The organism is Rhodoluna lacicola, assembly GCF_000699505.1.
In the GTDB taxonomy this organism is placed as follows: domain Bacteria; phylum Actinomycetota; class Actinomycetes; order Actinomycetales; family Microbacteriaceae; genus Rhodoluna; species Rhodoluna lacicola.
In genome coordinates, this window is sequence record NZ_CP007490.1 from 401,180 (window position 1) to 458,850 (window position 57,671).

Genomic DNA, 57,671 nt, shown 5'->3' on the forward strand with positions numbered 1-57,671 from the left:
CGCATGAGCGCAGACAAGACCGGTGCGCTGCTAATGCGCAAGCGCAGTCAAATGCCATTATTTGTGTCCGCTTTAGAAGACCAGGGTATTGAAGTAGAAGTTATTGGTTTGGGTGGTCTGCTTGAGGTGCCAGAGGTTGTAGACCTAGTAAGTGCACTTCGAGTAATACACAATCCGGCCGCTGGAACTCAGCTAATTCGTCTGCTGGCGGGACCGCGTTGGCGGATTGGTGCAAAGGATCTTGAGCGGCTACACCGCTACGCAAGTCGCAAGGCGCGGTTAGAAGAAGAACTCAGAGCAAAAATACAAGAGGGGCTGGCCCCCGAGGATTCGCTCTCAATTGTTGACGCACTGGATCTAATCCTTGATGAAAAGGAACCAGAAAAAATTGGCTTTAGTGATGTTGGTTTGCCTCGACTAAAAGATGCTGCACGTTTGCTGCGCGCAATGCGGCAACAAACTGGAATGTCACTGGTTGAATTTGTCCGTTCCGTGGAGCAGGAGCTTTGGCTAGATATTGAAGTTCAGGCAAATCCAAGACGCAAAAATCCAATGGCACATTTGAACGCTTTTGCCGCAATCGTCGCAGGTTATTCGGCAAGCAACAATCAACCTCACTTAGGCGGTTTCCTTAACTGGCTTGAATTTGCTGACGAACGAGAGAGATTTGAGGTCCCCAGCACCAACCCTGAGCGCGGTGTGGTGCAGATACTGACCATTCACGCGGCTAAAGGATTGGAATGGGACCACGTTGCGGTTGCCAATCTAATCGATGGCGATTTTCCAAGTTCCGGCAAAGGTTCATCGGGTTGGCTTGGCGTGGGTAAATTGCCTTTTCCATTGCGCGGTGACAGCGCTTCACTTCCGGTTTGGAATTACAAGAATCACTCAGCGCAGCCTGATGTAAAAAAGAGCATCGACGAATTCAAAGAGCAGATGCGATTGCACCTATTGAACGAAGAGCTTCGACTGATGTATGTGGCAGTCACTAGACCCAAAGCTGAACTTTTATTGACCGGCTCCTACTGGAAACCCGGGAACAAGAGCCCGCGTAAGCCCTCTCAGTTTCTTCTCTCGGCCTGCGAAAAATTGCAGCTTGAAATTCCAGAGCAAATGTCCCAAGTGAATCCGCTTGAAGAGATTGAAGTTATTGAGAGCTGGCCGCTTGATCCGCTGGGAGAGCGGCATCGCAAAGACGTTGCACGCGCAGCTTCAGAGACCCTTGCAAATATTGAGACTCTGGCCAGCAAGGTTCAAGCTATTCAGCTCGGAGATCAAATCCAGAACGACATCACTCTCTTGCTAGCTGAACGGGAAGCTGCAATTGCAGAACTAGACAACGTCCAGTTGCCGGTCAGAATTCCTGCGTCAAGTTTCAAAGATTACCTAGCCGATTACGATGAGGTGGCCGCGAGGTTGCGCAGGCCCATGCCGCAGCCGCCTTATAAGCAGACTCGTACCGGTACGCTTTTCCACAGCTGGGTAGAGGCGCAATTTGGTGCAGGAGCGCTGGCTGGGCAATTAAAGGATCAGCCACAATCGGCTGACGGCGGTCCTGAATCGCTAGCGATAGAAGATATTGAGCAGCTCAAGAAAAATTTTGCAGCATCAAGATTTGCCAAGCTCAAGCCAGTTGACATCGAACGCGAAATTCAACTGACCATTGGTGAAAACACTTTTATATGTAAGTTGGACGCAGTATTCAAGACTGAATCAGGCTATGAGATCGTTGACTGGAAGACTGGCAAGTCGCCAAAGAATGAGGAAGATCAAAAGCTGAAGACTTTGCAGCTTGCTCTATATCGAATGGCGTACTCACGCTTCACGGGGATTCCGCTGGAGCAAATATCGGTGAGTTTCTACTTCGTTGGCGAAGATAAAGAGATCAAGCCGACTGTTGTGCCAGACGAAGAGGAACTGCTTGAGCTTTGGGGCAAGGTAAACGCTTAAAAAAGTTCGCTGTCTGGTTTTCCGGGCAAGTCAATCGGACGCGTCGCAACGTCTTGAATCGGTGCAACAAAAGATTCAGCAGCCGCAATCGGCGCCGCCTGTTTAGCGACTAGCCTGCCCACTGCTCCCGTTGAGACATCTTCGGCGAGTCCTTCAAGCATTAGTACAGCCTCGTCGATGATGTCTTGATTCTTTTTTCCAATGCCGAACATTAACCATCGTGCAAATTCAAACTCGCTATAAAGGGTGGCTCGCAGAAGTAATGCGTCATCTACTTGATTGTGGGCCTGTCGGTACACGTCAATGATGCTTTCGGATAGTTCATGAATTCCGGCACCAATAATCCACGCTAAGTCTTCTGCCGGATCTGAAACTCGCAGGGTGCTCCAACCTAGAACACCGGACACTTCGTCGTCGAGAGTTAGGAAGGTCTCGCCGTTTAGGCCACCGTGCACAACAGTTGGCTTGAATCGGAACAGACTTGTATCCTCTAGCGCCTGTTCCCATCGCGACAGAAGCACCGATGGGACTTTGCCGGTAGCGGCAAAGCGATCAAGCTCGGCAACGCGTCCGCGAACAATCTCTGCCGGCCCGAAGGATGCCAAATGGGCGTTCTCAATGAGCGCAACGTCAAGATTGTGGATGGCTGCAATTGCGCGCGCGATATTTGCCGATAGCACCGTGTCAGCGCCAACCATTGAGATGTCGGTTTGGTTTCCGTATACGAATTCAAAAACCAGTGCCCGGGCGCCTTTTTCGTCTTTAGTTTCTCCAACCAGATTTGTCACCTTGAACGGTAGGCGCATGCGATCGACCTTGGTTAGGGCTTTGAGGGCACGCAGCTCCACCTCTTGCTCGGCCCCTGCAGACTGCGAGGTAGCCACCCGAATCACATAGTGTTCGCCGGTAGTGCTGGTGAGCAGTGCGGTCTCAAATGCCCCGCTGCTGCCAGTCGAGAGTCCCTTTACCTCGGTGAAGTTAAGTTGTGGAGCGGCCGCTTTCGCAAGCGCCGCTAAAATCAAGGGAGATCTGGCCATGAAAATTAGGTTAGACAAAAATTACGCCTTAGCCATGTACCGCCACGCGAACAGAGAAGCCATGCACGAAGCATTAGATCTACCGCTAGCTCGCTCCGCCGTTGATCGCGACTACCTATCACGCAGCCTGCCAGACCTGTTTGAGAGTTTGGCATCGCTTGCAAGCACCCGGATTTTGCCTGTCTACGACGGCAAGGTTTTACTAACCGGCGCAGCAAACGATCCAAAGCCTGAGCTGCGACTATTCAACACCGATGAGATCACCAGCTTTGAGTATCTTGCCTATTTAGGTAAAACGGTGGGCGCTGCCGAATTGCCAGATGATTCTGCAATTGTGCTTGCAGTTCTTGAAGAAGAATCAGCTTTGGCGATTGAGCCGAACTTAGAAAATTGGCACGTGCTGCGTCGCACCGGGGCCGGTTTGAGTGATTTAGGCGCTGGAATATACGCGCAGGCACTTGCGCTCTATAACTGGAATCGCACTCACGGTTTCTGTCCTAAGTGCGGTGCCGCCACCGAACTTATTCAGGCCGGCTGGGTAAGGCTATGTCCTACTGATGCCCACGAAATTTACCCACGTACCGACCCTGCCATCATCGTGAACGTGATTGATGAGCATGATCGAATCTTGCTTGGTTCGCAGGGGGTCTGGGAAGAAAATCGATGGTCGATTTTGGCTGGTTTTGTTGAGGCAGGTGAGTCACTCACCGCCGCTGTGATTCGCGAGATTTACGAAGAAGCCGGAGTTCGAGTTGTTGAGCCAAAATATCTAGCCAGCCAGGCTTGGCCTTTTCCTTATTCGCTGATGCTTGGCTTTACCGCAAAGGTTGATCCAAAATTTTCTGGCACTGCTTTGATTCCCGATGGCGAAGAGATTGAAAAACTGCGTTGGTTTAGTCGCGAGGACATCCTTCGCGAGGCCCACGAACTTTTGCTTCCAGGTCGCATGACAATATCGCGAGCGATGATTGAGCACTGGTTCGGCGGCGAAATAGTGTCTGCTACAGAAAAAGGCATTCAGTAAGTTGCCAACCGAAACACTTTTAGAAAACCTAGATCCCGAGCAGCGCGAGGCAGCTGAATCACTAGTGGGGCCAACCTGCATTCTGGCAGGTGCAGGAACCGGTAAGACAAGAACGGTTACCCATCGAATTGCATATGGAATAGCCAAGGGCTACTACGCTGCCAATCGCGTGCTGGCACTTACCTACACAAACCGTGCCGCCGGAGAACTCCGTGCCAGACTTCGACAGCTTGGAATTGGTGCGGTTTCGGTTAAGACTTTCCACGCGGCGGCGCTTTCTCAATTGGAATTTTTCTGGCCGCAGTTTGCTGGTGTGCCTGCTCCATCGGTGTTGGAATCTAAAGCGCGACTAATTTCAAAAGTCGCCGATGAGGCAAAGATTCGATTGGACGCGGGCGCCCTGAGGGATTTTGCGGGCGAAATCGAGTGGCGCAAGTATTCAATGCTCAGCATGGACGAATACGCGGGCTTAGTAAAGACTCGGCCCAAGGTTGCCGGCCTCAGCCCTGCCAAAAACTTAGAACTGCAGCGCAGTTATGAAGACGCAAAAATCAAGGCTCAAAAAATTGACTGGGAAGATGTTCTGGTCCTTACCCTAGGTATGTTGCGGGCTGAGCCAAGGGCGCTCGCTCACGTTCAGCAGCAGTACCGATTTTTCACCGTAGATGAATACCAAGATATCTCTCCGCTGCAACATGCGCTGCTGGACACTTGGTTGGGCAACCACTCAGATCTCTGCGTGGTTGGTGACCCAAACCAAACGATTTACTCCTTTACCGGCGCAACCAGCGAGTACCTGCAAAACTTCCGCTCCCGATACCCAGACGCCAATTTGATCCAACTGACTCGCAACTACCGATCAACCCAGCAGATTGTTTCATTCGCCAACCGACTTACCACCGAATCCAACTTGGTGGAGCCACTGCGGTCGGAAGGAGAGGTTGGCCTGGCACCTCGTTCGCTTTCGTTTGCAACCGTGGCCGATGAATGCGCGGCTTTGGCTAGCAGCATTCGAACCAAACTAGACCAGGGCGTCAAGCCAAGTGACATCGCGGTTTTGTATCGGGTCAATGGACAATCTGAGTCAATCGAGCACGCGCTTACCCAAGCCGGCATTGACTACCAGGTGCGCGGCGGCGAGAGATTCTTTAATCGCCCTGAAATTCAAAACGCAATTCGCGCGGTGCGTGCCGAGGCGGTTTCGCCCACCAACAAATCCCTTTTTCAAACCGTCACCGATATTGTGCGTTCCCTTGGTTGGCAAACTCAGCAACCATCCGAAAAGGGTTCACCTCGTGAAAAATGGGAGTCGCTCAACTCGTTTTTGGCGATTACAGAAGAGCTTCCTGAAGATGCAACTATTTCGGATTTTGCTAAAGAGTTAGATGAGCGTCAGCGATCTCAGCACGAGCCAATCAAGGCAGCGGTGACGCTGTCAACTATGCACGCGGCTAAGGGGCTTGAGTGGGACCTGGTCTTCATAGTTGGGCTGACAGAGGGGTATGTTCCAATTACCTACGCCCAAACCGATGCAGAGATTCGTGAAGAGCAACGCTTGCTTTATGTGGGGCTTACTCGGGCGCGAAAGGAATTAACTATTTCTTGGGCACGTCGCGATGCTAACTCAACGCGTGATCGCGAACCATCCCGCTTTTTGAACCTGCTCGCGCCACGCGTGTAATTCAACTTTTATTTTTGCAGTTGCAAGCTGGGTGCTGGGCCCAGACAAACTCGGTGACGGCACCGGATTTCAAATTCAACTGGTAGCCAGTTAGGTTCTCTTCGTGGAGTTTGAAGCCAGAGACTTTGTCTAGGCGGGCAAGAATCTTTTGAATCACCACTCCGGCGGTGAACAGTTGACTTGCCGCGTCGTCAAATCTTTTTTGGCTACTGACTAGTTGACTGGCAAGCACCGGCCAGTTTGAATCGTGATCGGTTCGCAAATTCTCTAGACAAAATAAACATGCGGTCAACCCAGGCAAGATCATTGGGCTGACCGTTGCGAACTCTGCATCAAAAGTGACGGCTATGTGCGGAACGTCTCTACTTAGCCAGGGTGCGTAGCGGCGCGGTTCCATAGCTTGATGTGCAATTAGAACGGCACAATCAAGTTTTTGCAGTTGCCTTTCGAGCAATTTCTTTCCGGTGGAAACCATTGCTTTGTTTGGCGAGGCGGCGAGCAGAGTCCGAAGCGCATCAATACGAGGACGACCAAGCAATTGGCTTGGATAACCGGTTGGCCCAAGGTCACTCTGTTGAACTTGATTTTCATCGTGACTAATTAGGTGCCCCAGTCCTGCGGCAGCAAGCCCCTGAGCAATCATCAGGCCCGTTCTTGAAATATCTTCAATGTGTACCGAGCGCCCCGCCCGCCCAATCAGCACGGCCTCACCGTCGACCGCATGCAACAAACTGGCTCGAATAATTTCCGCAAAAGCCCCCGCCACGAACTCCGAACTCAACTGAATTTTTGTCTTTGGGGCTGGGCTTTCTGCAAGCAACTTTGGCCCCACCTGATTTAGAACTTCATCCGTTTCTGACTGGCTTAAACCCAATTGGCTGGTCACGAGTGGAAGTTGCTGGTCGGCTACTCCTTTGTATAGAGCTGCGATAAGTCTTTCCTGAGCAGGGGTTAGTTGTCTTAGGATCACCGGGTTTGCACCGGTGCCGAGTTGCATTTCGTAGGGTGTGCGCCAGAGTGGTTGTTGGTTTGGGTTTATTCGAAAGACCATTCGCAAATGTTTGCAAGGGATGGCAATGAGCGCACAAGTTATTCACATGGCGCAAGAAGTTATTTGTCGAGTAGGTCTCTGAGTGCTTGATCGAAGGCGTCGGGGTGCTTGCCATCCTCGCGCAATTTAGAAATCAATGCTGTTGGATTTTCGATGTCGGTTGCGCTTGGCAGCACATCTGGATGATTCCAAAGGTCATCGCGTTTCTCAATCCCAACGGCCGTTCCAATTTCACGCCACATGGAAGCTGCCTCGCGCAACTTTCGCGGACGCAATTCTAAGCCAACCAAGGCGCCAAAGGTTAACTCGGCGGGACCTCCGGTGGCTCGTCGTCTGCGTACTGCTTCTGCCACTGCGGCGGCTCTTGGCATACGACGGGTTGCCTCCTCGGTTACAACATCCACCCATCCCTCGATAAGCGCTAGCAGAGTTTCGATTGAGTTCAGTGCCGCTGCTTGGTCTTCGGTGCGATCCGCAATAAATGCACCTGATTGCAAAGCTGCGCGAAGTTCATCGGGGTGCTCGGGATCAAAATCTTCGGCAATTTCTGTGATTCGTGAATTATCAATAGAAATTTCAGACGCGTATTTTGAGATTTGCGAAACCACCGCATCGCGAAGCCACTTGCTGTGCTTGAACAAGCGAACGTGCGCCATCTCACGAATTACCAAGTAGATGTAAGCCTGGTCTCGTTCAATCTCAAGACCATTCACAAATGCCTCTAGGTTCTGCGCAACGAATGCAGCGCGCTGATCCTTGAATAGCGGAAGCCCAATATCGCCACCGGTTAGTACCTCGTGAGAAAGTTTTCCCAGCGCCTGGCCAAGCTGCATGGCAAACAGGGCGCCTCCCGCTGATTTCATGACGCCACTTGCGTTCCCTAGAATTTCTTGGATTTCCTCAGGAGCGTTTTGGGTCAAGTTTTCACTGAGCGCTTCACTCATTCGATTTGCCACTGGCTCACTCAGTGCTTGAAACAGCGGCATGGCATCGGCAACCCAGAGTTCGCGCGAGAGTAACTTTGGTTCACCAATTAATTCGGGAATTGTGGTGGCCTCATTAAGCCATAGGGTGCCAATGGCAACGGCATCGGAAATTTGCTTCCTGGCTTCACCAGAAATTGTCAGACTGCCCGAGCGAGCCAGCGCCTTTGCTTGGCTGCTGGCCAACTCCCAGTTGACCCCCCTTTCGCCAGAAGTGAAGGTTCCGCCCTGCGCTTGTAGCGAACTTATTACCTGCTTGATTTGGTCCAGCATGGCAGCCATAGCGGCAGGGTCCTTTGGAAGTCCGGCCGCCTCGGCCAGTTGTTCTGGGTCAATCGGGTTGTCGCCACTCAAAAATTGACGCATGAACGCTTCAAAGTCATCGGGGTTCAAGCCACCGGTGCCGCCTGGATTTTGATTATCGTTCATTCGCGTCCTTACCTACTAAGACTAATCACGCTTAGGCTTAAGGCATTCCTGTGAATGTAGTGAGGGCCCATTTGAGTTACAACACCGATTTTGATTCGCGCCAGTTTTCAAGGCCGCGAAAATCAGTGGGCTTAGTTTTTCTTGCTCTTGGTGCAGCGGCGCTAATGGGCGTTTGGTATTTTCCGACTCCTTACGTGATCGAGCAACCTGGTCCCGCCTACAACGTGCTCGGCACCGATAGCGGTAAGCCGATTATCTCTATCGATGGCGCACCAACTTTTAAGACATCAGGAAATCTTGATTTATTGACCGTGCAGATAGCCGGAAATAGAGAGCGGACGCCAAGTTGGCTCGAGATTTTTGGTGCCTGGATGGATCCCTCTAAGAGCGTTTTGCCAATTGACCAAGTCTTCCCGGCAAATCAGACGGCAGAAGAATCTACCGCAGAGAGCACCGCCATGATGGAGCAATCACAGCAAGAGGCAATTGCCGTTGCGCTAAAGAATCTTGGTTACGACGTACCTGTGCAGCTTTATGTGAGTGAGGTCACCAAGAACTCGCCATCCAGCGGGCAAATTGTGGCAGCAGACTTTATTCAAAAAGTTAATGGCATTAAAGTCTCAACCATTGAAGAACTGCGAGAAAACGTTAATGAATTTGATGGCAAAACACCACTGACGATTGAACTTATTCGCCAGGGTGAAACCAAGGTGTTTTCAATCACGCCGAAGAAAGATGAGACCGGTGCCTATCGAATCGGTATCTTGGTTGGCTATAAATATGACTTCCCGGTCAAGGTAAATCTTCAGCTTGGCGATGTGGGCGGTCCTTCTGGCGGAATGATGTTTGCCCTAGGCATTTATGACAAGCTAACCCCGGGAGAACTAACCGGCGGAAAGTACATCGCGGGCACGGGAACAATTGACGGTTCTGGAATTGTTGGACCTATCGGAGGGATTCAGCAAAAAATGTATGGAGCACAGAAAGCTGGTGCCAAGTACTTCCTGGCACCAAAAGATAACTGCCCTGAATTAGCGGGACTTGAACCCTCTGACATGAAGATTTTCAAAATTACAAACTTCAAGGATGCTCTTACCGCCGTTGAGAAAATCGGCGCCGGGGAAGATCTTTCGGCTCTACCAACCTGCACTACTAAATAAGCAACAGGAGAATCATGACTAACAATCTTGCGCCCAAGATAAACAGTTCGCCGGCCGCTATCGCCACCATAATTTTGGTGGTGCTGGGTGTTGCCGCACTTGGTGCACTTGGTGTCTACACCGACATCCTCTGGTTTGGCCAGTTGGGCTTTGGATCCGTCTTCACTACTCAGATAGTGGCTCAGGCCGGTGTCTTTGTGACCGGCGCAATCGTATTGGGCGCGCTGGCCTGGGTGGGCTTTTATGTTGCTTATCGCACCCGACCCATCTATCTAAAGTTTGCCGACGAACGCGACCCATTTGCCGCTTATCGAATGCTGCTGGATCAGCTTCGCAAGGTGATCATGATTGGCTTGCCAATAGTGCTTGGTGTCTTGGGTGGTGTGGCCGCGGCTTCGCAGTGGAAGCTAGTGCTCACCTGGCTGAATCGCACCTATACGGGTGAAGTAGATCCACAGTTCGGCTTGGATATCTCTTTCTACTTATTTGATCTTCCTTTCCTCACCGCGGTGGTTGGTTTCCTATCGGCGGCGGTCTTGATTTCCGGTTTGGTTGGTGCTGCCGTACACATGATTTACGGCAACATTCGTTTCAACGGTCGCGAGACAAAGGTGGCAAAGTCAGCGCGAATTCAAATTGCAATTTCTGCTGCTGTATATTTGGTGCTGCAGGGCGCAAGTCTTTGGCTTGACCAGTACGCCACCATGACAAGTTCAAGCGGCCTTTACACCGGCGCAACCTACTCGGACGTGAACGCAAGAATTCCTGGCTTCCAGATTTTGGCGCTGATTTCACTTGTGGTCGCGGCACTGTTCTTGATCACGGCTGTTATCGGTCGTTGGCGAATTTCAGTAATGGGTACCGCGTTGATGGTGATCAGCTCAATTGTGCTAGGTGGGGCATACCCATGGTTGGTCCAGACCTTTCAGGTAGTGCCAAACGAGCGAACACTTGAGGCTGAGTACATCAAGCGAAACATTGAAGCCACTCGCGCCGCCTACGGTCTAGATGCGGTGGAGTCTTCTGAATACAAGGCCACCACCGATGCAACCGCCGGTGCTCTTCGTCAGGATGCGGAAACAACTGCAAACATTCGAATCATTGACCCGGCTTTGGTGAGTGCCTCTTTCAAGCAGCTTGAGCAGTACAAGCAGTACTACAGTTTTGCCGGACACCTAGATGTTGATCGCTACACAATTGACGGCAAAACCCAAGACACCGTTATCGCCGTTCGCGAGTTGCAGCAATCAGGTCTTGGCGATTCACAGTCTTGGTACAACAACGTAATTGTTTACACCCACGGTTACGGTGTAGTTGCCGCCTACGGAAACCAGCGCTCTTCTGAGGGTCAGCCGGTTTTCTTGCAAAAGGGTATTCCATCTATCGGTGCACTGGGCGAGTATGAGCCACGAGTTTACTTTGGTGAAAACTCACCGCTGTACTCAATCGTGGGTGCGCCAGCTGGTGCCGAGCCTCGCGAACTGGACTATCCGGCGGGTGACGGTGAAGCTGACCAAACCTACACAACCTTCAAGGGTGACGGTGGTCCAAAGTTAGATAACATCGCGGCTCGCTTGGCCTATGCAATTAAATTCCAGAGCGAACAGATCCTGCTGTCTGATGCAATCACCAACGAATCACAAATTCTCTATAACCGCGATCCGCGTTCGCGCGTTGCCGCAGTTGCTCCATACCTAACCCTCGATAGCGACAGCTATCCAGCGGTGGTCGATGGACGAGTGGTTTGGATTGTTGACGGTTACACCACATCTAACAACTACCCGTACTCACGATCAGAAAACCTTAGCCAAGCAATTGCTGACAGCGGAACCAACGACACCTTTGCGCGTGGTTCAGTGAACTACATTCGCAACTCGGTGAAGGCAACGGTAGATGCTTACGATGGCAGCGTCAACTTGTACGCGTGGGACGAAAAAGATCCAATCTTGAAGACTTGGTCAAAGATTTTCCCAAATACCATCAAGTCAATCAAGGAGATGTCAGGTGACTTATTGAGTCACGTGCGTTACCCAGCTGACCTGTTTAAGGTGCAACGTTCAATTCTTGGTTCATACCACGTGAGCGATGCCGGTTCTTTCTACTCTCAGGAAGACGCTTGGATGACTCCAAACGATCCTGTCTCTGGAACAAGTGTCACCAGCGGTTCACTGCAGCCGCCTTATTACTTGACCATGCAGGTGCCGGGCACTTCGGCACCGGCGTTCTCGCTGTACACAACCTTTATTCCAAAGTCCACCGGCGAAGCCAGCCGAAATGTCTTAAAGGGCTACCTAGTTGCCGACTCTGACGCTGGAAACGAAGCGGGTAAAGTTTCGCCGAACTATGGAAAGTTGCGGCTGTTGAATCTTCCTGCTAGCACGATTGTGCCCGGACCCGGTCAGGTGCAAAACGCATTCAGCACCGATGCCGAGGTTAGTCGACTGCTGAATATCTTGAGACAGGGTTCAACTCAGGTACTCAACGGTAACTTGCTAACTCTGCCAGTCGGTGGTGGATTGCTTTACGTGCAGCCGGTTTACATTAAGTCAACCGGTGAGACAAGCTTCCCGTTGCTCAAGAAAGTTCTAGTTGCCTTTGGTGACAAGATCGCGTTTGAGGACACTCTGGATGGTGCGCTAGACGCATTGTTTGGCGGTAACTCTGGAGCAAATGCAGGCGACGGATCTTCAATCGTCGTGCCGACAGACCCAACCACACCAACCGATCCAAAAGCACCAACCTCTAGCAAGGCAGCCGCGCTCAAGCAAGCATTGACCGCCGCCAGAAACGCAATGATCGCTAAAGACAGTGCAATGGCAAAGGGTGACTGGACCGCTTATGGAAAGGCAGAGGCTGACCTTAAGGCTGCTCTCGATGCTGCGTTAGCGGCATCGCAGTAAACCGATAGGGGCTTTCGACTCTTAGCCTCGCGTGCTACACTGGTTCTACCGACGCGGGGTGGAGCAGTTCGGTAGCTCGCCGGGCTCATAACCCGGAGGTCGTAGGTTCAAATCCTGCCTCCGCAACCAGTACAAAAACCCAGTCTCACTTTTCATTCGAAAAGCGGGGCTGGGTTTTTCTTTTGAAGTTTTCAAGGCTGTGCATAACTTTTTTGCCACCTGCTGCGGGCGATTATCTTTGGCGCATGTTGCATCCCATAAAAACCAATTCAATCTTGGGTTTGGCGGTAATGCTAAGTCTGTTGATTTTTGCGCCGCAGCCAAGTTTTGCCAACTGCAAAAACTCTGGCGGTTCATCGGGGTCAAACAAGGTCGGCTCCCAGGTCAATGGCAACAGCGTGACAATTTGCGCATCGGCGGTGTCCGTTGTTCCCGCCCGCTCGACTAAAGTCACCGCTCAAATTACAAAACCCACCAAGACGCTAGCTAATCCGATCGCCAAGCAGATTGGCAAACCGATTGCTAAGGCCGTTTCAAGACTGGTTTCAAAGTCGGCGCCAAAATCGGTGACCAAGCCGGCTGTAAAAATCGTGGCTAAACCAAAGCCATCCACCTTCAAAACCAAGTCGATGGCCAAGACAGTCTCAAAACCCAGCAGCGCCAATAAGACATCGGCTGCAGCCAACTTCACCCCGGCGGCTGCGGAGGGAAGCGTCTACCCGTCAAATCAATTGGCAGTGGGCCAGGAGGCTTCGTTTGTTTCTAACGCCGTTCAGCACTACCGAACCGGAACCCTGCTGAATCTGCCGACCGAAGTTCGCTTTACCCCGTTGACAGTGCAGTGGGATTTTGGTGATGGCAGGACCGCGGCTGGCGCATCTCTGGGGTACGCGTTTTCAACACCAGGAATTCATGACGTAAGGGTCAGGGTGGTGTACGCGATTAGTTATCGAATTAAGGGCAGTTCCATTTGGATTGCCGAACCAGAAAGCATCACTCTAGCCGACGAGGTCCAGGTGCTAGTGTCGGCCAATTCGAGTTTCGATTACAACCCAAGTCAAACTCAGGAACCTAATCAACGGGTGCTGCTGGTGGGATCAGATTGCCTGAGCAGCCCGGGCTCTTTTGGGTGCAACTAGTTTGAGTTCGCTCTCTCAGAAATTGTTCAGAAAGTTTTCATAAACTAATCAGACTCACTTGTAATTCTCTTATTAGCAGCAACTTGGCTGCCCATTAGATTTCAAGTCCTGAAAGGTTCAAGATGTCTGATTACAATCGCCAGTTCTTGTTTGACCAATCGACTAACCCTGTGGTCCCTCCAAAATTGTCGTTTCGACAGAAGCTTGCAAAGCGCACAACTTTTCTAACTGGAACTGCAGCCGTGGTGCTTGGCGCGGTGGTGGGCGCTGGCGTTGGAGCCGGCGTTGGCGTTGCCGTTTACAACTCCTGGACTAGGCCAGCCGCTGTGGTGGTCAACGATGCAAAATCCGTAACTTGGATCACCGGAGCAGCAGCGGTAGCGGCACCATCGGTGGTTACTCTCAGTGTCTCCGGGGTGGGAGGCAGCGGAAGTGGCTCAGGTGTCTTCTTGACAGAGGACGGATACATCCTTACCAACTCGCACGTAGTGACTCTTGACGGCTCAACTGCCTCGGTGAAGATTGAGGTCAAAACCTACGATGGTCATGTTTACGATGGGAAAGTAATTGGCACCGATCCAATCAATGACCTTGCCGTAGTTAAGGTTTCGGCACCAATCAGCTTCAAGGCAATTACTTTTGCCGATTCCAACAAGATCAACGTGGGCGATCGCGTGCTTGCGATTGGTGCCCCACTTGGTTTAGCCAACACAGTTACAGAGGGTATTGTTTCGGCGTTGAATCGAACTATTGCGGTGGCGTCTTCGGCTGTGCCAGATAATTCTGGCCTGGGCTTTGGAGGCCTCCAGTTTTTCAACGGCACTGGTAGTTCGATTAACCTTCGTGTGATTCAGACTGACGCTGCAATTAATCCCGGAAATTCGGGTGGTGCGTTGGTTGACGAAACCGGAAAACTAATCGGCATTAACGTAGCGATTGCCTCTGCAGGTTCAAGCAGTCAGGCAGGAAACATCGGAGTTGGCTTTGCAATTCCATCAGATGTAGCCAAGCGCATTGCAAAAGAAATCATGACAACTGGTAAGGCCAGCCACGCTCTGCTTGGAGCAGGGGTTGTTGATTCAACGTCATCTGCAGACAATTCTGGCTTTAGCGTTGGCGCTTTGGTAAAGAGCCTGACACCCGGTGGTGCTGCCGAAAAGGGCGGGATTCAGGTTGGTGACATCGTTGTGAAGTTCAACGGACAGGCGATCACCACCGCCGGTGAGCTAACCGCCGCCGTTCGTCAGGAGCCTGCGGGCGCAAAGGCCCAGGTGGAAGTGCTAAGAGATGCAAAGCCTCTGACCTTGAATGTAGTCTTGGGTGACGCTGCCGATCTTCAGTAGGCAAGAAAATGAGTGGATATTTCGTGGGTGAAGAATTTTTGAATGAATTGAGCAGAGAAGAAATCGGTGGGCAAACTGCTGGTTCCACTTTGCTCGAAGAACAGATTCAAAACGTTGAACCCGGGGACCACGAGAGAAACTCGCACTACGTTCGAAAAGAAAAAATCGTCGAATCCGCTGTACTTGGAACTCCGGTGATTGCACTCTGTGGCAAGATTTGGGTTCCGGGTAGGGATCCGGAAAAGTTTCCAATTTGCCCAACTTGCAAAGACATTTACGAGGGCCTGCGGCCCGAAGACCCAAAGAGCGCAAACCCAGACAAGTAGCGCGAAGCGTTCTCCCATCGGCGGCATTGAAAGCGGCCGCGGGTAGACTTTTCGTGTGAATGATGCGCCAATTGGAATCTTTGACTCTGGAGTCGGTGGGCTTACCGTAGCTCGAGCAGTAATCGACCAGTTGCCAAATGAATCCATCATTTACGTTGGCGATACGGCTAACACCCCCTACGGACCTAAGAGCATTCAAGAGGTTCGCGACTTGGCTCTTGCCGTGATGGATCGCTTGGTTGACGAAGGGGTAAAGCTTTTAGTTATCGCCTGCAACTCGGCCTCCGCTGCGGTACTTAGAGATGCGCGCGAGCGCTATACCGTCGGCCGAGGAATTCCAGTCGTTGAGGTAATTCAACCTGCGGTGCGCCGAGCTGTTGCTTCAACACGCAACCGCAAAATTGGGGTAATTGGAACCGCGGCGACTGTGACTTCAAAGGCTTATGACGATGCTTTTGCCGCTGCCGTAGATTTGCAGATCACTAGCGCAGCTTGCCCTAGGTTTGTTGAATTTGTTGAGCAGGGCATCACCTCTGGCCCAGAGCTATTGGCGGTTGCCGAGGACTACCTAGGCCCCATCCGCGACGCCGGCGTGGACACCTTGGTGCTTGGCTGCACACACTACCCATTGCTTACCGGAGCCATCTCATACGTAATGGGCGAAGACGTTACCTTGGTGTCGAGTGCTGAAGAAACCGCAAAGGATGTTTATCGAACTTTGGTTGCTCATAATTTGCAGCGCACCGCGTTGAGCGCGCCAACTCTAATTTTCAAAGCCACCGGCAACGCTGAGTCATTTGAAAAACTTGCCCGCAGATTCCTGGGGCCCGAGGTTACGAAAGTAGAAGAAATCCGATGACCGTTCGTGTTGATGGCAGAACCCCTGATCAGCTCCGCAAAATAACAGTTGAGCGTGGCTGGAGTGATCATGCCGAGGGATCGGCGCTAATTTCTTTTGGCGGCACCAAGGTTCTTTGCACCGCTTCTTTTACCGCCGGTGTTCCTCGTTGGAAAGTTGGCAAAGGTGAGGGCTGGGTAACTGCAGAGTATGCGATGCTGCCTCGAGCAACTCATGATCGCAACGACCGTGAAGCCGTCAAGGGAAAAATCGGTGGGCGCACTCATGAGATCTCTCGCCTAATTGGCAGAAGCCTGCGTGCGATTGTTGATGTGCGAGAACTCGGCGAAAACACCATTGTGATTGACTGCGACGTTCTGCAAGCAGACGGCGGAACTCGCACCGCTGCCATAACCGGCGCATACATAGCGCTGGCAGATTCGATTGCCTGGGCCCGTGAAAAGAAATTAATACCAGCAAAGGCACAACCGCTTACTGGCAGTGTGGCGGCGGTTTCGGTTGGGATTATCGATGGTGAGCCGTTTCTTGACCTGGCCTACACAGAGGATGTGCGTGCACACACCGATATGAATGTGGTTGTTACCGGTGATGGAAAATTTGTAGAGGTTCAGGGAACCGCCGAGGGAGTGCCGTTTGACCGCGATGAGCTGAATCTGCTGCTTGATTTGGCGCTCAAGGGAACCACCCAACTAACTCAGATTCAGAAAGCCGCCTTGGCTGGGGCGGCCAGCTAATGAAACTAGTTTTGGCCACTCACAACCAACACAAGGTTGAAGAGGTTGGCGCGATTCTTGCTCAGACCATTCCAACTATCGAGTTGCTTGGCTATGACGGCCCCGAGCCTAAAGAAGACGGAACTAGCTTCCTGGAGAATGCCCTGATCAAGGCACGCGCCGCGTTCTTACACACCGGACTGCCGTCAATCGCGGACGACTCTGGAATCGCCGTTGAAATTCTTGGGGGAGCACCGGGAATATTCAGTGCCCGATGGGCCGGCGGCCGAGATAATGTGGCCAATCGCCAGTTGCTGCTAAGTCAACTAGCAGATGTTCGTGACCAAGACAGGGCGGCTTCATTCGTTTGCACTATCGCCATGGTTTCGGACGATGGTGAAGTTTCCTTCACCGGAATCTGGCCCGGCCGAGTTGCACTACAGGAGCAGGGGCTGAATGGGTTTGGCTATGACCCCGTTTTTATTCCAGAGGGATTTGAAGTAACCGCGGCCGAACTAGAGCCAGAAGTTAAGAACGCACTGAGCCACAGATCGCTAGCTCTCTCGCAACTGTCGAGTTATCTACTCCAGCTTGAGCGCTAAGCAGTAGTTATCGAATTAGGGCTTCGGTCTTGTGCTGACGACGGGTCTTCACAATTTCCATAACGATTGGAATGGTTGAAAGAACTACAAATCCAATAGTGAAATACTCCACGTGCTCTGCTACAAACGGAATCTTGCCAAGGTAATAGCCCAGCAGGGTAACTCCGGTGCCCCAGCCAACAACCCCGTAGAAGTTGTACTTCAAGAATTTGCGGTAATTCATCTGGCCGATGCCGGCTGCTACCGGAACAAAGGTGCGCATCACTGGTACGAAGTGCGCAAGGATGATTGCCTTTGCTCCATATCGTTCAAAAAACGAGTTAGTGGAATCTACATTTTTTTGGCTGAAGAATTTTGAATCGGTCTTATTGAAAATGGCCGGACCGGATTTGCGACCAATCCAATATCCGGTTTGATCACCCAGCCAAGCAGAAATCGAAATTGCCGCACAGGCAAACCAAATTGGCACCGGAGCCATCTCGTTTCCAAGTGGGAAGACCACGTCGCCGGTTGAAATCATCAGGCCGGTCACGAACAGCAGTGAGTCGCCCGGTAGGAAAAAGCCAACTAAAAGACCGGTCTCAATAAAGACGATGGCGCAAACACCAATTAGTGCGTAGATGCCGAACGATGAGATCAAGGTCTCTGGTTGTAGCCATTCGATTCCGAACATCTTCTCCTGTTTTCGTTGATATGCGCGCCCCTAGCAGGAATCGAACCCGACAAGCCGGTCAGGGCTTGGAGCCTGACTTGCTTGTGCAACTGGTTGATCCTGTGCGGTACGCGCCCCTAGCAGGAATCGAACCTGCGCACCCGCCTCCGGAGAGCGGTGCTCTATCCCCTGAGCTATAGGGGCAAAGGGCTGAGTTAAGACTAACAGCGCCACTGGCCTAGGCTAGGCGCAGAATTGTTAGAGCGGAGTTGATTTTGGCACTTAGGTTACCTGGCCAGTGGGTTTGGGATTCTTGGTTCGTCTTTGATGGCCAAAAACATCACGCGTTCTACCTGCAGGCATCGCGCGGACTTTTAGATCCAAATCGGCGTCACCGAAACGTGACAGTGGGTCACGCAATTTCAAACGACCTCAAGAGCTGGACAGTGGTGGCCGATGCCTTAGCACCATCGGAATCACCCGCCCCAGATAGCTGGACCACATGGACTGGCTCGGTCGTTCGCGATGAAGCCGGGCTCTGGTGGATGTTTTACACGGGAACCAGTCGCGAGGATGCCGGAGAGCGCCAAACAGTTTGCGCAGCAACCTCACCAGACCTAATTACTTGGACAAAAGTCACCAACCTTCCGGTGGCCGCCGCGGATACGCGTTGGTACAAGACCCTTGCCGCTGGTTTTGACAACGAACCATTCAGAGACCCGTGGGTTTTTAAGCTCCCGGGTCAATCCGAATGGACCATGCTCATCACCGCAGGTTCGCCGAAGGCCAATAGTCGCCGTGAAGAGGCCGTCATGGGGGTTGCCAAATCAAAAGACCTAATCAACTGGCAAATCCAGGCGCCGCTCGGTGCCCCCGGCCAGGGTTTTGGGGAAACTGAGGTTTTTCAGTTTGAAATTATCGATGGTGTGCCAATTTTGCTGTTTTGCTGCTCATCGCAGTGGATTTCAGATGAACGCAAAGCCGCGGGGGAGATTGGTGGCGTTTACAGTTTGCCGGTGTCAGCTGACCTGAGCGATGTGGATTTCAAGCGCGCTGTGCTGTTCCCAGATACCTCTCTATACGCCTCTCGATTGGTGCAAGACACCAATGGCGGCTGGAACTTGATCGCTTTTTTGAACAACGTAAATGGTGAATTCGTGGGTGAGCTTTGTGACCCAATCCCTGTGACGGCGGATCCGGTGAAGGGGCTGGTTCCCAAAGTCTAGATAACCGCTATCTCGTATGATTAGAGGTAAATCTTGACCAGTGGAGGCCTCTTGGGCCTCCTTTTCAATAAGGACCAACCTTGACTCCAGCAGATCTTTCTGCGGCCATAGTTCGCGTCATCGCTGCTTTGCAGGCCGATGGTCGATTGGCATTTAAGGATGGCGCGGGCGAGTTGCCGACAGAGGTAGTGATTGAGCGCCCAAAGAACCGCGAGCACGGCGACTGGGCAACCAATGTTGCCATGCAGTTGGCTGGAAAATTTGGACTCAACCCCCGTGCATTCGCCGAATTGCTTTCTAGTGAATTGGTTTCGGTCAAGGGAATTGAAAAGGTCGATATTGCCGGACCGGGATTTATCAACATCACCCTCAGTGCAGCGGCCGCCGGCGAACTTGCCAAGGCAATCGTCGATGCCGGGCCAAGTTACGGCCGGGGTAAAGACCTTGCCGGGGTAAAACTCAATCTTGAATTTGTTTCAGCAAACCCAACTGGCCCAATTCATATGGGCGGAACCCGATGGGCGGCCGTCGGTGATTCGCTTGCTCGAGTCTTTCAGGCACAGGGAGCCGATGTAACTCGCGAGTACTACTTCAATGATCACGGAGCGCAAATAGACAGATTCGCTCGTTCTTTGCTCGCGCGCGCTCGTGGAGAGGCTGCTCCCGAAGATGGTTACGGCGGCGCTTATATTCAGGAAATCGCAGATCGCGTCCTTGCCGAGACTGCAATCGATATCCTGTCGCTTCCTGAAGCCGAAGCCCAAGAGGCCTTCCGCGCTGCCGGGGTTGATTTGATGTTTGGCGAAATTCGCCAATCACTGCATGACTTTGGGGTGGACTTTGATGTCTACTTTCACGAAAACTCGCTCTACGAATCAGGTGCAGTAGATAAGGCAATCGCTCGTCTTCGAGAGTTGGGTCACATTTTTGAGGAAGACGGCGCAATCTGGTTACGCTCAACAACTTTTGGTGACGACCGCGATCGCGTGGTGATTAAGAGCGATGGAGAGGCCGCATACATCGCAGGAGACTTGGCCTACTACCTTGACAAGCGCTCTCGTGGTTTTGATCAGTGTATTTACATGCTTGGCGCCGACCACCACGGTTATGTGCAACGCATGATGGCCCTGTGCGCCGCATTCGGTGATGTGCCTGGCAAGAATCTTGAAATTTTGATCGGGCAAATGGTTAACCTGATGCGCGACGGCGAACCAGTGCGCATGTCTAAGCGCGCAGGAACCGTAGTGACCATGGAAGATCTGGTTGAGGTGGTTGGCGTAGACGCAGCGCGCTACGCACTGGCACGTTCTTCAATCAACTCGCAACTAGATATTGATCTTGAGCAGCTTCAAAAGAAGACCAACGACAACCCGGTTTTCTATGTGCAGTACGCGCACGCCCGCACGGCACAGGTTGCAAAGAATGCTGCCAGCCTTGGAGTCGAGCGAACTGAATTTGACCCAGCACTGCTTTCACACACCACTGAGTCTGAGTTGCTTGCCAGGTTGAGTGAACTTCCGCGCGTCGTTGCCCAAGCAGCCGAATTCCGCGAACCGCACCGAGTCGCTCGCTACCTAGAGGAAGTCGCCGGTTCATATCACCGCTGGTATGACGCCTGCCGCGTTACTCCGCTATCTGGAGCAGCCGTTGAAAGTGTGCACCGCACGCGCCTTTGGTTGAACGATGCTGCCGGTGTTGTTCTTCGCAACGGCCTTGACCTGCTTGGTGTTTCTGCACCGGAGAGAATGTAAATAATGTCTAACCCGCTTGCGCCCGAATGGCTTGATTACCCGGCTGACTTGAATGCAATTGCAGAGTCGGTCTGGCCTCGTCACGCGCAGCGTCGCGCAACCGGAGAACTTGAAGTTGCCGGCGTAGCTGTGACTGACATCGCGAATCAATTCGGAACCCCGATATACGTAATCGATGAGGACGATTTTCGCGCACGCGCAACCGCAACCAAGACTGCGCTCACCGACGCTGCCAAAAGAATCGGTACTGACGCAAAAATTTATTACGCGAGTAAGGCTTTTCTAAGCACAGAGATTGTTGGCTGGATCAATGAACTTGGTCTCAACATTGACGTTGCATCTGGCGGCGAACTTGCTGCGGCGCTTGCCGGAGGAATTGACGCATCACGAATTGGATTGCATGGAAACAATAAGTCGCTGCGCGAAATTGGCCGCGCGGTAACCGCTGGCGTTGGTGCAATCGTGATTGACTCAGAGATCGAAATCGAGCGCATCGCATCGGCTGCCGGGGCTCAAGACAAGGTTCAACCGGTACGTCTTCGCATCAACACCGGCGTGCACGCCAACACTCACGATTTCTTGGCCACCGCTCGTGAAGATCAGAAATTTGGAATCTCAATCGCGGATGCACCGGCACTGGTTGAAAAAATTCGATCTCATTCGCACCTTGAGTTTCTTGGTTTTCACCAGCACGTTGGTTCACAGATTTTTAATGCGGAGGGATTCGTTGAGTCAACCAAGCGACTCATTGCCCTGCATGCGGAGTCGCTAAAGGGTGGGCCCATTCCTGAGCTAAACCTGGGCGGGGGCTTTGGTGTGAATTACAAAGTCGCTGATAAGGCGCCGGCCATCGGTTATTTCGCCGAAGCAATCACCGCCGTTGTAGCCGAGCAATGTGCCGAGCATGGAATTGCGGTGCCTAAGTTGGCTTTTGAGCCGGGACGCTACATCGCTGGACCTGCTGGAATTACTCTCTACAACGTTGGCACTGTCAAAGATGTAAAAGTCACCGATGGAGCAACGCCTGCCACCCGAAAGTATGTTTCGGTCGATGGTGGCATGAGCGATAACTTGCGCACCGCCCTTTACGAAGCCGAGTACCACACAGTGCTTGCGTCGCGCTCGAGCACGGCAGAACCCGCTCTTGCCCGTGTGGTTGGCAAGCACTGTGAGAGTGGCGATATCGTTGTACGTAACGATTACCTGCCGGCCGATGTCCACCCCAACGACCTGCTAGCTGTTGCGACCACCGGCGCTTATTGCCACTCAATGTCGAACAACTACAACTTCTTGACTAAGCCAGCAGTGGTCGCCGTTAGAAGCGGCGAGGCGCGTTTGATTATTCGTGCCGAAACCGAAGCAGACCTATTCACCAGAGATTTGAAGTACCAAGCAACCGCAACCCAGAACGAGAAGAGTTAATCGTGCAGGAATACCGCCCACTACGCGTTGCCTTACTAGGCGCCGGCTCAGTCGGATCTCAAGTAGCGCGACTTCTAATTGAAAATAAGGCTGAACTCGCAGCACGTGTTGGTGCAGAGCTGGAGCTCATCGGTGTTGTTGTTCGCGACATTGATAAAGCTGTGAAGGCTGGTGTGCCAAGGCAGTTGCTTACCACTGAGGCTGAAGATGTGATTGTTAGCGCGGACATCGTGATTGAAGTCATGGGTGGCATTGAGCCGGCTAGAACATATATTTTGCAAGCGCTGAATTCAGGTTCAGATGTAATTACCGCAAACAAGGCTTTGTTGGCCACACACGGAACAGAGTTGTTTGACGCGGCCGAGCAAGTTGGCGCACAGCTCTACTTTGAGGCTGCTGTTGCTGGAGCCATTCCTATTATTCGCCCGCTGCGCGAATCGCTAGCCGGAGACAAAGTCAATCGCATCATGGGTATTGTCAACGGTTCAACAAACTACATTCTTGATCGCATGGATACTGAGGGTCTTAGCCTTGAGGCAGCCATGGCAGAGGCCACTGAACTTGGATATCTTGAGGCAGATCCAAGCCTTGACGTTGAAGGTTATGACGCGGCGCAAAAAGCGGCCATCCTTGCCTCGCTGGCGTTTCACACCGAGGTTCCGTTGGACAAGGTATACCGCGAGGGAATTACAAAAATTACCGCGGCGCAAATGGAAGCTGCTAAGCGCGACGGCTACGTCATTAAGATCTTGGCGATTGCCGAACGCATCCCGGCAAATGGTGGCGAGGCAGGTGTTGCCGTTCGCGTTCACCCGGTTTTGATTGATCGCAAACACCCGCTTGGTGCAGTTCGCGGAGCTTTCAACGCTGTATTCGTTGAAGCCGAAGCTGCGGGCGAATTAATGTTCTACGGCGCTGGTGCCGGTGGCGTGCAAACTGCTTCGGCGGTCTTGGGTGACCTCGTCTCCGCCGCTAAGCGTCACGTTGCCGGTGGGCCGGGTCTTGCCGACTCAGTGCACGCAAACTTGCCTGTCTTGCCAATTGATCGCGTGCACACTCGCTACCAAGTCACTCTAGAAGTCACAGACCAACCTGGTGTGCTGGCCAAGATTGCTAATACATTCTCTGCTGGCAATGTTTCAATTGAAACTGTCGAGCAGTCAGTGCGTCAAGACGGCGGCAAGCGCAGCAAGACCGCTACCCTCGAGGTAGGAACCCATTCAGCCACCGATGCAGAACTCAGCGCAGTTGTTAAAGCACTCGCCGCCAGTGAGTCGGTTGAATCAATTACTTCAGTAATCCGAGTAGAAGGAATCTAATGGCACACCAGTGGCGCGGAGTTATTCGCGAATACATCGATCGACTGGATATTTCTAGCGACAACCCAGTGATCACATTGGGTGAGGGTGGTACCCCATTAGTAGAAGCCCCTGCTCTGGCAAAGTTGGTGGGCGCAGAGCGTGTGCTGCTAAAGGTTGAGGGCATGAACCCAACCGGTTCGTTCAAGGACCGCGGCATGACCATGGCCGTTTCAAAAGCGGTGGGTCACGGTGCTCAGGCTGTTATTGCGGCGTCAACCGGAAACACTTCAGCTTCGGCGGCGGCATACGCTGCGGCTGCTGGAATTCAGTCGGTTGTGCTGGTGCCAAAAGGAAAAATTTCTCTGGGCAAGTTGTCCCAGGCCGTCGCTCACAAGTCTCAAATTCTGCAGGTGAAGGGTAACTTTGACGATTGCCTGGATCTTGCTCGTGCTCTAAGTGAGAACTACCCAGTGCACCTGGTGAACTCTGTGAACCCAGATCGCATCGAAGGTCAAAAGACCGGAGCCTTTGAGGTAGTTGACTCACTTGGCTTTGCACCTGACTTCCACGTGCTGCCAGTTGGAAACGCCGGAAACTACACCGCTTATTCAAAGGGTTATCAAGAAGACGTGCAGGCCGGTCGCATCAAGTCAATGCCAAAGATGTGGGGATTCCAGGCTGAGGGTTCAGCGCCGTTCAGTTTTGGCAATCCAGTGAAGAAGCCTGACACAATCGCAACTGCAATTCGTATCGGCAACCCGGCTTCTTACGATCTAGCTCTTGCAGCGCGCGAGGCATCGGGTGGTCAATTTGGATTTGTGTCTGACAAAGAAATTCTTTGGATGCACCGATTCTTGTCAAACGAGGCTGGCGTTTTTGTTGAGCCATCTTCTGCAACTGGTGCAGCCGGTTTGTTCAAGCACTCTAAGAAGGGTGAGGTTCCTGCTGGCTCAACCATCGTTGTTACTGTTACCGGTCACGGTTTGAAGGATCCAATGTGGGCGCTGAAGGACGAGCGCGGCAAGGGTATCAAGCCGCAGGCGGTTCCTAATCGAGTTGAAGCAGTTGCCGAACGCCTAGGACTATCAAAGAAGTAAATATGAACTCTCTAATCGGCAGAAAAGTTACGGTCAAGGTTCCGGCCACATCGGCGAACCTTGGTCCGGGCTTTGACACGCTTGGCATGGCCTTGTCTTACTACGACGAGTTAATTGTTGAAGCTGTTGCCGGCAGCGGGGCGGTGGTGGAAGTTATTGGTGAGGGTGCGGGTGAAGTCGCAACCGATAGCAGCAACCTCGTGGTTAAGTCATTGGCTTTCACCTTTGAAAAATTTGGTCAGAAAGTTCCGGGCCTAAAGCTGACCGCGCACAACATCATTCCGCACGGTCGAGGCATGGGCTCATCTGGTGCTGCAGTTGTTTCTGGCATTGTTGCAGCCAAAGGTCTACTTGAGGGAATAGTAAAAATCAGCGATCAAGAATTGCTGACAATCGCGACTGAGCTAGAAGGCCACCCAGATAACGTGGCACCTGCGCTTTTTGGTGGACTTACCATCGCGTGGGAAGACGAGACTGGTCCGCATCACAAAAAACTTTTCGTTCACCGCGGAGTATCACCGCTTGAATTAGTGCCGAATCACAAGATGTCAACCGCATTGGCGCGCTCGCTTCAGCCAGATTCTGTTCCACACGATGATGCTGTTTTCAACGTCTCTCGCTCGGCACTGCTAATTGCCGCTCTGACTCAGAGTCCAGAGCTTCTGTTGGCGGCAACCGAGGACCGTCTGCACCAGGATTACCGTGCCGCAGCCATGCCTGAGACCGACTCAATTGTGAAACTTATGCGCGAACACGGCCATGCGGCGGTGGTTTCCGGAGCTGGCCCATCGGTGTTGGTATTGGCTAGCGACCCGGCTCAGCGCCTAGAAGCAGCTAAATTGGCCGCCAAGCACTATCCACAGTGGAAGGCATTGCTTTTGGCTGTGGACTTCAAAGGTGCTACAGTTGCGTTGCACCAATAATTGGTGAAAATCCCGCAGATCTAAAGCGGTAGCAGCATGTTCAAAACATGCATGCAGTGACTCTCTAAGTAAAACAGTCACGAATATCTCCTAAGAAAGAGAAATCAATAAACATGGATGAAATCCAGGAAACCGCTCCGGTCAAAAAGTCTCGTCGCGTAGTCGCAGACGGTTCAGCTTCCGCAGAGAAGACCGAAGCCCCTAAGAAGACCAACCGCGCCAAGGCTGTAAAGGCTGATGCGGCAGAACCTAAAGCCGAGAAGGTAGTAGCCGAGAAGTCAGCCGATGCTGGCGAGTCTCGTTCAGCCGACTCTGGCGAATCAAGCGAGCGTACCGGTGGCAACAACCGCAACCGTAACCGCAACCGGAATCGTAATTCGGGCGAAGGCCGCGAGCAGCGCGAGGGCGGCGAAGAGAATTCAAACCGCGAGAACTCCACTCGTGACAATTCAACTAGAGACAATGACTCACGCAACGAGCGCGACTTCAATGACGAGCGTCGTGGCAACAACCGCAACCGCAACCGCAACCGCGATCGCTACCGTGATCGTGACAATCGCGGACGTCGCGGCGGCAACAACCAGCACGATGAGATCGAGCCGGAAATTTCTCCAGATGACGTACTAGTTCCAGTTGCCGGAATCTTGGACGTACTAGACAATTACGCATTCGTTCGCACCAGCGGTTACCTGCCTGGCCCTAACGATGTTTACGTTTCACTTGGTCAGGTTAAGAAGTACAACCTGCGCAAGGGTGACGCAGTTGTTGGTTCAATTCGTCAGCCTCGCGAGGGCGAAGGCCAAGGCCGTTCAAAGTTCAACGCAATTGTTCGCATTGAGTCAATCAACGGACTTACCGTTGAGCAGGCTGCTACTCGTGTTGAGTTCGGCAAGCTAACTCCGCTTTACCCACAGACCCGCTTGCGTCTAGAGACAGAACCAAACAAACTAAGCACTCGAATCATCGACTTGGTTTCTCCAATCGGTAAGGGCCAGCGTGGTCTGATTGTGTCTCCGCCAAAGGCCGGTAAGACTCTGGTTCTGCAGGCCATTGCCAACTCGATCGCCGTCAACAACCCAGAGGTTCACCTAATGGTTGTGCTTGTTGATGAGCGCCCTGAGGAAGTTACCGATATGCAGCGCACCGTTAAGGGTGAAGTTATCGCTTCTACTTTTGACCGTCCAGCAGAGGATCACACCACCGTTGCTGAGCTAGCCATTGAGCGCGCAAAGCGCTTGGTTGAACTTGGTCACGACGTAGTAGTTCTACTTGACTCAATTACCCGTCTTGGACGCGCTTACAACTTGAGCGCACCAGCATCTGGCCGAATTCTTTCAGGTGGTGTTGATTCATCAGCACTGTATCCACCAAAGCGTTTCTTTGGTGCCGCTAGAAACATCGAGGATGGTGGCTCGCTTACCATTCTTGCCACTGCTCTAGTTGAGACCGGTTCAAAGATGGATGAGGTTATCTTCGAAGAGTTCAAGGGAACCGGAAACATGGAACTTCGTTTGTCTCGCTCTCTTGCTGACAAGCGAATCTTCCCTGCGGTTGATGTAAACGCGTCAGGTACTCGCCGCGAAGAAATGCTAATGAACCCAGACGAAACCAAGATTGTTTGGAAGCTTCGTCGCGCACTTGCGGGTCTTGAGCAGCAGCAGGCCCTTGAACTCGTGCTTAGCCGCCTAAAGGAAACCTCTTCAAACGTTGAGTTCCTTATGCAGGTTCAAAAGTCAATGCCAGTTCCAACCGGCTCTGACTCGGAGTAATTAATTGCTCGATTCGGTTCAACCTCTCTTAGCTGAGCACACGGAACTTCAGACCAAGCTGTCTGACCCGGCGCTGCACGGCAATCCTGCCCTTGCCAAAAAACTCAACCGCCGATACGCGGAGCTAAGTGCGATCGTTGCTGCTTACAACAACGTGCTGTCGCTGACTGAGGATGTAAAAGCGGCTAAAGAGCTGGCAAAAGAAGACGAGATGTTCGCCGAAGAAGCAACTCTTAACGAGGAGCGATTGACTGCGGCGCAAGAAAAACTTCGCCGACTTTTGATTCCTCGTGACCCCGATGACGGCCGCGATGTAATTATGGAAATCAAAGCCGGTGAAGGTGGCGCTGAATCTGCACTTTTCGCTGCAGACTTGCTGCGCATGTACATTCAGTACGCCAACTCAAAGGGTTGGAAGACTGAAATTCTTGACAAAAATGAATCTGATTTGGGTGGAATCAAAGACATTCAATTGGCGATCAAGGGAAACTCAACTGACCCAGCACAGGGTGTGCACGCACATCTGAAATATGAGGGTGGAGTGCACCGCGTTCAGCGAGTACCGGCAACTGAAACTCAAGGTCGAATTCACACTTCAGCAGCAGGCGTTCTGGTTTTCCCTGAAGTGGACGAACCAGAAGAAGTTGAGATCAGCCAGAACGACTTGCGCATCGACGTTTATCGATCATCTGGTCCAGGCGGTCAGTCGGTCAACACTACTGACTCAGCGGTTCGCATTACGCACTTGCCAACGGGAATTACCGTGGCCATGCAAAACGAAAAATCCCAGCTGCAAAATCGTGAAGCTGCTATGCGAGTTTTGCGCGCACGTATCCTTGCTGCGCAGCAAGAGGCAATTGAGGCTGAGCAATCTGCAGCGCGCAAATCTCAGGTCAAATCTGTTGACCGCTCAGAGCGCATTCGCACTTACAACTACCCAGAGAATCGCATTGCCGATCACCGCACTGGCTATAAGGCATACAACCTTGATGCCGTTATGGACGGTGCACTTGAGCCGGTGATTCAGTCTGCGATTCAGATGGATGAAGAGTCGCGACTAGCAGCACTCGGCGACGAAAAGAAGTAAAACTATGTTGCTGCGCGATTTAGTAGAGCATGCGGCAAAACGCTTTGAAGAGGCTGGAATAAGTTCTGCCACGGTTGATGCCGAACTTCTAGCCGGGTATGTGCTTGGACTAAGTCGCGGTGGCGTGCAAAGTGAGATTTTTCGCGGAGCGGAGCTCACGGAATCTCAATCCGAAAAACTTACTGAGCTTTATGGGCGACGCCACCGTCGAGAACCGCTGCAGCACATCACCGGTGCGGCCTACTTCAGAAATCTAGAACTTCAGGTTGGCAAAGGTGTTTTTGTTCCGCGGCCGGAAACAGAGTTCGTCGCACAATTGGCAATTGACGCTCTGCAAACATTTGAACCCGGTGCGCGGATTGCCGTTGATCTTGGAACCGGCTCTGGTGCCATCGCTTTAGCCATGGCAACGGAAGTGCCTGACTCAATTATTTACGCTGTAGAAAAATCTTCTGATGCCATGCCTTTCACAAGCAAGAATTTTGAAACCTACGGTGCTGCAAATGCAACCCTCAGGCATGGCGACCTAGCTGATGCATTCCCAGAGCTTGATGGCACTGTTTCGGTAGTTGCATCCAACCCGCCTTACATTCCAAGTGCCGCAGTTCCTCGCGACATTGAGGTAAATCTTCACGATCCTGATTTAGCGCTTTACGGAGGCGAAGACGGTATGCAGGTCATGCATCTGGTTTCGGCTGCGGCCAGGAGGCTGTTGCAAATCGGCGGAACCTTGGTCGTTGAGCACGCAGACTCACAAGCCGCTCAGGTGTGTCAACTACTATTGGCTGATGGATGGCGACAAGTCCAGAGTCACCAGGATTTGACCGCAAGAGACCGAGCGGTCACCGCCATCAAGTAATTTGTTTCAGCGCAACGGATAAAGAGGAGCTAGATGTCGAACCGCATTTACGACTGTTCAATAGACACTGACCTCCTAACCGGCATGCGCCTGGCCAAGGTATCGCTGGGAAGAAACGAACTGGTTGTCGTACCAACAGACACCGTTTACGGATTGGCTGCCGATGCGTTCTCGCCAGAGGGTGTGAGAGCACTGCTAGATGCCAAGGGTCGCGGACCTCAGTCTCCGCCACCGGTACTTATTGGAACAATTCAAACTCTGCAGGCACTTGCCGAGGATGTTCCCGATGTCGCCAACCGCCTGGCTGCAACTTTTTGGCCCGGCGCGCTGACCATGATTTTGAAATCTCAAAGTTCGCTCACCTGGGACCTTGGTGAAACCAAGGGCACGGTTGCTCTTCGCATGCCTGATCACAAGATTGCCTTAGCCCTGCTTCAAGAGACTGGGCCGCTAGCTGTTTCAAGTGCTAACTTGACTGGTGAACCGGCGGCTACGACTTGCCAACAGGCCGAGTCCTATTTGGGCGATAAAGTGGCGGTTTATCTTGACGGCGGAAATAGCCCAAAGGGCGAGGCATCCACAATCATCGACCTAACCGATCTTGTAGATAGCTACGACTCAGCCGGAAAGCTAACCACCACCGGAAAAATTAAGATTGTTCGACGCGGTGCCCTGAGCGCTGCAAAGATTCGTTCAATCGCTGGCGATCTTCTAGAAGAAAACTTTTAAAAGTGCGCGCCTATTTATTGATGATGGTGATAGCGGCAGCAGTCACCTTCTTCGGTACTTTTGCGGTTCTGCGTTTGGCACACCGATACAAGATCTACCCTCAGATCCGATCACGCGATGTGCACACCAAACCAACACCAAGACTTGGTGGCATCGCCATGTTTGCCGGATTCCTGATCACAATTGTCATCGCTGGTTTTATTGGTTGGTTCAAGAGCGTCTACGCCGAGCCTCTGCAAATCATGGCAATTTTGGCGGCCGCATTCTTGATCACGCTGATTGGCTTTTTGGATGATTTGTATGACCTGGACTGGAGCCTAAAGCTCGCCGGTCAATTCGTAGTTGCCGGAATCTTGGCCTGGCAGGGCGTTCAAATAGTATCGCTGCCGATTGCCGGCTTAACCATCGGCAGCTTTGGTATTTCGTTCATAGCCACCGTGTTTCTAACGGTGCTCGTGATGAACGCGGTGAATTTCATCGATGGGCTTGATGGCCTTGTTGCCGGAGTGGTGTTTATCGGGACATCGGTGTTTTTTGCCTACAGCTACGTATTGGCACAGCAAACCTCGCCAACCAACTACTTCAACCTTGCCTCGTTGCTTTCCGCAATCGTGATAGGTATGTGCCTTGGTTTCTTGCCCTACAACTGGCACCGAGCCAAGATCTTCATGGGAGATTCAGGAGCCATGTTGCTTGGACTGCTCATGGCAACCACTGCGCTGACCGTGACCGGGCAAATTGATCCTCAGACAGTCAGTCGGGGAGAGCTAGTGCCGGCCTTCATTCCTTTGATCTTGCCGCTAGCCATTTTGATCCTGCCGCTGTTGGACTTTTCACTCGCGGTAGTTCGCCGGCTTCGTGCCGGAAAGTCTCCTTTTGCGGCCGATCGGGAACATTTGCACCACCGCCTTCAGGATTTTGGTCACACCCACTTAGGTTCGGTTTTGGTCTTTTACGTCTGGACAGCGTTGATTTCAATCAGTTGCCTGCTTTATTTCTTCTGGCCTGCCTGGGCCGTGATGATTTTCACCGTGATTGGCTTGGCCGGCTGTCTGGTCTTTACCCTTTGGCCACTTATCCAGCGTCGCAAGACCCTCAACTCAGGAGCATTCGTAAATGTCTAAAGCCTCAAACAATCTATTTACCCGAGTGCTAACCCTGGGCTCGGCTTTGATTGGCGCGATCGCGATTATCGGTGGATTAGTTGGATATCTGGTAGCGGGTGCCCCGGGCCTAACCAGTGCCCTGATTGGCGCTGGACTGACTCTGGTGTTTGTCACAATGACGGCCCTTAGCGTTTGGCTTGGCGGAAAGCTTCCACTGGCAGGTTTTTTTGGGCTGGTACTGGGTGGCTGGTTGGTAAAAATGATTGGCTTTGCCCTGGTGATTGCAAACCTGAAGGGTGCCGATTTCATCAATGGTCCGGTGCTTTTTTTCACCCTGGTCGCGGCCATAATTGGCACGCTTGCAGTGGACTCGGTGCTGGTGCTTAAGGCCCGCATTCCCGTAATTGGCGACTAAAAGTTCCTGTTAGGATTGTCGCAAGAACCAAGAAAATTCAAGTTCTTATCCCGTTGTAAATCGCCGCAAGGCTGTCCTCAGTCTTGCCCCGAAACAGGAGTCCACGCTGTTCAATAACGCACAGAGCTTGCTTCTCGCAGCAGCCAGTACCGATGAGTCGGGAAGTGGATTTCACGCTCCATCAATCATGGAGTTTTATCCAGAAATCGTTGCCTTTGAGGGAACCCCTTTTGCACTAAACCGAATCATGTTGATTCGCCTGATTGTGCTAACTCTTTTGATTGTTCTATTCAGTCTCTGGACACGTAAATTCCAGCAGGCAAACAAGACTCAGAACCACGTGCCTGGCAAGTTCCAGTTGATGGGTGAAATTTCATTGAACTTCGTGCGAAAGAGTATTGCGCACGACCAGCTCGGTGAAAAAGACGGCGATCGTTTCTTGCCGCTGCTAACCACCATTTTCTTTGTAACTCTCGGCATGAACATCACTGGAATCATTCCTGGTTTCAACATCGCAGGAACATCGGTGATTGGTCTGCCAATCGTCATGGCTGCAGCTGCCTATGTGACTTTTATCTACGCGGGAGTCAAGAAGCACGGTGGGCACTTCTTCACCTCAGCCCTGTTCCCAGCGGGCGTGCCAAAGGCCTTCTATGTTCTAGTGACACCGATTGAATTCTTGTCAACATTCATCCTTCGACCGGTGACACTGGCTCTTCGTTTGACCATGAACATGATTGCCGGTCACTTGCTATTGGTGCTGTGTTTCTCAGCAACCCAGTTCTTCCTGTTCAACACCGAGGGTGCATTCAAGCTGTTCGGCGCAGGAACATTTGTCTTTGGTTTCGCCTTCACTCTTTTTGAGATTTTGGTGGCATTCCTGCAGGCATACGTTTTTACTCTTCTGACCACGGTCTACATTCAGTTGGCCCTATCAGACGAGCACTAAGAGCTGACAACCGTCAGTTCTAAACCACGGAAGGGAAATACAAAGTGGACGTAACTACATTCGCAGAACTAAGCGGAAACCTAGCAGTTGTCGGCTACGGCCTAGCAGCAGTGGGTCCTGGTATCGGTGTAGGTCTTGTTGTTTCAAAGACCATCGAATCAATCGCTCGCCAGCCAGAGCTAGCAGCAAAGCTACAGGTCACCATGTGGCTTGGTATCGCATTCACCGAAGCGCTAGCGCTTATCGGTCTTGCAACTCCATTCATCTTCGCTTAATCAGTCAGGAACTTAGGCCATGATTTCAAGAATTCTCGCTGCGGCAGCAGAGGGTGAGGCAGCGCCAAACCCACTTTTGCCTGCTAGCTACGACATTCTTTGGTCTTCGGTTGTTTTCTTTATCCTGCTTGCTTTCTTCTGGTTCAAGGTTCTTCCTAATTTCAAGAAGACCCTTGATGCACGCACCGAAGCGATCGAAGGTCGTCTAGAGGCTGCAGAAAAAGCTCAGGCTGAGGCCGCAGCTAAGACTGCAAACATCGAAGCAGAGCAGGCAGCTGCTCGCGCCGAAGCCGCAGAGATTCGTGAGGCCGCCCGAGCCGAAGGTGCAGTCATTTTGGCTGAACTAAAGGAGCAGGCAGCAGCAGAAGCAGCTCGTTTGACTGCAAATGCAAAATCACAGATTGAAGCCGAGCGTCAGGCTGCACTCATTTCACTTCGTGCAGAGGTTGGCACACTCGCCATCGATCTTGCATCAAGCGTTGTTGGTGCCAGCTTGCAGAACGACAAGATTGCTAGCTCAGTGGTAGACCAGTTCTTGGCCGACCTAGAGGCTAACGACAAGTCTTCGAAAGCGAAAGCAGGCGAGAAGAACTAATGGCAAGCTCAACCAGACAGTCGCTGATTGCAGCTAAGGCAGCGCTAAACCCGCTTCTTGCAAAAGCTGACCTCAAGTTCGCAGAAGAGATTTTCGCAATCGGCGCAGCCGTAGCGTCTTCATCTCAATTGCGCAGCATCCTCTCGGACCCTTCCGCCGAGGCTAAGGCAAAATCAGGAGCATTGAACGCCGTGTTTGGCAAAAATGTTTCTGCTTCTGCGCTTGAGTTTGCGACCGCTCTGGTTGAACTTCGCTGGTCAACCGGCCAGGACCTGGTCAGTGCGTTTGAGCAGTTGGCTGTTTACGCAGTTGCTGCCATCGCTGCTAACAACAAGAAAATCGCCGACGTTGAAAGCGAGCTATTTGCTTTCAAGCAGGCTGTTGATTCTGATCAGGATCTGCAGTTTGCACTGGGCGATCGCCTGGCATCTGAGGACGCGCAGCTTGCTTTGGTTGCCTCGCTAATCAAGGGCAAGGCAAGCGACGAAGCTGCAGTTCTGATTCGCCGCGCGGTAACCGGCGCACGCCGTCGCCGCGTGTCTCTAGTTCTAGAGCAATTCGGCAAGCAAGTTTCTGCCTATGCAGAGCGCCTAGTAGCAACCGTCACCGTTGCGACACCGATGAGCTCAGCTCAGCTGGATCGTCTTGAAGGTGTCTTGGCGAAGTCTTACGGACAGAGCCTGAAGCTAAACGTTGAGGTTGATCCAGCAATCCTTGGCGGCATCAAAGTTCAGGTAGCTGGAGAGATTCTTGACGGAAGCTTGGCTTCACGTCTTACCAACGCAAAACTTCAGTTGGCATAACTGCCAACTGACCAAAACTTCAGTCACTAATCCGGCTGAGAGACCAACAGGGGTTCGCCCCAGAAGTAGAGGAACGAGATGGCAGATCTGAAAATCAGCCCGAACGAGATTCGCGACGCTCTAAAGGACTTCGTAAAGTCTTACGAGCCAGCCAAGGCTTCTCGCTCAGAGGTAGGCCACGTAATCGATGCCGGTGACGGTATTGCTCACGTTGAGGGACTACCAAGTGCGATGGCCAATGAGCTACTCAAGTTCGCCGACGGCACTCTTGGCCTAGCCCTGAACCTCGACGAGCGCGAGATCGGTACCGTTGTGCTCGGTAACTTCGAAGGCATCGTTGAGGGTATGGAAGTTCACCGCACCGGTGAAGTTCTATCTGTACCTGTTGGTGACGCATTCTTGGGTCGAGTCGTTGACCCACTGGGTAACCCAATCGACGGTCAGGGAGACATCAAGGCCGAGGGCCGTCGCGCGCTAGAGCTTCAGGCACCTGGTGTTATGGCTCGTAAGTCAGTTCACGAACCACTGCAGACCGGTATCAAGGCAATCGACGCGATGATCCCAGTTGGTCGTGGTCAGCGTCAGCTAATCATCGGTGACCGCCAGACAGGTAAGACCGCAATCGCGATCGACACCATCATCAACCAGAAGGCAAACTGGGAGTCAGGCGATGTCAACAAGCAGGTTCGTTGCATCTACGTGGCTATTGGTCAAAAGGGTTCAACCATTGCTGGTGTGAAGGGTGCTCTTGAAGAGGCCGGCGCAATGGAGTACACCACCATCGTGGCTTCTCCTGCATCTGACCCAGCTGGTTTCAAGTACCTAGCTCCATACACCGGTTCTGCAATTGGTCAGCACTGGATGTACGGCGGCAAGCACGTACTAATCATTTTTGATGACCTGTCAAAGCAGGCCGAGGCATACCGTGCCGTTTCACTTCTTCTTCGTCGTCCACCAGGCCGTGAGGCTTACCCAGGTGACGTGTTCTACCTACACTCACGTCTACTAGAGCGCTGTGCGAAGTTGAACGATGAACTTGGTGGCGGTTCGATGACTGGTCTGCCAATCATTGAGACAAAGGCAAACGACGTTTCTGCATACATTCCAACCAACGTGATTTCTATCACCGATGGTCAGATCTTCCTGCAGTCAGACTTGTTCAACTCAAACCAGCGCCCTGCGATTGACGTAGGTATCTCGGTTTCACGTGTTGGTGGTGCGGCTCAGGTTAAGGGAATCAAGGGCGTTTCAGGAACCCTGAAGCTTGAACTTGCTCAGTACCGCGCACTTGAGGCGTTCGCAATGTTCGCGTCTGACCTAGATGCAGCATCACGTCAGCAGCTAGCTCGCGGTGCACGTTTGATGGAATTGCTAAAGCAGCCTCAGTACTCTCCATACCCAGTCGAGGAACAGACCGTTTCTATCTGGGCGGGTACCACCGGAAAGCTTGATGAAGTTCCAGTTGAAGACGTGCTTCGTTTTGAAGCTGAACTTCTAGAGCACCTACGCCGTAACACCAAGGTGCTAACCACCATTCGCGAGACCAGCAAGCTGGAGAGCGACACCGTGGCGGAGCTTGAGAAGGAAGTTACAAAGTTCAAGAAGAGCTTTGCCACCAAGGGCGGAACCCCGCTTCCTTCAAACGGCACCGAAGCTCTTGAAGAAGAAGACGTAAACCAGGAAAAAATCGTGAAGGGTAAGAAGAAGTAATTCTTCTTTTCATCACGAAACTAACCACCCAGATATAGAGAGCGAGGAGAGAACATGGGAGCGCAACTTCGCGTCTACAGACAGAAAATTAAGTCTGCACAGACCACCAAGAAGATCACTCGTGCCATGGAGTTGATCTCCGCTTCGCGCATCAACAAAGCTCAGCAGCGCGTAGCAGCATCAACCCCTTACTCGCGTGCGGTGACTCGTGCGGTTTCAGCGGTTGCAACATTCTCAAATGTTGATCACCCGCTAACCACCGAGCCAGCCCGCATTGACCGCGCAGCAGTAGTGATTTTCACTTCTGACCGTGGTCTAGCCGGTGCTTTCTCATCAAACGTCCTCAAGGAAGCAGAGCAGCTAACTAACCTACTCAAGGAGCAGGGTAAGGAAGTTGTTTACTACCTAGTTGGTCGCAAGGCCGTTGCTTACTTTGGTTTCCGTCGTCGTGCATTCACCCGAAGCTGGATTGGTGGAACAGATCTTCCTCAATTTGGCACCGCAAAAGAAATTGCCGATGCAGTTGTTGAAGCATTCAACACCGATTACAAAGACGGTGGTGTGGATGAAATCCACTTGGTTTCGAACCGTTTTATCTCGATGATTGCCCAGGTCCCAGAAGTAGTTCGTTTGCTTCCGCTGGAAATTGTTGAGGGTGTTGAAGCGCCTGCCGATTCACAGGTTTACCCGCTTTACGAATTTGAGCCAGATGTAAACAAGGTGCTAGACGCACTGCTACCGGTTTACATCGAGAGCCGTATTTACAATGCAATGCTGCAGTCTGCAGCGTCTGAGCACGCTGCTCGTCAAAAGGCAATGAAGTCAGCTACTGACAATGCCGACAAGCTGATCAAGAACTACACACGCCTGTCAAACGCAGCGCGTCAGTCAGAAATTACGCAACAGATTTCCGAAATTGTTGGTGGTGCAGACGCTTTGTCTACCGCCGGCAACGAGGACTAAGAGAAAGAAAGAGAAATGGCCGAGACCAAGAACAAGGCTGGAGTAGGGCGCATTGCACGCGTTACTGGTCCAGTTGTTGACATCGAGTTCCCGCACGATGCCATCCCTGCTATCTACAACGCTCTGACCACAGAGCTAGACGTAGCGGGCGAGAAGACCACTCTTACTCTTGAGGTTGCACAGCACCTCGGAGATGACCTAGTGCGCGCAATTGCATTGAAGCCAACCGATGGTTTGGTTCGCGGTGCAGAGGTTGCTGACACAGGCGCTCCTATCTCAGTACCTGTTGGTGACGTCACCAAGGGTCACGTATTCAACGTGACCGGTGAAGTTCTAAACGCCAAGCCAGGCGAGAAGATCGAAGTTAAGGAAACTTGGTCGATTCACCGCCAGCCACCTGCGTTCGACCAGCTTGAGTCAAAGACCACCATGTTTGAGACCGGTATCAAGGTCATTGACCTTCTTACTCCTTACGTACAGGGTGGAAAAATTGGTCTATTCGGTGGTGCCGGTGTTGGTAAGACCGTTTTGATCCAGGAAATGATTTACCGCGTGGCAGAAAACCACGACGGTGTATCGGTGTTTGCCGGTGTGGGTGAGCGTACTCGTGAGGGTAACGACCTAATCGACGAAATGACCGAGTCAGGCGTTATCGACAAGACCGCTTTGGTCTTTGGTCAGATGGATGAGCCACCTGGCACCCGTCTTCGCGTTGCTCTTTCAGCGTTGACCATGGCGGAGTACTTCCGCGATGTTCAAAAGCAGGACGTGCTGTTGTTCATCGACAACATCTTCCGCTTTACTCAGGCAGGTTCTGAGGTATCGACCCTTCTAGGTCGTATGCCATCTGCCGTGGGATACCAGCCAAACTTGGCCGATGAGATGGGTCTGCTCCAGGAGCGCATCACCTCAACCCGTGGTCACTCGATTACCTCGCTGCAGGCGATTTACGTTCCTGCCGACGACTACACCGACCCAGCCCCGGCAACCACCTTTGCTCACTTGGATGCAACTACCGAGCTATCTCGTGACATTGCGTCTCAGGGTCTATACCCTGCGGTGGACCCACTAACCTCGACCTCGCGCATCTTGGACCCTCGCTACATCAGCAAGGACCACTACGAGACCGCAACTCGAGTCAAGTCAATTCTTCAGAAGAACAAGGAACTTCAGGAAATCATCGCGATTCTTGGTGTTGAAGAACTTTCTGAAGAAGACAAGATCACCGTTTCACGCGCTCGTCGTATTCAGCGTTTCCTTTCACAGAACACCTACATGGCTACCAAGTTCACTGGTGTTCCAGGTTCAACCGTGCCACTGAAGGACACCATCGAAGGCTTCGCGGCTATTGCTCGCGGTGACTTCGACCACGTTGGTGAGCAGGCGTTCTTCAACCTTGGTGACATCAACGATGTTCTAAAGGAATGGGACAAGATCCAGAAGGAATCAGGTAAGTAATAATGGCCACCCTTCGCGTTGAACTAGTAGCTGCCGACCAGGCCGTATGGACTGGCGAAGCCAAGATGGTTATTGCAAAGACCGTCGAAGGTGAGATCGGTTTGCTACCGGGTCACGAACCAATGCTCGCCATTCTTGGCGCAGGTGAGGTTCGCATCACCCTTGAAGACGGAAACGTCATCAAGGCAAATGCCGAAGACGGATTTCTATCTGTAGAGAACAACGTTGTGGCCATCGTGGCTAGAAACGCAGCACTGGTCTAAAGCCTGAAATATTTCAAACAGAAACCCCAGTCTTTTGACTGGGGTTTCTGCATTAGCGATTCGCGGTTGGTTTCCACTTAACATCGTTGCCACCGTTGGCAACGCGGGCCAGCACGAATAACAAATCGCTTAGGCGGTTTAGATACTTGGCGGCAACCACATTGATGCCACCGGCATCGGTGCCCTTCTTGGATGGTTCAACTCCGTGAGTTTCAATTGCGTGCCAAGTAGCGCGCTCTGCTCGGCGAACCACAGTTCTGGCTAGATGCAATCCGGCCGCCAGCGAGGTGCCGCCCGGCAGAATAAAAGAGTCCAGCTTGGGCAATTCGCTGTTGTACTTGTCGATGGCGTTTTCCAACTGGTCGACCCAATCAGCCGGCACTCGAATCGGTTGGTATTCATATGTATCGTGCAGTGGGGTTGCCAGATCGGCACCTAGATCGAACAGTTCGTTTTGAATTCGGGTCAGCAGAGCCAAAGTATCGGGGTCAATTTCACCTTTGGAGAAACTAAGCGCTAAACCAATTGCCGAGTTTGCCTCATCAACATCGGCATAGGCTTCAATGCGCGGGTCAGTCTTGCGTACTCGGGTGTAGTCACTGAGCCCAGTCATTCCCTCATCGCCGGTGCGCGTGTAGATCTTCGTAAGTTTCACCATGTAGCCAGTCTAGAAACTTATCCGCTCAGGAACTAATAGGCTAATTTTTATGCTCTTTTTGATCCCCCCTTCTGAAACCAAAGCCGATGGCGGGGGTTCAATCAAAATCACTCAGGCTCACCTGACCTTTGGCGGTCTGGATCAAACTCGCGATGAGGTTTTAGCGGCCTACATTAAAGCAACCGGCGACCAAGACATCCGCCAAGCGCCAACCATGGCTGCGATTAATCGATACACCGGCACTCTTTACGCGGCAATTCATGGCCGAGGCTTAAAGGGCACGCCAACAGTAAATAATTCACTCAACACCGATGAACTTGCCCGAGCCCGCAGTATGGTGCTGATTCAGTCTGCGCTTTTTGGAGCGATTGCTGCTACCGACCTAATCCCAAATTACAAAGTTTCGCCAAGCAAGTTGATTTGCGGCATAAATCTAAAGCGGGTTTGGCCAGCACCGCACGAACAGTTTGCCTGGGCTCGCCTGGCCGCCGGTCCAGTTATTGATCTGCGCTCAAAGGCATACGCCGATCTTGCGCCCCTGCCAGAGAACATCGATGCCTATACCGTGACGGTGTTTGTTGAACGAGCGGATGGTTCTCGCGAGCAGTTGAATCACTTCAATAAGAAGGCCAAGGGTCAGTTGGTGCGTGCGGCACTGACCGCATCGAAAGAACCCCAAACCATTGCTGAACTGAAAGCCTGCGCCAAAAAAGTTGGACTCAAGCTAGAGATTAATTCAAAAGCCCTAACCCTAATTACTACCGAAGCAACCTAGGTGGTCGCTGGGCTACTTGAGCATTGGTGAAACTTCGACCGGGTCCGGAAGTTCCACTACGCCGTCTTCCAGATTGAACACCGGAGTTAGCCAGCCTTGATCGGCAAAAAGCATCACACCGGGCACGATCCAAGGTTTGCCTGATTTATCCCAAATCATCAATTGAGCCTTAATCGCTTTGTTGACTGTGACATTAATCGGGGTTGGGCTTGGTGCGGGTGATTGGTCAGGTTCAGGATTTTCGGGCAGGTCTTCGCCGAAGGGTTCTGGCGCCGAAAGAGATTTAGCGGCACCATCAAAAGCAATTACTTCGCCACCGGGGTTGGTTTGATATTTAGCCCAGACTGATTGAGCCAGTTGGCCAGAGTAGCGCCAGTCGCTGATTCGTCCTACTGCGGCCTTGTCAGAGATGGTTTTGAAATCACCGCGGCTTACCGCTTTTACTGAATGACCAGACACCGAGCCGATTTTGCCGGTGGGCCCCCAGCTGACGGTCCATTCAATTGGAGAATCCTGACCACCAATTTGCAAACTCGAATAGGCGCTAGCGCCCCAATCAGAGGATGAGGTCTGAATTTGGGCTGCGGAAACTTTCTGACCAACGGCGCTAAATATTTTTGCGGCCTCAGTGATCATTTGATCTTTTGAAGGCAGCAGTTCCGGAGTTGGTTTTTGTTCTGCGTATTGTCCGCAGTAGTTTGCGCCGTCTTCGGCGGTTTCCCACTTATTGCAGTCCGGTGTTGGATAAGCCTGGGGTTCATTGAACCACCAACTTCCGGTTCCACTCCAGTTAATTGTGGCCGAAGCACCGGAGCCATCTTTTGAACCAATGACGAAAACCCGGTACTGATCATTTGAATACTCAGGCTCAAAGAGGCTGCCTTGCACTCCAAGAGCGTCGGCAACTCTTTGAAGAATTGCTTTAGGTTCACCGCTAAGTTGCAGTTCATAAACCTGCCCTGTGCCAGCCTCATCAGAAAGAGCGTCCCCAGCCTCGTAAACGTAGGTAAAGGGGTTCGGCATCATCATTTTTGCATCGGCGAATTCGCTGGCCTGTCCCGGCTGCGCCGAGGTGCCGCTTGCGCCTAAAGAAATTAGCGGTTGCTTCATGACCGTCGTTCCAGCAGTTGCCGGGACCAAGACCAGCGCGGCCCCAACGGCTACCGATTGAAGCAGGATTGCAAGGTTTTGTCGCATGTTTCCAGTCTGCCTCAACCCGGCGTTAGCCGAGCCTAAACACAGCGAACTCTAAGCAAGTTCTTTTCGCCTGAAACAACCGGGGGCGTGATCGTTAACCATGCCGATGGATTGCATCAAGGCATACATGGTTGTTGGACCTACGAAGCCAAATCCTCTGGCGCGTAATTCCTTGCTGATTGCAGTTGATTCGGGAGTCACGGCAACCCATTCAAAACTTTTGGCCGGTTGCATTTTTTTACTAGCCGGGGGAGCGAACTGCCAAAGCACGTCGCTGATTGATTCGCCAGATTTTTGCATCTCTAAAACCAGGCGGGCATTTTTGATGGCGCTTTCAATTTTGCTGCGATTTCTAATAATGCGCTCATCCAGCATTAGCCGATCAACATCACTCTGGGTGAACTTGGCAACTTTCTTATAATCAAAGTTTTTGAAAGCCATGCGAAAACCTTCGCGCCGCTTGAGAATGGTGATCCACGAAAGTCCGGCTTGGAATCCCTCTAGGCAAATTCGCTCAAATATTTCTTGATCACCGGAAAGTGGCACACCCCATTCGGTGTCGTGGTACTCAAGGTAGAGCTCATCGTTTCCGGGCCACTGGCAACGGCTCAACCCGTCATCATATTTGCGAATCATCAGCGAGCGGCCTTTTTGCCCGCGCGTTCAAGGTCAATTAATTGCTGCTGGGTCTCAATCCCCTCGCCAGCAAAATACCCAGTCAATTTGTTTCCAGATGCCACGACCCGATGGCAGGGCACAAGCAACGGAAGGGAATTTGAACCCACTGCCGTTCCCACTGCTCTCGCGGCACCTGGATTTCCAATCTTCTCGGCTATCTCGCTGTAGGTCATGGTGCGGCCAAATTTGATTTTTGAAACCTGATTCCAAACTGTTTCTTGAAAAGCTGTTCCATGGTGCTCGAAGTCAAGATCTAGAGACGGAGTCTTGCCCTCAAGGTAATCCAAGATTTTTTTCTTGGCGTCAACCAGTGTTTTGGATTTGCCCAGGTTTGGTATGACTCTGTTACCGCATGGCCCCTTATTGGAAGATCCGATTATCTCGATGCGAACAACCTTTTCGCCGCGAGAAAAAACTGTGATCCAGCCGATATCTGACTTAAACGAAAGGTTCGCATCGAATTCAATGTTCTTCATGAGTGGAACCTATCTTTCCATGAAGTTTGAATTCGATGCGAACCCTAAGTTGTGGAGAACTCCTACATAGCCTTCCACGCGTGCTCTAGGGCACCGCGCAGAATCTGTGTGATCTCGTCAAATTGATCAGGACCAATTGTTAGAGGCGGAGCAAGTTGAACCACAGGGTCGCCACGGTCATCTGAGCGACAGTACAGACCCTCTTCGAACATCTTCTGCGAAAGGATTCCACGCAGTAGCTTCTCTGACTCGGCGTCGTTAAAGGTTTCCTTGGTGGTCTTATCTTTCACAAGTTCAATAGCCCAGAAGTAACCCTTGCCTCGGACATCGCCCACGATAGGCAGGTCGCGAAGTGAGTCAAGCGAGGCCTTGAATGCATCCTGGTTTCGAACCACGTTGCCAACCAAGTCTTCTTCATCAAAGATGTCTAGGTTTTCGAGTGCAACCGCGGCTGATACCGGGTGACCGCCGTAGGTGTAACCGTGTGGGAACAGCGTGGTGCCATTCTTGAACGGCTCAAATAGCTTCTCGGCAACCAACAGAGCACCGATAGGCGCGTAGGCAGAGGTCATACCCTTTGCCAGCACCATCATGTCTGGCTCGAAACCGTAGAAGTTTGAGGCATACATTGAACCGGTGCGACCAAAACCGTCGATGGTTTCATCGGCCACGATCAGAACATCGTATTTGTCACAGATCTCACGAACGCGATCAAAGTAGATCTTTGGCGCAGTGAAGCAACCACCAGAGTTCTGAATTGGTTCAAAGATAAACGCCGCAACGGTGTCTGGGTCTTCGAAAACAATCATTTCCTCAACACGATTTGCAGCCCAAAGAGCGAACTCTTCCTCTGTTTCAAAGTCATCCTGCGCGCGGTACCAGTTGGTGTTAGGTACGCGGAAGGTTGACGGCACCAAAGGCTCGAAGGCCTTCTTCATCGATGGGATACCGGTCAATGAAAGTGCGCCGTGCGAGGTGCCGTGGTACGCCACTGCTCGGGTCAGCACCTTGTGCTTCATTGGCTTGCCCTGAAGCTTGAAGTACTGCTTTGCGAGTTTCCAGGCTGTCTCATTGGCCTCACCACCACCGGTGGTGAAAAATACTCGAGTCAGATTCTTTGGTGCGTACGAAAGTAGGCGCTCAGAAAGTTCGATGCCTGGCTTGTGCGCGTGTGACCAAAGTGGAAAATAATCCAACTCTTTCATCTGCTTTGCAGCAGCCTCGGCCAAGCGAGCTCGACCGTGTCCAGCATTTACTGAGAACAAACTTGAAATACCGTCAAAGTACTTCTTGCCGTGCTGGTCCCAGAAGTGGTGGCCACTTGCTTTGGTGATGATTGGAATTTCACCCTTAGCCGTGTAGTAAGGGCTGTGTCGGGTGAAGTGCAAAAACATTGTTTCTTTTGCAACTTTTTGCAGCATTGCTGGTGTTGCTTCTTTTCCTGCCTTACGTGCATCAAGAAGCGGGGTGGCGCGGTCTGCTTTCGCTGCGGCCGGTTTTTTAACCGGAGCCTTGATCAGAGCTTTTATGCTCTTCACAAGCTTTCCTGCTGTGCTTGCCGTGGTTGCCATGAAATATCACTCTTTACTATTTGTTTGCAGTGGCACTATCTAGTGCCCCAGTTGTAAACCTGCTTCGCCACCTTCAAATACACGAACGATTCGGTAGAGGTAACTCCGGGCAGAGTCCGGATTCTGGAGTTCAGCAGTGCCACGAGTTCTTCATCGTTCTCGCACACCACCTCGGCCAAAATGTCGAAGCTGCCAGCGGTTAGGACTACGTAGTCCACCTCTGGCATCGCAGTTAGCTTCTCTGCGAGTTCACGAGTGTCGCCACCGCAACGAACACCGATCATTGCCTGGCGAGTAAAGCCAAGCTGTGAAGGGTCGGTTACAGCAACAACCTGCATCACACCGGATTCGGTAAGTTTCTGCACACGTTGACGCACAGCGGCCTCACTGAGACCTACCTTCTTACCTACTTCGGCATAAGACCTACGCCCATCCAGTTGCAACTGTTCAATGATCGACTTCGATACATCGTCCAATTGGCTAGATTTGGTGCGTAAAACTCGTGACATGTGACGATTTTGACAGTGAAAAGGCCTTTTAGCAAACGAATCCGCACCTGATTCGCCCTTTTGCTACTGATTCGATAGCAAATCGTGATAATTGACTTCGGAATCCTTATATTTGGGCCCCAAAAACCTGATTAGAATCGCAATATGCGTGAACTCAAAAATTTCATTAATGGCGAATACGTAGCCTCAAAATCAGGCGAAACTAGCCAAGTAATCAATCCAGCCAACGGTGAGGCCTATGCAACGGCGCCGGTCTCATCTGCAGCAGATGTCGATGCCGCCTACCAGGCAGCCCAAAAAGGGTTCGAAGAGTGGAGCAACTTCACTCCGGGTGAGCGCCAGTTGGCCCTGTTCCGAATCGCCGATGCGCTCGAGGCTCGTGCCGAAGAGGCTGCCGACGTTGAATCAGAGAACACCGGTAAGCCGCGCAGCACTCTAGTTGAGTACGAAATGGCGCCTTCGGTAGACCAGATTCGATTCTTCGCCGGTGCAGCCCGAAACCTAGAGGGCAAGGCAACCGCCGAGTACGCTCGGGATCACACCTCATCGATTCGCCGAGAGCCTATCGGTGTAATTGGCCAGGTGACTCCTTGGAACTACCCGCTGAATATGGCGGTTTGGAAGTTCGCCCCGGCAATCGCCGCCGGTAACACCGTGGTGATTAAGCCATCGGATACAACTCCTGCGTCTACATTGCTGCTAGCTGAGATTGCGGCCGAGTTCTTGCCAAAGGGAGTTTTCAACGTAGTCGCCGGAAACCGTGACACCGGCCGCGCAATGATTGAGAACGAAATTCCCCAGATGGTTTCGATCACCGGTTCTGTTCGTGCCGGTATGGAAGTTGCCAAGTCAGCTGCCACCGATTTGAAGCGAGTTCACCTTGAGCTTGGTGGCAAGGCTCCGGTAATTGTTTGTGCAGATGCCGATCTGCAGAAAGCCGCAGCGCAAATCGCGATTGCCGGATTCTTCAACGCCGGTCAGGACTGTACCGCTGCTACTCGCATCTTGGTGCACGAATCGGTGCACGATGAATTCCTGTCGCTGCTGGTAGCCGAGGTTAAGGCAAATGCCACAACCGGTGACCCAAAGCGCGATGACATTCTTTATGGTCCGGTGAACAACGCCAACCAATTAGAACGCGTTCAAGGCTTCATCGACCGCCTACCAGATCACGCCAACATAGAGACCGGTGGTGTGCGAGTAGGTGACAAGGGATACTTCCTTGAGGCTGCGGTGTTGTCTGGTTTGAAGCAGCAAGACGAGCACATTCAGAGCGAAATCTTTGGTCCGGTTGTTACCGTGCAAAAATTCAGCACCGATGAAGAGGCCCTGCGCTGGGCGAACGACGTGAAGTACGGCTTGGCGTCATCGGTGTGGACCCAAAACCACACCCGTGCTTTGCGATTCTCAAAGTCGCTGAACTTTGGTTGCGTTTGGATCAACACTCACATTCCATTGGCTGCCGAGATGCCGCACGGTGGTTTCCGTCACTCAGGCTACGGCAAGGACTTGTCGCAGTATGGTTTCGAGGACTACACCCGCATCAAGCACGTCATGTCGTTTATAGGGGACTAGTCCACAGATTTACGAGCGCGGGCTCCAGGCTTAGGTCTGGGGCCCAAACTCTTTAAATGCAATTCAGCTGGATGCTCCCGTCGCTTTTATTTGGAGCCTATCTGGGCTTTAGTTCAGGCGCCTGGCACATGCTTGGGCTCAGTGCCATTACCGCCCTGATCTGGCTGGCAATTCGCAGATTCAACGAGGGCCGAACAGTTGACCTCTCCGAACCGGTGATCATCAATGGTTCCGAAGTGTGGATAGGTGACTACCTTTTGCCAAAGCGGGAGATCCTTTGGAAGAAAGAATGGCACGCCGTGGTCTTTAGAGCTTGGCAAGCTAAGCAGAACGGGCCAGTCTTTGACTTGGCTCTAGATCTTGAAGCTGAGGGTGTGCACGCAATCATCATTGGCCCCACGGGTTCCGGTAAGAGTGAATTGCTGAAATTACTTCTTGGCGCAACCATACGCGATCAGCCGAATTGTGAAATCACTCTCTTGGATTTCAAGGGAGGTGCCAGCTTCAGCAGGTATCAAGGCTTGGGGCAGGTGAAGCGATTTGCCACAGACATAGATGGTCACAGTCCTGAACAGCTTTGGAATGAGATTAGGGCGGAGGTTGGGCGTCGGGAACTTGGTTTGGCTGCAAAGGGAGCAAGCCGCATAGAGGAACCAATAATGTTTCAGTTGCCCAGGCACTACATATTTGTCGACGAACTGGCGGCGGCGCTCGCCGAATCTCCTCTGGCTACTTCGGCACTAACACTGGTGGCCACCCGCGGGCGGTCGTTAGGAATTCACCTGATTGTTGCAACCCAATCTGCTCAGGGCATTCCCCGAACTATGTTGACCAATCTCCGAGTGCGAATCGCGCTCGCCGAAGCCGACCCAATTGACCTAGCTCAACTGAACCTTAAGCGGCCCGCGGAACCAATTTCGGTGCTGGCTGGCTGGGCCAGCGGAATCGCTCAAAAACCCGGTTCATTAACTTCTCATTTCAATTTCCCGCTGGGGGCAAGTTTTGAATTCTAGGAGGATTTTTTATGGCAGGATTTCAGTAGATGCGCGAACCTAGCGCGTTTGGTTATGTTGGTTGGGCCAAAGAAGGCCCCTCTATCTAAGGAGCACGGGCAATGAATAAGCCACTTCCAGAAGACCCAATGATGCGCGATCTAATCAAAATGGCTCGCCGTCACCAAATGACAAGACGCGCAGCTCTGGCTGGTGCAGGTGCCACAGCGGCAACCCTTGCTCTCGCTGCATGTGCACCAGGCGGTTCAACCGGTGAGGCACTTACCCCAGCCGCAGATCTTTCAGATTCAGAAAAGACATTAATCTGGCACAACTGGTCGCTTTACATGGATGAAGATGACAACGGTAAGTACCCAACACTTGAGAAGTTCACAGCACAGACCGGCATTGAAGTCGAGTACAAGATTGAGATTGACGACAACGATTCTTATTTCAGCAAGGTGCAGAAGCAGCTTGCCAAGGGTCAGGACATCGGTGCCGATGTTGCTTGCCCTACCGAGTGGATGGCAGCACGTTGGGTAAACCTTGGTTACACCCAGCAGTTTGATCTAGCTAACATTCCAAATCACAAAAACCTAGCGCCCGCTTACAACAACCCGGCATACGACCCTGATCGCAGCCGTGCGATTCCTTACCAGGGAATTCTTGCCGGAATCACCTACAACAAGGCGGAGTACAAGAAGGCAACTGGTAAAGATTCGCCTACTTCACTCGAGGACCTTTGGGACCCAGCACTAAAGGGCCGCGTTGGTGTGCTTTCTGAAATGCGCGACACCATTGGTCTAATTCTTTTGGCGAACGGCATCGACATCACCAGCGAGTCTTCGCTCACCGAGGATGCCTTCATGAATGCAATCGACTTCTTCGCGGGCAAGGTTGCCGACGGTCAGATATCGAAGATCAAGGGCAACAGCTACTCAGAGGACCTAGAGAACGGTGACACCATCGCCGCAATTGCGTGGTCTGGCGACACCGTGCAGCTTAACCTTTCTGCCGAAACAGAAAAGTATGGCTTCTTCATTCCAGAGTCTGGAACAACAATTTCTGCCGACTGTTTCGTGACCCCAATGGGTGCAACTCACAAGCGAAACGTTGAAGAACTAATTAACTACTACTACGACCCAAAGGTTGCAGCAGAGTTGGCAGCTTGGGTGAACTACGTAACTCCGGTAGTTGGAGCTCAGGAAGAGGCCGTGAAGATCGACCCTGCGTTGGCAGAAAACCAGTTGATTTTCCCGTCGGAAGATTTCATGAAGAACGCCCACGGTTTCCGTTCGCTAACCGGTGAAGAATCAGTCAAGTTCTCTAAGGCGTTCCAAGACGTCATGCTAGGCGCATAGTCCGTTGGCAACTGAGTTTGTTGCCCGCGGCGCGGATTTAGAGTTAGTAGGTATCCGCAAAGAGTTTCCAGGCTTTACAGCGATTGAGGATCTAGATCTGCATATTCCTGCAGGTGAATTCTTCGCCTTGCTTGGGCCGTCTGGTTGCGGAAAAACCACAACCCTTCGTTTGGTTGCTGGTCTTGACGAACCTACCAAGGGCAAAATCCTTATCGGTGGCAAAGACGTAACTGCAACCAAGGCCTACCAGCGCCCGGTAAACACTGTGTTCCAGAGCTATGCACTGTTCCCGCACATGAGTGTGCTTGAGAATGTTGCCTTTGGTTTGAAGCAGCGCAAGATTGATGACCCAATGACCAAAGCTCAAGCCTCGCTTGACCTGGTTGAGTTGGGCCACTTGGCGCTTCGTCGCCCGGCTCAGCTTTCTGGTGGTCAGCAACAGCGTGTTGCACTTGCTCGCGCACTGGTAAACCGTCCTTCGCTTTTGCTTTTGGATGAACCACTTGGCGCTCTTGACCTAAAGCTTCGTCGACAGATGCAGATCGAACTCAAAGCAATCCAGATGGAAGTTGGGCTTACCTTCTTGCACGTGACTCACGACCAAGAAGAGGCCATGGACATGGCCGACACCGTGGCCGTAATGAACAAGGGTCGAATCGAGCAGATGGGTGCTCCAGAAAAACTCTACGATCGCCCAAAGACCGTCTTTGTATCAAAGTTCCTTGGTCAGTCAAATCTTTTTGTTGGCAAGGTTGAAGAAGAAAATGCATCTTCAATCAGCATCAATGTTGCTGGCAACAAGATCACCGTGCCCAAGGATCGTGCCGAAAAACATAAGGGCATGATTGCATTAGGTGTTCGCCCAGAAAAGGCTTTCTTCCACGAGGAGAAGCCAAAGTTAGGTGCAGGTCACAACCTAATCGGTCCGGGTGAAATTATTGACATTCGCTTTACCGGTGTAAGTAACCAGTACCTGATTGAGATTCCAAATGTTGGAAACGTCACCGTGTTTGCGCAGAACGTTGGCAAGAGTCCGGTAACCGAACTTGGCGCCAAGGTTTGGGTTAGCTGGAAGATCGAGCACACCTTTGGCTTGGCTGATCTGCCAACCAACGTTGGCAATGAAACCATCACTGAGTCAATTACGGTTCAGTAGCCATGGCATTCGCAGCATTCAGTCACGGTGGCGGCGGCGCAAAGCAGGCCGCACCGGCAAGCAAAGGTAACGGTAGAGTAGCGCTGCTACTGCTGCTTCCGGGTTTGCTGTACCTGGCAATTTTCTTTATTGCACCGTTATTCTCATTGATCGCAACATCACTGCAGACCATGGACATCTCATCGGGATTCCCGGTTTACAACTACGGTTTTGAAGTTGCTAACTACGTAAACGTGGTGTCCCAGTACGGACCGCAAATTTTCCGCTCATTCTTTTATGCGCTAATCGCAACTGTTGCGGCCCTGATCATTAGCTATCCACTGGCCTATTTCATCGGCGTGAAGGCTCGTCGCTGGCCGTTAATGCAGGGACTCATGCTTACCCTGGTGATTGCTCCGTTCTTCATCTCGTTCCTGCTACGCACCTTTGCCTGGAAGCAGATTTTTTCAAACGAATCGTGGATCGTTGGAGCGCTTCAGTCAATTGGTTTTCTGACACCCGATCAGTATCTGGTGGGTACACCGTTTATGGTTATTTTTGGTCTAACCTACAACTTCATTCCATTCATGACGCTGCCGCTCTACACAACTCTTGAGCGCTTGGATGTTCGCTACCTCGAGGCCGGGGCAGACCTATACGCCAACCCACGCAAGACTTTCATGAAAGTCACACTGCCACTGTCTATGCCTGGAATTGTTTCGGGAACCCTGCTTACTTTTATTCCAATTGCCGGCGACTATGTAAACGCCAGCGGTCTATTCCTTGGCAGCACAGAGACCTCAATGCTTGGAAACGTGGTTGAGTCTAAGTTCTTGAAGAGCTACGAGTATCCAACAGCGTCTGCGCTATCGGTTATCTTGATGGGCGCCATTCTGTTGCTAGTCACGCTGTACGTTCGCAAGAGTGGAACGGATGATCTGCTATGAGAAAGTTTTCTTTCGGCAAGTATGCGCTTCCGGTTTATGCAGTTTTGGCATTTACTTACCTGCTAATTCCAATTGCCTACACATTCGTTTTTTCCTTCAATGATTACCGCCGCAGCAACATCGCTTGGCGCGGCTTTACCTTTGACAACTGGACCAGTGTTTGTGAGGCTCAGGGTGTTTGCGAGGCCTTCGCAACTTCGGTTTCAATCGGCCTGATTTCAACCGTGATTGCCACAATTCTTGGAACCATGATTGCTATCGCACTTGTGCGTTACCGCTTCAAGTTCCGCTCTGCGGTTAGCTTGCTTTTGTTCTTGCCGATGGCAACACCGGAACTGGTGTTGGGTGCTGGTCTTGCCGCGCAGTTCTTCAACGTTGGCGCTGAGATGGGCTTTGGCACCATCGTTATCGCTCACGTGATGTTCTGTCTGAGCTTCGTTGTGGTTACCGTTAAAGCCCGTGTGGCCAGCCTTGACCCTGCCCTTGAAGAAGCGGGCCGTGACCTATACGGCTCACCTGCTCAGGTTTTCTGGAAGATCACATTTCCGCTATTGCTGCCTGGCATCATGGCGGCAGCACTCCTTGCTTTCGCCTTGAGCTTCGATGACTTCATCATCACCTACTTCAACTCTGGCCCAACTGAGACGTTCCCTAAGTTCGTTTACACCGCAGCGGCCAAGGGGCTTCCGGGTGAGGCAAACGTGATTGGTATGAGCGTGTTCTTCTTGGCAATCGCAATTGTGGTTACCGTGCAGGTTCGCAGCTCGCTAAAAGCCAAGCGACTTGCCAAAATCAAGTAGCTCCAAAAGAATTACAAAAAATCCCCTCGAATTGCTTCGAGGGGATTTTTTATCGAGTCTTATTTACAGCGACTTGAGAGCTTCCTCTAGAACGCTCAGCGCATCTAGCAATAGCTCATCGGTGATTGCCAAAGGAGGCAAGAAGCGAATCACGTTGTAGTGAGTTCCCGCGGTCAAGACGAAGACGCCATTTGAGTGCATGAACTTTGCCACCGCATCAACAGCAGCCTTATTTGGGTTTAGCGTGCCCGGCTCAACGAATTCGATTGCAATCATGGCACCGCGTCCGCGAACATCACCGATCACCGGGTACTTGGCCTGAAGCTCGCGAAGCTTTGGAACAAGCAGCGCCTCAATTTGCTGTGCGCGCTCAATCACTCCGCCGGCTTCAATCTGCTTGAGTACCGCAACGGCTGCGGCGGCAGAAACTGGGTTTCCGCCAAAGGTTCCACCCATTCCGCCAGGGTGTGAAGCATCCATGATTTCTGCGCGACCGGTTACTGCCGAAATCGGCATTCCACCGGCAATACCCTTGGCGATTGTGAATAGGTCTGGCTCAAAGCCTTCTTCCCATTCGGTGGCGAACCACTTGCCGGTGCGGGCGATACCGGCCTGAACCTCATCGGCAACCACGAGCACACCATTTGCGTGGGCCCAATCGCTTAGAGTTTTCAAGAAACCCGGTGCCGGAACAATGAAGCCACCCTCGCCCTGAATTGGCTCAATGAAAATTGCGGCTAGGTCTTCAACACCAACGCGCTTTTCGATGTAGGTGATTGAGCGCTGTGCTGCCTCAACTCCTGTCATGCCCTGTGGGTCACGGTACGGGTAAGACATTGGTACGTGCTGAATGCTTGCTGCGGTTGGGCCGAAGCCGTTGCCGTAGGGAGCGTTTTTGAAGTTCATCGAGAAGGTAAGGTTTGTGCGGCCGTGGTAAGCGTGGTCAAAGACCACGATGCCGTTTTTGCGAGTTGCCTTGCGAACCAACTTCACCGCGTTTTCGACAGCCTCGGCGCCTGAATTAAATAGCGCGGTCTTCTTTTTGAAGTTTCCTGGAACATGCTTATTCAGCAGTTCACATACTTCTACATATGGCTCATACGGGGTAGCGGTAAAAAGTGTGTGGGTGAGCTTGGTTACCTGCTCTTGAACCGCGGCAATCACGCCGGCATTTGTGTGGCCAATTGTGGTGACGCCAATTCCTGAACCTAGGTCAATTAGCTGGTTGCCATCGACATCCACCAAAATGGCGCCGTGGGCTGCCTCGATGTAAGCCGGAAGTGCCGCTCCTGCACCTGCAGATACGGCTTCCAGGCGGCGTTTGTGCATTGCCTGCGACTTAGGTCCTGGAATTGAAGTGACTACTTTGCGCTCTTGCGCGATCTGGGTCTCGCTCATGGCTTAAGTCTAAGCCTTTCATTGGTGGCAAGATGGACTCATGCGTCGCGTAATCATCCTTGGTTCAACCGGGTCAATTGGTACTCAAGCTCTTGAGGTGATTGCAGCTAACCCGGACCGTTTTGAAGTGGTTGGTTTAGCCGCGGGTCAAAACACCGATCTACTTGAGCAACAGAAGTCTGCGTTCAAGGTCACCAATGCTGTGCAAGGTGCCGAGGCAGCAACCAAATTGGTTGAAGACACCGATGCCGATGTCGTCATAAATGGCATTACCGGTTCGATCGGGCTGGCTCCTACCCTGGCCACTTTATCCACCGGCAAGACTCTGGCGCTGGCAAATAAAGAATCTTTAATCGTTGGCGGTCGCTTGGTGACTCAGGCCGCTAAGCCAGGTCAGATTGTGCCGGTTGATAGCGAGCACTCAGCACTCGCCCAGTGCCTACTTGGTGGCACTCAACAGGAAGTTCGCAAATTAATCCTGACCGCATCCGGCGGCCCATTCCGCGGCTGGAGCAAAGAGCAGCTTGCATCGGTTACGCCAGAGCAGGCATTGGCACACCCAACCTGGGTGATGGGAAAAGTTGTCACCACCAACTCGGCCACCATGGTGAATAAGGGACTTGAACTAATTGAGGCCCACCTACTATTTGATGTTCCCTTTGACCGAATTGAAGTCACCGTTCACCCTCAGTCGGTAGTGCACTCGATGGTTGAGTTTGTAGATGGCTCAGTCTTGGCCCAATGTTCGCCGCCAAACATGAAGTTACCGATTGCCTTGGGAATGTCATGGCCGGACCGGGTTCCCAACGTCGCACCGGCTTGCGATTGGACCAAAGCTGCTACCTGGACTTTTGAGCCACTAAACGAATCGGTTTTTACAGCCATTAAGTTAGCGCGTCAGGTTGGTGAATCTGGGCTAACTTACCCTGCGGTTTACAACGCCGCCAACGAACAAGCGGTCGAAGCGTTCCACGCCGGCTTCATAAAGTTTGATCAGATTGTTGATTTGGTGCAGCGAGTTGTTGATGCACACGATGCCGAAAAAGAACTTTCCCTAGAGGGAGTTTTGGCCGCTGAGCGTTGGGCGCGAGATCGCGCAGACGCCCTATTCGCTAGGGCATGCTGAGGTTGCCGCTAGCTATGCTCAGTCATTTGTCAGCCATTGGGGTTAGGTTCTAGCCGTGTCTGAATCTCTTTGGTATGTCGGCGGAATAATTTTCGTTGCAATTGGTATTGCTGTTTCAATTGGACTTCACGAACTAGGTCATCTTTGGCCCGCCAAAAAATTTGGCGTCAAAGTGCCAACCTACGCAATCGGTTTTGGCCCAACACTCTTCAAGTTCACCCGAGGTGAAACAACCTATGCGGTAAAACTGATTCCTCTTGGTGGCTACATAACCATGATCGGCATGTACCCGCCCAATAAAATAGCCGGGGCAAAGAACGAGACAGCATCTCAAATCAAAAAGCGCGGCTTTTTTGCCGACATGATTTTCTCGGCGCGCAATGCACACAGCGAACACGTGACTGCCGCCGATAAAAACCGAATGTTTTATCAACTTCCAGTTTGGAAGCGCATGATCATCATGTTTGGTGGACCACTAATGAACCTAATGCTCGGGGTTTTTCTGATGGTGGTTGTCATTTCAGGAATTGGCACCATCCGGCAGTCGACCACAATTGATCAGGTCATGCCCTGCGTGATTGTTCAACCACGATCTGCAAGTGAATGCACGGACATGGATCCAATCTCACCGGCTTCGCAAGCGGGCCTTGCCGCTGGCGACGAAATCATTTCCGTGAATGGCAAAACGATTGAGACCTCGGCAGATCTTTCGGCAAATCTCACGGCCGGACAAGCAGCTACTTTGACTATTCGCCCTTCGGGTTCAAAGGCAACTAAAAATATTGAACTTACTCCAATAGCTGCAGCACGTGGCAAAGTCGATGCCAACGGTAATCCAGTTTTGGCCCCCGACGGCACGGTTCAGTTGGAGCAGCGGGCGGTAATCGGAATCCTGTTTGGTTCCGAGCGCTCCCAACAGCCTGTCGCAAAGGCGCTTGAGCAATCGGTATTTGGAATATCTCAAGTTGCCCAGATGATTCTGACGCTCCCGCAGCAGTTGACTGACGTGGCTATTTCGACTTTTACCGGGGAACCTAGAAACCCCAATGGTGCCGTGTCAGTGGTGGGCATTGGTCAGATTTCGGGTGAGATAAGTGCCAACAACAACATCGATGTAGTAGACAAGCTTTCCGTAGGACTTTCCATAGTCGCGTCCCTGAACTTTGCTCTATTCGGCTTCAACATGTTGCCGCTGCTTCCGCTTGATGGTGGGCACATAGCCGGAGGCATCTATGAATCTTTAAAGCGAGGGCTGTTCCGAGTCTTGCGCAAGCCTGCTCCTGGCCCTGCCGATACTGCACTGCTAATGCCGGTTACCTGGTTTGTCTTTATTTTGTTGATGGCCATGAGTGCTCTGCTGATTATCGCCGACTTGGTCAACCCAATCACCATTTAAATCACTTAAGATTTAGTCATACCTGAAAGCGAGCAAACGTGGCTGCAGTAAACCTGGGTCTGCCAAAGACCCCACCCCCAACTATTTCTCCACGCCGTAAAACTCGCCAAATCATGGTGGGCAAGGTTGCGGTGGGTGGCGATGCTCCAATTTCAGTGCAGTCAATGTGTACCACTCCAACTACTGACGTCAACGCAACCTTGCAGCAGATTGCCGAACTAACCGCATCGGGTTGTGACATCGTGCGAGTCGCCGTGCCTAGTCAAGACGACGCAGATCGTTTGCAACTAATCGCACGCAAATCACAAATTCCAGTAATCGCTGATATTCACTTTCAGCCAAAATATGTATTTCAGGCCATTGATGCTGGTTGTGGCGCTGTTCGCGTGAACCCGGGAAACATCCGACAGTTCGATGACAAAGTTGGCGAGATTGCAAAAGCCGCGAAAGACGCCGGTGTATCAATTCGCATTGGTGTAAACGCGGGTTCGCTTGACCCACGACTGTTGGAAAAGTACGGCAAGGCAACCCCCGAGGCCTTGGTTGAATCGGCCGTCTGGGAGGCAAGTCTTTTCGAAGAGCACGACTTCCACGACTTTAAGATTTCGGTGAAGCACAATGACCCGGTTGTCATGGTTAAGGCTTACGAAATGCTCGCCGAGCGAGGCGATTGGCCACTTCACCTTGGTGTTACTGAGGCCGGCCCAGCATTTCAAGGAACCATTAAGTCTTCAGTTGCATTTGGTGCACTTCTTTCTCGCGGCATTGGCGACACCATTCGAGTTTCACTTTCGGCGCCACCGGTAGAAGAAATTAAAGTTGGCTCTCAGATTCTTGAATCGCTGAACCTGCGCCCACGAAAGCTTGAAATTGTAAGTTGCCCATCCTGTGGTCGTGCCCAGGTTGATGTTTACACATTGGCCAACGAGGTGACCGCTGGTCTTGAAAAACTCACCGTTCCGCTGCGCGTTGCAGTTATGGGTTGCGTCGTGAACGGTCCGGGCGAAGCCCGCGAGGCAGACCTAGGTGTTGCATCGGGTAACGGCAAGGGGCAGATTTTCGTCAAGGGTGAAGTCATCAAGACAGTTCCCGAGAGCGAGATCGTTGCAACTCTCATCGAAGAGGCAAATCGCCTTGCCGAAACGATGGACCCTGCCTTGGTCGGTTCACCGCAGGTTGTCGTCGCCCAAAAAGACTAGTCAGCTCGGCTTTTATCGGTCGTGGTTTGGGCTTTTTGCCCTTGTAAACTTGTCCCCATGCCTATTCGCCTATCCAGCCTTTTCCTGCGAACTCTTCGCGAAGATCCAGCCGACGCCGATGTCGCTGGTCACAAACTACTTCTACGTGCCGGATACATTCGCCGCGCTGGAGCCGGCCTTTATACCTGGCTTCCACTTGGTTTGGCAGTCAAGGCAAAAATTGAGCAGGTAATCCGCGAAGAGATGGCGGCAGCTGGAGCCCAAGAAGTATTTTTTCCGGCGCTGCTTCCACGTGAACCATTCGAAGCTACCGGTCGTTGGACAGAGTACGGCGATAATCTATTCCGTCTTCAGGACCGCAAAAAAGCAGATTACCTTTTGGCTCCAACTCACGAGGAAATGTTCACCCTTTTGGTGAAAGATCTTTACTCCAGCTACAAAGACTTACCTCTTTCTATCTACCAAATTCAAAACAAGTACCGCGACGAAGCTCGCCCTCGCGCTGGCTTGCTGCGCGGCCGCGAATTTGTGATGAAAGATGCCTATAGCTTCGACACCACCGATGAAGGTCTTCGCGCCTCCTATCAAGCGCAGCGAGATGCCTACGAGCGCATCTTTACCCGCTTGGGAGTCGATTACGTGGTGGTTAAGGCAGACGCCGGTGCCATGGGCGGTTCGGCCTCGGAAGAATTTTTGTCGCCATCGCCAATTGGTGAAGATACATTTGTTCGTTCAGCTGGAGGTTATGCGGCAAACGTTGAGGCTGTTGCCACTGTTGCACCGGAAAAGATTGCAATCGATGGTCAACCGGCTGCCGAGATCGTGCACACACCGGAATGCTCAAACATCAAGCGCATCGTGGCTTTTTCTAACGAAAATAAAAAGCGCACCGATGGTGCTGAGTGGACCGCTGCCCACACACTGAAGAACAACGTAATGGCGTTGATCTCTCCAGAGGGCAAGCGCGAGCTTGTCATCGTGGGCTTGCCGGGTGATCGTGAAGTAGATATAAAGCGTGCCGAGGCAGCTTTCTCACCAAACGAAATCGAGCAGGCCAACGAAGACGACTTTGCGAAGCATCCGGAACTTATCAAGGGCTACATTGGTCCGGTCAAAGATGGTAAGGCAATTCTTGGACTAGAAGGTGTTAGCAAGATTAGATATCTTCTTGACCCCAGGGTTGTTGAGGGAAGCGCGTGGCTGACCGGTGCAAACGAAAAAGATAAGCACGTTTACGGCCTGGTTGCTGGACGTGACTTCAGCGCCGATGGAGTAATTGACATCGCCGAAGTTCGTGCCGGTGACCAAGCTCCAGATGGCTCGGGCCC

Annotated in this window: 53 protein-coding genes and 2 tRNA genes (2 of these 55 running past the window's edge); 43 read left to right on the forward strand and 12 right to left on the reverse strand. The window is 52.1% G+C overall.

What is annotated here, in order from left to right; translation table 11 throughout:
- Positions 1-1,950 carry the 3' portion of an ATP-dependent DNA helicase gene (locus tag RHOLA_RS01940; protein ID WP_038501998.1) on the forward strand. It extends 1,215 nt beyond the left edge of the window, so the window shows 1,950 of its 3,165 coding nt (coding positions 1,216-3,165); its start codon lies off the left edge, out of view; it ends in the stop codon at positions 1,948-1,950.
- Here the strand turns inward: RHOLA_RS01940 and RHOLA_RS01945 are convergent.
- Positions 1,947-3,005 carry a phosphotransferase gene (locus tag RHOLA_RS01945; RefSeq protein ID WP_051636190.1) on the reverse strand — a complete coding sequence of 353 codons (1,059 nt, stop codon included), beginning with the start codon at positions 3,003-3,005 and terminating at the stop codon, positions 1,947-1,949. The genes RHOLA_RS01940 and RHOLA_RS01945 overlap by 4 nt on opposite strands.
- Here RHOLA_RS01945 and nudC point away from each other — a divergent pair.
- A complete protein-coding gene (nudC, locus tag RHOLA_RS01950) occupies positions 2,986-4,011 on the forward strand; it encodes an NAD(+) diphosphatase (protein ID WP_051636191.1) in 1,026 nt (341 codons plus the stop codon). The genes RHOLA_RS01945 and nudC overlap by 20 nt on opposite strands.
- Before the next feature lies 1 nt (position 4,012).
- A complete protein-coding gene (locus tag RHOLA_RS01955) occupies positions 4,013-5,692 on the forward strand; it encodes an ATP-dependent helicase (protein ID WP_038501999.1) in 1,680 nt (559 codons plus the stop codon).
- Position 5,693: 1 nt separating this feature from the next.
- On the opposite strand, the gene RHOLA_RS01960 is transcribed toward RHOLA_RS01955, so the two are convergent.
- Both RHOLA_RS01960 and RHOLA_RS01965 read right to left on the reverse strand, forming a co-directional pair.
- Positions 5,694-6,743, reverse strand: a complete 1,050-nt coding sequence (locus RHOLA_RS01960; RefSeq protein ID WP_144239016.1) for a hypothetical protein — start codon at positions 6,741-6,743, stop codon at positions 5,694-5,696.
- A gap of 59 nt (positions 6,744-6,802) precedes the next feature.
- A complete protein-coding gene (locus RHOLA_RS01965; protein ID WP_038502001.1) occupies positions 6,803-8,155 on the reverse strand; it encodes a zinc-dependent metalloprotease in 1,353 nt (450 codons plus the stop codon).
- 125 nt (positions 8,156-8,280) lie between these two features.
- Here RHOLA_RS01965 and RHOLA_RS01970 point away from each other — a divergent pair, with 125 nt between their 5' ends.
- The 9 genes from RHOLA_RS01970 to rdgB all read left to right on the forward strand — a co-directional run bounded on the left by RHOLA_RS01970 (position 8,281) and on the right by rdgB (position 17,197).
- Positions 8,281-9,315 carry a YlbL family protein gene (locus RHOLA_RS01970; protein WP_038503730.1) on the forward strand — a complete coding sequence of 345 codons (1,035 nt, stop codon included), beginning with the start codon at positions 8,281-8,283 and terminating at the stop codon, positions 9,313-9,315.
- A gap of 14 nt (positions 9,316-9,329) precedes the next feature.
- The gene (locus RHOLA_RS01975) at positions 9,330-12,215 is read left to right on the forward strand and encodes a UPF0182 family membrane protein (RefSeq protein WP_084321343.1); all 2,886 of its coding nucleotides are present in this window, start codon (positions 9,330-9,332) and stop codon (positions 12,213-12,215) included.
- 52 nt (positions 12,216-12,267) lie between these two features.
- Positions 12,268-12,344: transfer RNA gene (locus RHOLA_RS01980), tRNA-Met, on the forward strand.
- Positions 12,345-12,505: 161 nt separating this feature from the next.
- The gene (locus RHOLA_RS07050) at positions 12,506-13,354 is read left to right on the forward strand and encodes a PKD domain-containing protein (protein WP_144239017.1); all 849 of its coding nucleotides are present in this window, start codon (positions 12,506-12,508) and stop codon (positions 13,352-13,354) included.
- A 122-nt stretch (positions 13,355-13,476) separates the two neighbouring features.
- Positions 13,477-14,697: a S1C family serine protease gene (locus RHOLA_RS01990; RefSeq protein WP_051636193.1), complete on the forward strand. Its 1,221-nt coding sequence runs from the start codon at positions 13,477-13,479 to the stop codon at positions 14,695-14,697.
- An 8-nt stretch (positions 14,698-14,705) separates the two neighbouring features.
- The gene (locus RHOLA_RS01995) at positions 14,706-15,023 is read left to right on the forward strand and encodes a DUF3039 domain-containing protein (RefSeq protein ID WP_051636194.1); all 318 of its coding nucleotides are present in this window, start codon (positions 14,706-14,708) and stop codon (positions 15,021-15,023) included.
- A 55-nt stretch (positions 15,024-15,078) separates the two neighbouring features.
- The gene (murI, locus tag RHOLA_RS02000; RefSeq protein WP_051636195.1) at positions 15,079-15,882 is read left to right on the forward strand and encodes a glutamate racemase; all 804 of its coding nucleotides are present in this window, start codon (positions 15,079-15,081) and stop codon (positions 15,880-15,882) included.
- The gene (gene rph / locus RHOLA_RS02005) at positions 15,879-16,616 is read left to right on the forward strand and encodes a ribonuclease PH (protein ID WP_038502002.1); all 738 of its coding nucleotides are present in this window, start codon (positions 15,879-15,881) and stop codon (positions 16,614-16,616) included. Before murI ends, rph begins: the two co-directional genes overlap by 4 nt.
- Positions 16,616-17,197, forward strand: a complete 582-nt coding sequence (gene rdgB / locus RHOLA_RS02010) for an RdgB/HAM1 family non-canonical purine NTP pyrophosphatase (RefSeq protein WP_038502004.1) — start codon at positions 16,616-16,618, stop codon at positions 17,195-17,197. Before rph ends, rdgB begins: the two co-directional genes overlap by 1 nt.
- A gap of 7 nt (positions 17,198-17,204) precedes the next feature.
- On the opposite strand, the gene RHOLA_RS02015 is transcribed toward rdgB, so the two are convergent.
- Positions 17,205-17,870 carry a DedA family protein gene (locus RHOLA_RS02015; protein WP_051636196.1) on the reverse strand — a complete coding sequence of 222 codons (666 nt, stop codon included), beginning with the start codon at positions 17,868-17,870 and terminating at the stop codon, positions 17,205-17,207.
- Positions 17,871-17,981: 111 nt separating this feature from the next.
- A tRNA-Arg gene (locus RHOLA_RS02020) sits at positions 17,982-18,053 on the reverse strand.
- A 71-nt stretch (positions 18,054-18,124) separates the two neighbouring features.
- On the opposite strand from RHOLA_RS02020, the gene RHOLA_RS02025 reads away from it, so the two are divergent.
- The 20 genes from RHOLA_RS02025 (at position 18,125) to RHOLA_RS02120 (ending at position 38,550) form a co-directional block, all read left to right on the forward strand.
- A complete protein-coding gene (locus RHOLA_RS02025; RefSeq protein WP_038503748.1) occupies positions 18,125-19,075 on the forward strand; it encodes a glycoside hydrolase family protein in 951 nt (316 codons plus the stop codon).
- Positions 19,076-19,155: 80 nt separating this feature from the next.
- On the forward strand, positions 19,156-20,826 hold the full coding sequence (gene argS / locus RHOLA_RS02030; RefSeq protein WP_038502006.1) for an arginine--tRNA ligase: 1,671 nt from the start codon (positions 19,156-19,158) through the stop codon (positions 20,824-20,826).
- A gap of 3 nt (positions 20,827-20,829) precedes the next feature.
- The gene (lysA, locus tag RHOLA_RS02035; RefSeq protein ID WP_038502007.1) at positions 20,830-22,248 is read left to right on the forward strand and encodes a diaminopimelate decarboxylase; all 1,419 of its coding nucleotides are present in this window, start codon (positions 20,830-20,832) and stop codon (positions 22,246-22,248) included.
- 2 nt (positions 22,249-22,250) lie between these two features.
- A complete protein-coding gene (locus RHOLA_RS02040) occupies positions 22,251-23,567 on the forward strand; it encodes a homoserine dehydrogenase (protein WP_038502009.1) in 1,317 nt (438 codons plus the stop codon).
- Positions 23,567-24,646: a threonine synthase gene (gene thrC, locus RHOLA_RS02045; RefSeq protein ID WP_038502011.1), complete on the forward strand. Its 1,080-nt coding sequence runs from the start codon at positions 23,567-23,569 to the stop codon at positions 24,644-24,646. The genes RHOLA_RS02040 and thrC overlap by 1 nt, the downstream gene beginning before the upstream one ends.
- Positions 24,647-24,648: 2 nt before the next feature.
- Positions 24,649-25,569: a homoserine kinase gene (gene thrB / locus RHOLA_RS02050; protein ID WP_038502013.1), complete on the forward strand. Its 921-nt coding sequence runs from the start codon at positions 24,649-24,651 to the stop codon at positions 25,567-25,569.
- A gap of 113 nt (positions 25,570-25,682) precedes the next feature.
- Complete coding sequence (rho, locus tag RHOLA_RS02055) at positions 25,683-27,338, forward strand: transcription termination factor Rho (protein WP_038502015.1); 1,656 nt, start codon at positions 25,683-25,685, stop codon at positions 27,336-27,338.
- A gap of 4 nt (positions 27,339-27,342) precedes the next feature.
- Positions 27,343-28,425 (forward strand): peptide chain release factor 1, encoded by a 1,083-nt coding sequence (gene prfA / locus RHOLA_RS02060; protein ID WP_038502017.1) that lies wholly within the window; start codon positions 27,343-27,345, stop codon positions 28,423-28,425.
- Between the two features lie 4 nt (positions 28,426-28,429).
- On the forward strand, positions 28,430-29,284 hold the full coding sequence (gene prmC / locus RHOLA_RS02065) for a peptide chain release factor N(5)-glutamine methyltransferase (RefSeq protein ID WP_038502019.1): 855 nt from the start codon (positions 28,430-28,432) through the stop codon (positions 29,282-29,284).
- A gap of 33 nt (positions 29,285-29,317) precedes the next feature.
- On the forward strand, positions 29,318-30,013 hold the full coding sequence (locus RHOLA_RS02070) for an L-threonylcarbamoyladenylate synthase (RefSeq protein WP_038502021.1): 696 nt from the start codon (positions 29,318-29,320) through the stop codon (positions 30,011-30,013).
- A gap of 2 nt (positions 30,014-30,015) precedes the next feature.
- Positions 30,016-31,137, forward strand: a complete 1,122-nt coding sequence (locus RHOLA_RS02075; RefSeq protein ID WP_051636198.1) for a glycosyltransferase family 4 protein — start codon at positions 30,016-30,018, stop codon at positions 31,135-31,137.
- Entirely contained in the window at positions 31,130-31,534 is a 405-nt protein-coding gene (locus RHOLA_RS02080; RefSeq protein WP_038502022.1) for a Cg1360 family ATP-synthase-associated protein, read from the forward strand. Before RHOLA_RS02075 ends, RHOLA_RS02080 begins: the two co-directional genes overlap by 8 nt.
- A gap of 127 nt (positions 31,535-31,661) precedes the next feature.
- Positions 31,662-32,483 carry a F0F1 ATP synthase subunit A gene (atpB, locus tag RHOLA_RS02085; RefSeq protein WP_227818792.1) on the forward strand — a complete coding sequence of 274 codons (822 nt, stop codon included), beginning with the start codon at positions 31,662-31,664 and terminating at the stop codon, positions 32,481-32,483.
- A gap of 44 nt (positions 32,484-32,527) precedes the next feature.
- The gene (atpE, locus tag RHOLA_RS02090; RefSeq protein ID WP_038502025.1) at positions 32,528-32,758 is read left to right on the forward strand and encodes an ATP synthase F0 subunit C; all 231 of its coding nucleotides are present in this window, start codon (positions 32,528-32,530) and stop codon (positions 32,756-32,758) included.
- A 19-nt stretch (positions 32,759-32,777) separates the two neighbouring features.
- Entirely contained in the window at positions 32,778-33,353 is a 576-nt protein-coding gene (locus RHOLA_RS02095; protein ID WP_038502026.1) for a F0F1 ATP synthase subunit B, read from the forward strand.
- Positions 33,353-34,156: a F0F1 ATP synthase subunit delta gene (locus RHOLA_RS02100; RefSeq protein ID WP_038502027.1), complete on the forward strand. Its 804-nt coding sequence runs from the start codon at positions 33,353-33,355 to the stop codon at positions 34,154-34,156. Before RHOLA_RS02095 ends, RHOLA_RS02100 begins: the two co-directional genes overlap by 1 nt.
- Positions 34,157-34,234: 78 nt before the next feature.
- The gene (atpA, locus tag RHOLA_RS02105; RefSeq protein ID WP_038502028.1) at positions 34,235-35,866 is read left to right on the forward strand and encodes a F0F1 ATP synthase subunit alpha; all 1,632 of its coding nucleotides are present in this window, start codon (positions 34,235-34,237) and stop codon (positions 35,864-35,866) included.
- Between the two features lie 54 nt (positions 35,867-35,920).
- On the forward strand, positions 35,921-36,829 hold the full coding sequence (locus RHOLA_RS02110) for a F0F1 ATP synthase subunit gamma (RefSeq protein WP_038502029.1): 909 nt from the start codon (positions 35,921-35,923) through the stop codon (positions 36,827-36,829).
- 15 nt (positions 36,830-36,844) lie between these two features.
- Entirely contained in the window at positions 36,845-38,287 is a 1,443-nt protein-coding gene (gene atpD, locus RHOLA_RS02115; protein WP_038502030.1) for a F0F1 ATP synthase subunit beta, read from the forward strand.
- Positions 38,288-38,289: 2 nt separating this feature from the next.
- Positions 38,290-38,550, forward strand: coding sequence for a F0F1 ATP synthase subunit epsilon (locus RHOLA_RS02120; RefSeq protein WP_038502032.1), 261 nt, complete (start codon positions 38,290-38,292; stop codon positions 38,548-38,550).
- 52 nt (positions 38,551-38,602) lie between these two features.
- On the opposite strand, the gene RHOLA_RS02125 is transcribed toward RHOLA_RS02120, so the two are convergent.
- Positions 38,603-39,208, reverse strand: a complete 606-nt coding sequence (locus tag RHOLA_RS02125; protein ID WP_038502033.1) for a cob(I)yrinic acid a,c-diamide adenosyltransferase — start codon at positions 39,206-39,208, stop codon at positions 38,603-38,605.
- 49 nt (positions 39,209-39,257) lie between these two features.
- Between RHOLA_RS02125 and yaaA the strand changes: the two genes are divergently transcribed.
- A complete protein-coding gene (yaaA, locus tag RHOLA_RS02130; protein ID WP_038502036.1) occupies positions 39,258-39,983 on the forward strand; it encodes a peroxide stress protein YaaA in 726 nt (241 codons plus the stop codon).
- Between the two features lie 12 nt (positions 39,984-39,995).
- On the opposite strand, the gene RHOLA_RS02135 is transcribed toward yaaA, so the two are convergent.
- The 5 genes from RHOLA_RS02135 to RHOLA_RS02155 all read right to left on the reverse strand — a co-directional run bounded on the left by RHOLA_RS02135 (position 39,996) and on the right by RHOLA_RS02155 (position 44,414).
- Positions 39,996-41,180, reverse strand: coding sequence for a hypothetical protein (locus RHOLA_RS02135; protein WP_038502037.1), 1,185 nt, complete (start codon positions 41,178-41,180; stop codon positions 39,996-39,998).
- A 51-nt stretch (positions 41,181-41,231) separates the two neighbouring features.
- Positions 41,232-41,816: a DNA-3-methyladenine glycosylase I gene (locus tag RHOLA_RS02140; protein ID WP_038502040.1), complete on the reverse strand. Its 585-nt coding sequence runs from the start codon at positions 41,814-41,816 to the stop codon at positions 41,232-41,234.
- Positions 41,816-42,334 (reverse strand): methylated-DNA--[protein]-cysteine S-methyltransferase, encoded by a 519-nt coding sequence (locus tag RHOLA_RS02145; protein ID WP_051636200.1) that lies wholly within the window; start codon positions 42,332-42,334, stop codon positions 41,816-41,818. Before RHOLA_RS02145 ends, RHOLA_RS02140 begins: the two co-directional genes overlap by 1 nt.
- Before the next feature lie 62 nt (positions 42,335-42,396).
- Complete coding sequence (locus RHOLA_RS02150) at positions 42,397-43,755, reverse strand: aspartate aminotransferase family protein (protein WP_038503756.1); 1,359 nt, start codon at positions 43,753-43,755, stop codon at positions 42,397-42,399.
- Positions 43,756-43,940: 185 nt separating this feature from the next.
- On the reverse strand, positions 43,941-44,414 hold the full coding sequence (locus RHOLA_RS02155) for an Lrp/AsnC family transcriptional regulator (RefSeq protein WP_038502042.1): 474 nt from the start codon (positions 44,412-44,414) through the stop codon (positions 43,941-43,943).
- 144 nt (positions 44,415-44,558) lie between these two features.
- Between RHOLA_RS02155 and RHOLA_RS02160 the strand changes: the two genes are divergently transcribed.
- The 6 genes from RHOLA_RS02160 (at position 44,559) to RHOLA_RS02185 (ending at position 51,224) form a co-directional block, all read left to right on the forward strand.
- The gene (locus tag RHOLA_RS02160; protein WP_038502044.1) at positions 44,559-45,989 is read left to right on the forward strand and encodes a gamma-aminobutyraldehyde dehydrogenase; all 1,431 of its coding nucleotides are present in this window, start codon (positions 44,559-44,561) and stop codon (positions 45,987-45,989) included.
- 56 nt (positions 45,990-46,045) lie between these two features.
- Entirely contained in the window at positions 46,046-47,002 is a 957-nt protein-coding gene (locus RHOLA_RS02165) for an FtsK/SpoIIIE domain-containing protein (protein ID WP_084321345.1), read from the forward strand.
- A 101-nt stretch (positions 47,003-47,103) separates the two neighbouring features.
- On the forward strand, positions 47,104-48,342 hold the full coding sequence (locus tag RHOLA_RS02170) for an ABC transporter substrate-binding protein (protein ID WP_038502047.1): 1,239 nt from the start codon (positions 47,104-47,106) through the stop codon (positions 48,340-48,342).
- A gap of 4 nt (positions 48,343-48,346) precedes the next feature.
- Complete coding sequence (locus RHOLA_RS02175; protein ID WP_038502048.1) at positions 48,347-49,498, forward strand: ABC transporter ATP-binding protein; 1,152 nt, start codon at positions 48,347-48,349, stop codon at positions 49,496-49,498.
- A gap of 2 nt (positions 49,499-49,500) precedes the next feature.
- Positions 49,501-50,424 (forward strand): ABC transporter permease, encoded by a 924-nt coding sequence (locus RHOLA_RS02180; protein WP_038502051.1) that lies wholly within the window; start codon positions 49,501-49,503, stop codon positions 50,422-50,424.
- Positions 50,421-51,224 (forward strand): ABC transporter permease, encoded by an 804-nt coding sequence (locus RHOLA_RS02185; protein ID WP_038502052.1) that lies wholly within the window; start codon positions 50,421-50,423, stop codon positions 51,222-51,224. Before RHOLA_RS02180 ends, RHOLA_RS02185 begins: the two co-directional genes overlap by 4 nt.
- 63 nt (positions 51,225-51,287) lie before the next feature.
- Here the strand turns inward: RHOLA_RS02185 and gabT are convergent, their stop codons facing one another.
- Positions 51,288-52,622, reverse strand: a complete 1,335-nt coding sequence (gene gabT, locus RHOLA_RS02190; protein WP_038502055.1) for a 4-aminobutyrate--2-oxoglutarate transaminase — start codon at positions 52,620-52,622, stop codon at positions 51,288-51,290.
- Positions 52,623-52,662: 40 nt separating this feature from the next.
- Here gabT and dxr point away from each other — a divergent pair, with 40 nt between their 5' ends.
- The 4 genes in view from dxr to RHOLA_RS02210 are tightly spaced (at most 57 nt apart) and all read left to right on the forward strand, a layout consistent with a single transcriptional unit that may run on beyond the window.
- Positions 52,663-53,748, forward strand: coding sequence for a 1-deoxy-D-xylulose-5-phosphate reductoisomerase (gene dxr, locus RHOLA_RS02195; protein ID WP_038502056.1), 1,086 nt, complete (start codon positions 52,663-52,665; stop codon positions 53,746-53,748).
- A 55-nt stretch (positions 53,749-53,803) separates the two neighbouring features.
- On the forward strand, positions 53,804-55,144 hold the full coding sequence (locus tag RHOLA_RS02200) for a M50 family metallopeptidase (protein WP_038502058.1): 1,341 nt from the start codon (positions 53,804-53,806) through the stop codon (positions 55,142-55,144).
- A gap of 38 nt (positions 55,145-55,182) precedes the next feature.
- Positions 55,183-56,343 carry a flavodoxin-dependent (E)-4-hydroxy-3-methylbut-2-enyl-diphosphate synthase gene (gene ispG, locus RHOLA_RS02205; RefSeq protein ID WP_038502061.1) on the forward strand — a complete coding sequence of 387 codons (1,161 nt, stop codon included), beginning with the start codon at positions 55,183-55,185 and terminating at the stop codon, positions 56,341-56,343.
- 57 nt (positions 56,344-56,400) lie between these two features.
- A protein-coding gene (locus tag RHOLA_RS02210; RefSeq protein WP_038502063.1) for a proline--tRNA ligase crosses the window boundary here: on the forward strand, positions 56,401-57,671 show its 5' portion. The gene runs 499 nt beyond the window's last position; 1,271 of the gene's 1,770 nt are visible here — the first part of the coding sequence; it begins with the start codon at positions 56,401-56,403; its stop codon lies beyond the right edge, outside the window.

What these genes read in the sequence shown, in the direction of transcription:
- RHOLA_RS02165 (WP_084321345.1), top strand. Translation starts at nt 46,046, where the DNA reads ATGCAATTCAGCTGGATGCTCCCGTCGCTTTTATTTGGAGCCTATCTG.
- RHOLA_RS01990 (WP_051636193.1), top strand. Translation starts at nt 13,477, where the DNA reads ATGTCTGATTACAATCGCCAGTTCTTGTTTGACCAATCGACTAACCCT.
- RHOLA_RS02180 (WP_038502051.1), top strand. Translation starts at nt 49,501, where the DNA reads ATGGCATTCGCAGCATTCAGTCACGGTGGCGGCGGCGCAAAGCAGGCC.
- thrC (WP_038502011.1), top strand. Translation starts at nt 23,567, where the DNA reads ATGGCACACCAGTGGCGCGGAGTTATTCGCGAATACATCGATCGACTG.
- rph (WP_038502002.1), top strand. Translation starts at nt 15,879, where the DNA reads ATGACCGTTCGTGTTGATGGCAGAACCCCTGATCAGCTCCGCAAAATA.
- gabT (WP_038502055.1), bottom strand. Translation starts at nt 52,622, where the DNA reads ATGAGCGAGACCCAGATCGCGCAAGAGCGCAAAGTAGTCACTTCAATT.
- RHOLA_RS02120 (WP_038502032.1), top strand. Translation starts at nt 38,290, where the DNA reads ATGGCCACCCTTCGCGTTGAACTAGTAGCTGCCGACCAGGCCGTATGG.
- RHOLA_RS02150 (WP_038503756.1), bottom strand. Translation starts at nt 43,755, where the DNA reads ATGCTGCAAAAAGTTGCAAAAGAAACAATGTTTTTGCACTTCACCCGA.
- RHOLA_RS02125 (WP_038502033.1), bottom strand. Translation starts at nt 39,208, where the DNA reads ATGGTGAAACTTACGAAGATCTACACGCGCACCGGCGATGAGGGAATG.
- RHOLA_RS02110 (WP_038502029.1), top strand. Translation starts at nt 35,921, where the DNA reads ATGGGAGCGCAACTTCGCGTCTACAGACAGAAAATTAAGTCTGCACAG.
- RHOLA_RS01995 (WP_051636194.1), top strand. Translation starts at nt 14,706, where the DNA reads ATGAGTGGATATTTCGTGGGTGAAGAATTTTTGAATGAATTGAGCAGA.
- RHOLA_RS02015 (WP_051636196.1), bottom strand. Translation starts at nt 17,870, where the DNA reads ATGTTCGGAATCGAATGGCTACAACCAGAGACCTTGATCTCATCGTTC.
- prmC (WP_038502019.1), top strand. Translation starts at nt 28,430, where the DNA reads ATGTTGCTGCGCGATTTAGTAGAGCATGCGGCAAAACGCTTTGAAGAG.
- dxr (WP_038502056.1), top strand. Translation starts at nt 52,663, where the DNA reads ATGCGTCGCGTAATCATCCTTGGTTCAACCGGGTCAATTGGTACTCAA.
- lysA (WP_038502007.1), top strand. Translation starts at nt 20,830, where the DNA reads ATGTCTAACCCGCTTGCGCCCGAATGGCTTGATTACCCGGCTGACTTG.
- RHOLA_RS02185 (WP_038502052.1), top strand. Translation starts at nt 50,421, where the DNA reads ATGAGAAAGTTTTCTTTCGGCAAGTATGCGCTTCCGGTTTATGCAGTT.
- nudC (WP_051636191.1), top strand. Translation starts at nt 2,986, where the DNA reads ATGAAAATTAGGTTAGACAAAAATTACGCCTTAGCCATGTACCGCCAC.
- atpD (WP_038502030.1), top strand. Translation starts at nt 36,845, where the DNA reads ATGGCCGAGACCAAGAACAAGGCTGGAGTAGGGCGCATTGCACGCGTT.
- RHOLA_RS02070 (WP_038502021.1), top strand. Translation starts at nt 29,318, where the DNA reads ATGTCGAACCGCATTTACGACTGTTCAATAGACACTGACCTCCTAACC.
- RHOLA_RS02170 (WP_038502047.1), top strand. Translation starts at nt 47,104, where the DNA reads ATGAATAAGCCACTTCCAGAAGACCCAATGATGCGCGATCTAATCAAA.
- RHOLA_RS02095 (WP_038502026.1), top strand. Translation starts at nt 32,778, where the DNA reads ATGATTTCAAGAATTCTCGCTGCGGCAGCAGAGGGTGAGGCAGCGCCA.
- RHOLA_RS01975 (WP_084321343.1), top strand. Translation starts at nt 9,330, where the DNA reads ATGACTAACAATCTTGCGCCCAAGATAAACAGTTCGCCGGCCGCTATC.
- RHOLA_RS07050 (WP_144239017.1), top strand. Translation starts at nt 12,506, where the DNA reads ATGCTAAGTCTGTTGATTTTTGCGCCGCAGCCAAGTTTTGCCAACTGC.
- RHOLA_RS02140 (WP_038502040.1), bottom strand. Translation starts at nt 41,816, where the DNA reads ATGATTCGCAAATATGATGACGGGTTGAGCCGTTGCCAGTGGCCCGGA.
- atpA (WP_038502028.1), top strand. Translation starts at nt 34,235, where the DNA reads ATGGCAGATCTGAAAATCAGCCCGAACGAGATTCGCGACGCTCTAAAG.
- RHOLA_RS02145 (WP_051636200.1), bottom strand. Translation starts at nt 42,334, where the DNA reads ATGAAGAACATTGAATTCGATGCGAACCTTTCGTTTAAGTCAGATATC.
- rdgB (WP_038502004.1), top strand. Translation starts at nt 16,616, where the DNA reads ATGAAACTAGTTTTGGCCACTCACAACCAACACAAGGTTGAAGAGGTT.
- RHOLA_RS01965 (WP_038502001.1), bottom strand. Translation starts at nt 8,155, where the DNA reads ATGAACGATAATCAAAATCCAGGCGGCACCGGTGGCTTGAACCCCGAT.
- thrB (WP_038502013.1), top strand. Translation starts at nt 24,649, where the DNA reads ATGAACTCTCTAATCGGCAGAAAAGTTACGGTCAAGGTTCCGGCCACA.
- RHOLA_RS02080 (WP_038502022.1), top strand. Translation starts at nt 31,130, where the DNA reads ATGTCTAAAGCCTCAAACAATCTATTTACCCGAGTGCTAACCCTGGGC.
- RHOLA_RS02100 (WP_038502027.1), top strand. Translation starts at nt 33,353, where the DNA reads ATGGCAAGCTCAACCAGACAGTCGCTGATTGCAGCTAAGGCAGCGCTA.
- rho (WP_038502015.1), top strand. Translation starts at nt 25,683, where the DNA reads ATGGATGAAATCCAGGAAACCGCTCCGGTCAAAAAGTCTCGTCGCGTA.
- RHOLA_RS02155 (WP_038502042.1), bottom strand. Translation starts at nt 44,414, where the DNA reads ATGTCACGAGTTTTACGCACCAAATCTAGCCAATTGGACGATGTATCG.
- RHOLA_RS01960 (WP_144239016.1), bottom strand. Translation starts at nt 6,743, where the DNA reads ATGGTCTTTCGAATAAACCCAAACCAACAACCACTCTGGCGCACACCC.
- RHOLA_RS02135 (WP_038502037.1), bottom strand. Translation starts at nt 41,180, where the DNA reads ATGCGACAAAACCTTGCAATCCTGCTTCAATCGGTAGCCGTTGGGGCC.
- yaaA (WP_038502036.1), top strand. Translation starts at nt 39,258, where the DNA reads ATGCTCTTTTTGATCCCCCCTTCTGAAACCAAAGCCGATGGCGGGGGT.
- RHOLA_RS02160 (WP_038502044.1), top strand. Translation starts at nt 44,559, where the DNA reads ATGCGTGAACTCAAAAATTTCATTAATGGCGAATACGTAGCCTCAAAA.